Genomic DNA, 44,783 nt, shown 5'->3' with positions numbered 1-44,783 from the left:
GCACACCAGCGATGGCCAGGATGTAGCGCAATGGACCGTCCGGGTTGGATTGCCTGAAATCGTTTGCAGCGCGCGAGGTGTTTGTGCTCAGCGCTCCGCCCGCTGTCAACCGGTAAACGCGGCTTTTGTCGGAATTACGAACCCCTGGGGCACGCGATGTGGATTGCTGTCCGAATGGGCTTGAACCGGCGAGGCCGAACGGGTTGAACGGGGGCCGAAAGCAAAAGGAATTCGACTATGGCAACCGTCTCCCCCGATAGCGTCGCCCAGGACCAGATCAAGGCCTTCATCGAACGCATCGAACGGCTCGAGGAAGAGAAGGCCGCAATCGCCGGCGACATCAAGGAAGTTTATGCCGAGGCCAAGGGCAACGGCTTCGACACCAAGGTGCTGCGCAAGATCGTCTCGATCCGCAAGCAGGATCATGCCGAGCGCATGGAGCAGGAAGCGCTGCTCGAACTCTACCTCACGGCGCTCGGCATGGCGGCAGCGCCGAGCGACGACGAGTAGGCACTACGCCGACGATGAAACAGGGCCGCCCGCTGGGCGGCCTTTTTGTTTTCGGGACACGCAAGGTCTTGGAGCTAGCGTGCGATTTGGTGATACGCAATGCACTGCGGAGCCAGGGAGATCAGAATGCAGCTCATCGATACCCACCAGCACCTGATCTATCCCGACCGTTTCCAGTACAGCTGGACCAACGGCATCCCGGTGCTCACCGGCAGCTTCACCGACGAGGACTACGCCGGCTTGGCGCAGCAGGCCGGAATTGCGGCCGCCATCTTCATGGAGACCGCGCCGGACGATGCCTTCTACCAGGACGAGGTGCGCTTCGTGCTCGGGTTGATGCAGCAGCCCAACTCGTTGACCAAAGGGGTAATCGCCGGTTGCCGGCCAGAGATGGATGCCGGCTTCGAGGCCTGGCTCGAGGAGACCGACAGGCCTCAGGTGGTCGGCTACCGCCGGGCCCTGCATGTGGTGCCCGACGATGTCTCGACCACGCCGGGCTTCCGGCGGAACGTCGCCAAGATCGGGGCCCGCGGGAAAACCTTCGACCTCTGCGTGACGCAGGCGCAACTGCCGATCGGTCGCGATCTCGCGCGGGCCTGTCCCGATACGATGTTCGTCCTCGACCATTGCGGTGTGCCGGCTATTGCCGGCGGCGATTTCGTCGGCTGGGCCAGGGCAATCGATGAGCTCGCGGCGCTTCCCAACGTCGCCTGCAAGATCTCCGGGGTCGTCGCCTATGCCGGCGGGCAGCCGGCTGAGGCGGCGGTTGCGCCCTATGTGGCGCACTGCCTCGAGCGCTTCGGCGCCGCTCGTGTTGTGTGGGGCGGTGACTGGCCGGTGGTGCTGCTGGCCATGGGATTGCCCGACTGGGCGGCGATCACCCGCAACCTCACCGCTGGCCTCGGCGTCGGCGAGCGCGAGAAGCTGTTCGCCGCCAACGCCCGTCGCATCTACAAGCTGGGAGACTGACCATGGCGGACCGCAACCCCAACCCCGACCCCGCGCTGCATGGCCAGATCCCGGTGTGGAACCAGGAGACCTGGCTCTACGAGGATATCGTGGTGGGGGAGCGCAGCCGCTCGATCCGGCGCACGATTTCGGAAGGCGAGGTGATCGCCTTCGGCACGTTGGTGATGGACCTCCACCCCTATGTGGCTGACGATCCGTTCGCCGTCGAAGAGGGGATGTTCGGCCGCCGGCTGGTGGCCGGTGCGCAGGTGTTTTCCTACGGGCTCGGGCTGTTCGCGCACAACAACGTCAACAGTTTCAGTTACGGCTATGATCGGCTGCGCTTCATTCGGCCGGTGTTCATCGGCGACACCATCTACGGCATCCGCACCATCCTCAGGAAGGAGCCGAAATATCCCGACCTCGGCCTGATGGTCTGCAGCTACGAGATCTTCAAGCATACCGGCGAGCTGGCGCTCTATTGCGAGCATCTGCAGACGGTGAAATACCGCGACGCGGCCAGCGCGCGCGTCGCGGTGACCTAAAGCGATCAGGACATTTCGACGGGCGTTCCGGTTCGGCGAGAAGGGGGGGCTTGGTTGGACGGGCGCTACGACTACGTCATCATCGGCGGCGGTACGGCCGGGTGCGTGCTGGCCAACCGACTGAGCGAGGACCCGCGCCGGCGCGTGCTGCTGCTCGAGGCCGGTGGCAGCGACAGCTATCCGTGGATCCAGATCCCGGTCGGCTACCTCTACTGCATCAACAACCCGCGCACCGACTGGATGATGCGGACCGAGGCGGAGCCGGGGCTCAACGGGCGGGTGCTCAGCTATCCGCGCGGCAAGGCGCTGGGCGGCTGCACCTCGATCAACGGCATGATCTATATGCGCGGCCAGGCCGCCGACTACGATCAATGGCGACAGCTCGGCAATGTCGGCTGGGGCTGGGACGACGTGCTGCCCTACTTCACCAGATCCGAGGACAGTTTCCGCGGCCGGACCGAATTGCATGGGGCGGGCGGCGAATGGAAGGTCAGCCGGCAGCGGCTGCGCTGGGACATCCTCGAGGCCTTCCGCGCCGCTGCCGACGAGATCGGCATCCCACGGCGCGACGATTTCAACGACGGCGACAACGAAGGCTCCGGCTTCTTCGAAGTGAACCAGCGCAACGGCGTGCGCTGGACCGCCGCAAAGGGGTTTCTGCGGCCGGCCCTCGGACGGCCCAATCTGCGTGTCGTCACCGGCGCGCTGGTCACCGGCATCGCCATGACCGGGCAGCGCGCCACCGGCGTACATTATGAGGCCGGTGGTGTGATGGGCCGCGCCGATGCCGATGCAGAAGTCATTCTGGCGGCGGGGGCGGTGAACTCGCCCAAGCTCCTCGAACTCAGCGGTATCGGCGATGGCGAGGTGCTGGCGCGGCACGGGGTCGAGGCGCGGCACGTTCTGCCGGGCGTGGGTCGGAACCTGCAGGATCACCTGCAGATCCGCACGGTGTACCGGGTCAGCGGGGCGCGCACCCTCAATACGATCGTCAACAGCCTCACCGGCAAGGCGGCGATGTCGCTGGAGTACATGATGTTCGGCAGCGGGCCGATGTCGATGGCGCCGAGTCAGCTCGGCATCTTCTCGCGCAGCGACGCGAGCGTCGCGACCGCCGATCTCGAGTATCATGTGCAGCCGCTCTCGACCGACAAGCTGGGCGATCCGCTGCACCCTTTCCCGGCCGTCACGGTGTCGGTCTGCAACCTCCGGCCGCAGAGCCGCGGCACCTGCCATATCCGCAGCCGCGACCCGGCCGAGCAGCCGGCCATCAAGCTCAACTATCTCAGCGCCGAGCGCGATCGCGACGTCGCCCTGAAGGCGGTCAAGCAGGCGCGCCGGCTGGTGGCAACCGAGGCGCTGCGCCGCTATGCGCCCCAGGAACTGCTGCCCGGCCCCGCGGTGGTCGACGACGACAGCCTGATGGCCGCTATCGGCAACATCGCCACCACCATCTTCCACCCGGTCGGCACCTGCCGCATGGGTCAGGACCAATTGGCGGTGGTCGACGACCAGTTGCGGGTGCGCGGGATTGCCGGCCTTCGCATCGTCGATGCCTCGGTCATGCCGACCATCCCCTCGGGCAATACCGCCTCGCCGGTGGTGATGATAGCCGAACGGGCCGCGGACCTGATCCGAGCTGCTGCTCGCTAGACGGGTGCGGGTGCGGTGCTGCTGCGCTGGATCAGCACCGGGAGCAGCGGGTCGGCTTCCTGCGGCGGCTCGCCGTTTAGGCGCGCCATCAGCGCCTCGATGCAGCGGCGGCCAAGCTTGGTGAAATCCTGGCGCATGGTGGTAAGCGGCGGGACGCAGTAGGCGGCTTCCGGCACATCGTCGAAGCCGACGACGCTGAAATCGCGCGGCACGACGCGGCCGGCTTCATAGAGCGCCAGCAGCAGGCCTTGGGCGATGCGGTCGTTGGCGCAATAGGCGGCAGTGAAGCGCGGGTCGCTCAACACCTGTTTGCCGACGACATAGCCACTCTCGGCCGTCCAGTCGCAGACATAGGGGTCGGGCGCCACCAGATGCGCCGCACCCAACGCCTTGCGCCAGCCATGGACGCGCGATTCCGAGACGGTGAAGCCGGCCGGGCCGGCGAGATGGGCGATCCATTTGTGCCCCAGGTCGATCAAGTGCTGCGTCGCAGCGCGCGAGCCCTCGACCGAGTCGTACATGATCGAGGTGTGCTCGCCCGTATCGACCGAACTCAGGGTCACCACCGGCACGTTCTCGAAGCTGAGGAAGGCGGCGCCGGCCGAGACATCCTGTGGCGAGATCATCACGATGCCTTCGACCGACTGGCCGACCAGCCGGGCCAGCGCTTCGGCGATGGTCAGGCGATTGGACTCGCGCAGGCTGACGATGCTGACCCCATAGCCTTCCTCGCTCGCGGCCTGTTCGACGCCGAACAGGGCGGAGGCCGGCCCGAAGCTCAGATAGTCCGAGGCGACGACGCCGATGGTGCGTGAGCGGCTGGTGGCAAGAGTGCGCGCCGCCATGTTGGGGCGGTAGTCGAGGTTGGCAATGGCCTTCAGCACCCGCTCGCGGGTGTCGGGCTTGATGAAGGCATAGTCGTTCAGCACCCGCGAGACTGTCTGCTGCGAAACCTGCGCCAGCCGCGCCACGTCGGCCATGGTGGGAGAAGTGCCCTTGCGTGACTGTCGAACCAAATGGCGTCCCTTTCGTTAGCGTAAACAATAGTGGCGGGATTGCGGTGACGCAAGGGCTGCGACACGTGCCAAGTCAGGTAGTGCAGGCATGTTGTCTCATCCGGATGGATGATCCGAGCCGTTCTTGACAACAGGATTGTTTGCGCAAACAATTCTGGCCAACGAGACGAAGACGTCCGTTGAACGAGACGAAAACGTCCGTTGAGGCCAAGACGAAACCGTCTGGCGAGGGAGTGCGCAGTGGAAGACCAGTCGGCCTATCGCATCGGCGATCGCATCCTGTTCGGGGCGGCCTATTATCCCGAGTATCAGCCGGTGGAACGGATGGCCGAAGATTTTCGGCTGATGCGCGAGGCGGGGTTCAACCTGATCCGCGTCGGCGAATCCGTGTGGTCGACCTGGGAGCCGCGCGACGGCGAATTCGAGCTCGAATGGCTGCTGCCGGTGCTGGACGCGGCACAGCAGCACGGCATCTGTGTCGTGCTGGGGACGCCGACCTATGCGGTGCCGCCCTGGCTGATGCTGAAGCACCCGGAGATCGCGGCAGAGTCGAAAACCGGCGTGCGCGTGCCATGGGGCGCGCGGCAGGAGACCGATACCTCGCACCCGGTGTTTCTCGATTATGCCGAGCGGATCATCCGCAAGGTGGTGGGGCGCTATGCCAGCCACCCAGCAATCGTGGGCTTCCAGGTCGATAACGAGCCCGGCCACCAGGTGCCGCACAATGCCCACGTGTTCAGCCGCTTCAAGCAGTGGCTGATGGCCAAGTACAACGGCGTCGAGGCGATCAACCAGGCGTGGAACCTGACCCACTGGGCGCACCGGCTCAACGACATCGACGAGCTCTGGGTCCCCGACGGCAACCACGTGCCGCAATATGATCTCGACTGGCGGCGCTTTCATGCGCTGCAAACCACCGAGTACATCGCCTGGCAGGTGGGCATCGTTCGCGAGTACGCTGGGGATGACCAGTTTATCACCACCTGCATCGACCCGATGCGCGCTGCGGTCGATGACCGGGCCATCGGCGCCGCCTGCGACGCGATCGCCTCGAACCAGTATATCGCCACGCAGGATCAGCTTGGGCCGGACACCGCGGGGGACTATGCTTTTCCGCCGTCTGGCAGCTGGGCGCCGTTCTTCATTTCCGATCGCACCTGGGCCATCGGCCAGCGGCGCTTCATGGTCACCGAGACCAATGCGACGAGTATCGGTTTCCCCTGGTTCAACCACCCGATGTACGACGGGCAGTGGCGGCAGGTCGGCTGGGCGATGATCGCTCGCGGCGCCCGGGCGGTGGAATACTGGCACTGGCACACCATGCACGGCTCCTGGGAGACGTTCTGGGGCGGGGTGCTGCCGCACAGCTTTGCCCCCGGCCGGGTCTATGGCCAGGTGGCTGAGCTTGGGCAGGAGATCGCCCGGGCCGGCGCCGCAGTCGAAGGCATCGTGCCCGATGCCAATGTCGGGCTGATCTTTTCGATGCCCAACCGCTGGGCCTTCGAATACCACCCGCCAATGCAGGATCCGGCGGCGCTGCCGGAAAAGCAGGGGCCGGCCGACCGCGCCGCCTATGAGCGGATCGTCTATCGCTTCTATGGCGGGCTCGATCGGGCCGGCCACCAGGTGCGGGTGCTGCATGGGGCGGATTTCGAACTCGCCGAACCGGTGCAGCTGGCGCGTCAACTGCCGACGCTGGTGGTGCCGGCGCTCTATCTCGCTTCCGATCGGCTGGTCGCCAACCTCGTTGCTTATGCCGAGGCGGGCGGGCACCTGGTGGTCGGTATCCGCACGGCCTATGCCGACGAGATCGGTCGGCCCAAGCTCGAGCGGCAGCCGGCCGGTTTGGCCGATGCGGCCGGGGTCTGGTACGACGAGTTCTCCAACCTGGTGACGCCACTTGCCGTCACCGGGCAGCTCAGCGGCACGGCCCGGAGCCTCGTCGAAGGGCTGATCGCCGACGACGCCGAGGTCATCGCCAGCTACCAGCATCCGCATTTCGGCCGCTGGCCGGCCGCGACGACGCGGCCGTTCGGCAAGGGCCGCATCACCTATGTCGGGGCCTTCCCCGAGCTCGATTTGGCCCAGTCGCTCGGTGAGTGGCTGCAGCCTAACCATCCCTGGCAGTCGCAACTGGTGCCCGGCGCACTGGCGGTGCATGGCGCCACCAACGGCGCCGGCGAGCGGCTGTGGTTCGTGCACAATTTCGGCTGGGAGGCACGGACGGTTACGCCACCGATGCTGGTCACCGATGTGCTCACGGGCGAGCCGGTTGGGGACCTGGCGCTGAAGCCGTGGGACGTGCGGGTGCTGCGTGAGGTTGCGGCGTGATGGGGGCCGTTTGTAGCACCGATAATGACGGGCCGGTGCGCACAGGGTACCCCCACCCCTGTCCCCTCCCCGCAAGGGGGAGGGAGACCAAAACATTGACATCAGTGTTGGCGTCTCCTCCCCCCTTGCGGGGGAGGGACAGGGTGGGGGGTGCTCTTCTCGCTGCGGACTATCCTCCCCACGACCACCCCTCCCTTCCTAGCGGACGCGGTAGCGCTGCGGGGGAAGAGCACCCATGACCCGCCTCTCCGCCAAGACCCGTGCCACCTCCACGGCCTACCTGTTCCTCACCCCGTTCATCGTGGTGTTCGCCATCTCGATCGTCGTGCCGCTCGGCTACGCGCTGTGGATCAGCTTTTTCCGTAAGCAGATGATCGGCGGCACGGTGTTCGTCGGGCTGGGCAACTACCTCAGGGCGCTGGGCGATACGCTGCTGCACGATGCGGTGTTGCGGGTGATCGTTTTCCTTGTGCTGCAGGTGCCGATCATGCTGGGGATCGCCATGTTCGTGGCGCTCGCCATCGACAGCGGGCGGCTTGCCGGCAGCCGCATCGTTCGCATCGGGCTTTTCCTTCCTTATGCGGTGCCGGCGGTCGTCGCGGCGCTGATGTGGGGTTACATCTTCGGCAGCCAGTTCGGGCTCGCCGGGCAGGTGTTCGGCAGCCTCGGCATTCCCACCCCGGACTTCCTCGGCCCCAACCTGATGCTGGCGAGCGTCGGCAATGTCGTGACCTGGTCGTTCGTCGGCTACAACATGCTGATCTTTTACGCGGCGCTGCGCTCGATCCCCACCGACATCTACGAGGCGTCGGCGATCGATGGCGCCAATGAGTGGCACAAGGCCTGGTTCATCAAGCTGCCGGCGCTCAGGCCCGCGCTGGTGCTGGCGGTGATCTTTTCGATCATCGGCTCGCTGCAGCTGTTCAACGAGCCCTCGATCCTCGGCCAGCTCCGGCCCAGTGTCGTCACCACCAGCTGGACGCCGAACCTTTACGCCTACAACCTCAGCTTCACCGGCGGGCAGATCAACTACGCCGCCGCGGTGGCGATGCTGCTCGGCGGCTTCACCGTGGTGGTCGCCTATGTCGTGCAACTCGGCGCGGCCAAGCGGGGGAGGCTGATATGAGTGTAGCCGCCCTCTCGGCACCCGCATCGGGGACCCGTACCCGTTCAGCGCTGCGGCCGCGAAAGTCGCCGGTGCTGACGATCATCCTCTGGATGCTGCTGGCCTATTTCATGCTGCCGCTGTGCTGGCTGCTGGTGAACGCCACCAAGTCGAATGTCGACCTGTTCGGCACCTTCGGGCTGGCCTTCGCGCCGAGCTTCGCGCTGTGGGACAATATCGGCCAGCTCTTCGCCTTTCAGGACGGCATTTACCTGCGCTGGTTCGCCAACACCATTCTCTACGCAGTGGTGGGCGCTGGAGGCGCCGCACTGATCTGCGCAATGGGCGGCTATGCACTGGCGAAGTTCGATTTTCATGGTCGGAAGGCCGTGCTGGCCATCGTGCTCGGCGCCACTGCCGTGCCGGGAACGGCGCTGGCGGTGCCGACCTATATGCTGTTCACCCAGTGGGGGCTGATCAATACCGAGCTGGCGGTGATCATACCGGCGCTGGTCAGCCCGTTCGGGCTGTTCCTGATGATGGTCTACGCGCAGGACGCGGTGCCGGATTCGATGATCGAGGCGGCGCGCATCGATGGGGCCAGCGAAGGCCGCATCTTCTGGACCATCGCCTTTCCGCTGATGGCGCCGGGCTTCGTCACCGTGCTGCTGTTCCAGCTGGTCGCCACCTGGAACAACTATTTCCTGCCGCTGATCGTGCTCAACCAATCCGACAAGTTCCCGCTCACCGTGGGGCTGTCGCTCTGGAACAAGCTCGCCAATGCCGGCGGGGTGAACCTCGCGCAGCCGCTCTATCCGCTGGTCATCACCGGCTCGCTCCTGGCGGTGCTGCCGCTGCTCGTCGCCTTCGTGTTCCTGCAGAAATACTGGCAATCCGGCATCGCCGCGGGCGGGGTGAAGGAATGACACCCGGCGGGGTGACACCCAGCGGGGTGACATCCCGCGAAACGAAATCCGGTGTCTCGCGACATCGCAACCAGGGCGCGGAGGATGCGCCACAAAGGGAGAAGACCATGACTCGTAGTTTGAAGGGGCTCGCCGCCAGTGTGGCGGCCGCCGCATTCTTCATTACCGGCGCCATCGCACAGGAGCCGGTCGAAATCACCTTCTGGACCTGGCTGCCCAACATCCAGACCTCGATCGACAAGTTCGAGGCGAGCCACCCCGGCATCAAGGTGAAGGTGGAAAATGTCGGCGTCGGCACCGACGAATACACCAAGATCCAGAACGCCGTGGATGCCGGCTCGGGCGGACCCGACGTGGCGCACATGACCTATGACGCGATCCCCAATTTCGCGCTGACCGGAGCGCTGGCCGATGTGACGCAGTTCGGCGGCGCGGCGGTGAAGGAGCTGTTCCTGCCCGGCGTGCTCGGGCTCGTCGATATCAATGGCGGCATCTACGGCGTGCCGCAGGATTTCGGCCCTGGCGTCATGTATTACCGCAAGGACGTGTTCGACGAAGCCGGCGTCGAGGTGCCCAGGACCTGGGCGCAGTACGCCGCCGCCGCCGAAGCGATCAAGGCCAAGAACCCCGACCACTACATCACCTATCTCGACCCGAGCCTCGTCGATGCCGCCTATATGGGGCTGTGGCAGCTCTCGGCCGAGCCGTGGTCCATTGCCGACGGCACCAACGTTACCCTCAACCTGCAGTCGGAAAAGGCCAAGCAGTGGGCCGATTACTGGACCGATCTCAACGCCAAGGGGCTGACCATCGAGTCGGTGCAGGGCTCGGATGAGTGGTTCAAGCAGTTGGGCGCGGGACAGATGGCCACCTGGGTGGTGGGCGCCTGGGGCCTGCAGGCGCTGACCGGCGTGCTGCCTGACAACAAGGGCCTGTGGCGGGTCGCGCCGCAGCCGGTGTGGAACGAAGGCGATGTCGGCACCAGCCAGTTCGGCGGCTCGGGCACCGTCGTCCTCGCCCAGTCGGCCAAGAAGGAAGCAGCGGTCGAGTTCGCGCTCTGGATGAACGGCAGCCCAGAGGGCGTCGCCAGCCTCAAGGACGACCAGGGCCTGCTGCCGACCACCAAGGCGGCGTGGGAAGACCCTGGTTTCATCGACGAGGAGATCGAGTATCTGGGCGGCCAGAAGGCGCGGCAGATTTTCGCCGAATCCGCCAAGAACTCGGTGGTCGGCTGGACCTGGCTGCCGTTCCAGCCCTACGTCTCGAGCGTCTATCGCGACACGGTCGGCCAGGCGATCTCGGGCAAGACCAGCGTGTTCGAGGGCTTCAAGGCCTGGCAGGACCGCATCGCCCAGTACGCGCAAGAGCAGGGCTTCACCGTCGCCACCAAATAGGGCCAACGGCCCTGACGCCGCGCTCTCCCTCCCGAGCGCGGCGTCCTCCCCTCTGTTCCCCGACATTTCCAGGACTTTTCCCGTGGCGAGATTTCAGTTCCCGGCCGGATTCGATTTCGGCGTTGCAACCAGTGCGTTCCAGATCGAAGGCGCCTGGAACGAGGACGGCAAGGGGCCGTCGATCTGGGACACGTTCGGGCACACCCCGGGCAAGGTGCATCTCGACATCCCCGGCGATCGCGGCGCCGACCACTATCACCGGTTCAAGGACGACGTGGCGCTGCTGCGCGAGATCGGGGTTTCGAGCTATCGCTTCTCGCTCAGCTGGTCGCGCCTGTTCCCCAGCGGGCGCGGGCCGGTGAACCAGAAGGGTGTCGATTTCTACTCGCGGCTGATCGATGAGCTGCTGGCGGCGAACATTCAGCCCAATGTGACGCTTTATCACTGGGACCTGCCGCAGGCGCTTGAGGATCAGGGCGGCTGGATCAACCGCGATATCATCGGCGCCTTCGCCGACTATGCCGAACTGGCGTTCAACAGCTATGGCGACCGGGTGCGCCGCTGGGCCACGCTGAACGAGCCGATCTCGATCTGGGTCGGCTACGCGATGGGGGTGTTCGCCCCCGGTCGCAGCGACGAGAAGACCGCTCGGCAGGCTTTGCACCACGCGCTGGTTTCACATGGCGTGGGGGTCGAGGCGTTCCGCGCCTCGGGCAAGCCCGGGGAGATCGGCGCGGTGTTCGACATCTGGCAGCGCCACCCGGCGACCGACAAGCCCGAGGACCAGGCCATCGCCGACCGCGACGAGGATGACGGCTTCCGCTTCTTCCTCGATCCGGTGCTGAAGGGCGACTACTCCGAGCGCATCCGGACCCGCCTTACCGAGCGCGGGACCATGCCGGAAATCCGCGAAGGCGACCTGAAACTGATCAATACGCCGATCGATTATCTGGGCCTCAACGTCTATTCGCGCGTCGTGGTCAGCGCCGAGCACTACAACCCGCGCTGGTGGGTGGCCGACGACAAGCACCCGGGCGGCAACTTCCTCGACAATGGCATGGAGTACTATCCGAAAGCCGTCTACGACGCGGTGTTCATGGCCAAAGAGCAGTATGGCTGGCAGGGCCCGATCTTCATCACCGAGAACGGCGCCGCCGATGGCCCCAATGCCACCGATCCGCTCGATGACCAGGAGCGCATCACCTACGTCGCCGGCTTCCTCGAGTGGATCCACAAGGCGATTGCCGACGGCGCCGACGTACGCGGCTACTACCTGTGGTCGCTGATGGACAATTACGAATGGGCCGCCGGCTACAGCCAGAAGTTCGGCATCGTGCATCTGGACACGGAGACGATGGCGCGAACACCGAAAGCCTCGGCGAAGTGGTACGCCGGGGTGATCAGGCGGCGGGGGCTTTAGACTTCACCGCCGGCGCGCTTGGCGCCCCTCACCCCGCGGCGAGCCCTTCGGTCTCACCGCCAGGGTGAGGGGCAGCCAAGCACTCCGGTCGGCGGTATCAATGCGGCCCGGTCGGCAGATCCTGCGTTGTCCCACATGGCCCGCCATCCAGGTTCGTGGCGATGTCCTGCTTCTCCCCATCGAAGCTCAGCGCTTCGTAATAATGGCTCATCTCCACCGTGCTCGCCGGCACGTAGTGGAAGATCAGCGAGCGGCGGAAGCGGTCGGGGCTGGTGTTGGGGGTGGAGCCGTGGATGACGCTACCGTTGAAGAACAACACGTCGCCGGCCTTCAACTCCATCATCTGCGGGGTGAGGCCGGGCGGCGGCTCGACATGTTCGGTGGTGAAGAACAGAGCCGGGTCGGCCTTTTCCGGGCAGGCCACATCGAGCGCTGCGGTCTCAGGCACACACATCATGCCACCATTCCCCGCATCGGCATCGTCGACCGCCACCCAGGCGGCCATGCAGGTGCCGGGCTTCACGCGCAGGTAGAAATTGTCCTGGTGCAGATCCTGACCACGCGCGCCGGGCGGCTTGAAGTAGAACATCGACTGCACGGCGAACGGGCTTTCGCCGAACAGTTCGGCGAGGATCGGCCTGAGACGCGGATCGCGCATGTAGCGCATGGCGAGCGGACCGACCGGTTTGTCCGGGTGCTTGTGCGGGTGCATCATGCGCGGGTAGCGCTGCAGCGGATCGTTCGAACTCAGCGGGGCGCCCTCACGCGCCTTGGGTACGTCGGAAAGCCCCGGCACCGGGCCGTCCTTGGCCATTGCCATGAAGGTGCCGCGGATCTCCTCGATCTCGGCCGGGCTGAACAGGCCGCGTATCGCCAGAAATCCATCACGTTCGAACTGCTGCTTCTGTTCGCCGGTCAAACTCATCGGGTCCTCCTCGATCGTGGGAGGCTAGGGCGGTTTGGCGGTGTTGCCCATCGAACATCGTGCCAATCACATGTAATATCCTGCTATGGCCAAGCTCGACACCCCCCGGCATGAACGCGTCCTGCAGCTTCTCACGGGCCACTACCATGAGACATCAGGCTATCGCACCTATCGCGAACATGGCGTCGACGACTGGCTGCTGATCCACACGATCAGCGGCGCGGGACGCTTCGGCCATGCCGGTGGCGAGCTCATTGCCGGCGCCGGGGACTGGGTGCTGATCCGTCCCGCGACATTGCACGATTACGCCGTGGCGCCATCGGAAAAGCATTGGGAACTGCTCTGGGTGCATTTTCAGCCGCGACCCGACTGGCTGCCATGGCTTGACTGGCCGGAGGTGGCTCCCGGGCTGATGCTGTTGCACCTCGATGAGCCTGATGTCGTACAGGGCCTGCTTGCAGTGCATCGGCTGTTCAACAGCGATCTGCGCCGGCGCGAAGCCTTCGCCAGCAATGCGCTCGAAGCCGTTCTGCTGGAATGCGACCGCTTGAACCCGAGTGCGCCTGACACGCGCCACGACGAGCGCGTGCGACGCGCCATGGATTTTCTTGACCGCAACCTCGCCGGCAAGGTGTCCCTCAGCGCGGTCGGTCGCGCCGTCGGCCTCTCGAGTTCACGGCTGGCACACCTGTTCCGCGCAGAGACCGGTCAGACGGTGCAGGCCTATCTCGAGGGCCGCCGCATGCAGCGCGCCGGCGAACTGCTGTCGCGCACCGCGTTCTCGGTCAAGCAGATCGCGGAATCGGTGGGGTATGACAGCCAGTTCTACTTCAGCCAACGGTTCAAGCGCTGGAGCCAGAAGAGTCCGGTGGCGTTTCGCGCCACCATGGCGACGCGAGGCTGAGAGCTCGGCGGCGGTTCAAATGCGATTGCCCTGCCTGCAACCGGGAGAGGTGCGCCGACGGCGGCCTCAGCGCCCTTCAACTTGCCTTTTTCACCTGCAACCCCACAAACGCCGAGATCGGCGACGGATGGCCGAACAGAAAGCCCTGCGCGGTGGCACAGCCTTCGGCGCGCAGGAACGTCAGTTCCTCGCGGCGCTCGACCCCTTCGGCCACCACCGGGGTGCCCAGGTAGCGTCCGAGTTCGACGACCGCGTGGACGATCGCTGCTGCTTGCGGGTTACGGTCGAAAGTGCGCACGAACGACTGGTCGAGCTTGATGCGCGAAAAGGGGAAGGCGCTGAGATGGGTCAGCGACGAGTGGCCGGTGCCGAAATCGTCAATGGCGACACGTACGCCCAGCGCTCGAACCTGCCGCAGCGTTGCGACCGCACGTGACAGGTCTCGCACCAGCGCCGTCTCGGTCACCTCGATTTCGAGCCGGGCGGGCGAAAGCCCGGTCTCGACCAGGACTTCGTGGATCTGCCGGGCGAAACCCGCATTGTGAATCTGCGCCGCCGAGACATTCACCGAAATGCCCAGCGGCACCCGCCAGCCGGCAGCCTCTCTGCGGGCCGTGCGCAGCACCCATTCACCGATCCCGAGGATCAGCCCGTTCTCCTCGGCGATCGGCACGAACACGCCGGGCGGCACCTCGCCGCGCTCCGGGTGATACCAGCGGAGCAGCGCCTCGAACCCGGTGACATCGCCCGTTACGAGGTCGACCTGCGGCTGATAGGCGAGGTCGAGCTGTCCGGCGTCGGCCGCAGCGGCGAGGTCGTTGGCGACGAGGCGCCGGTCGCGCAACTCGTCGTTCATCGCCGGCTCGAACAGGCGATAGGCGCCGCGGCCTTCCTGCTTGGCGCGATAGAGGGCCATATCGGCGGCCGACATCAGTTGCTCGGCGTTCTCGGCATCACCGGGGAAGGAGGCGATGCCGATCGAGGCCGAGATCGTCGCCTCGTCCGAGCGTTCCGTGACGTCGCGAGCAAAGGCCTGCAGCAGGCGCTGCGCCACGCGATTGGCGGCTTCGAGGCTTTCGGTGGCGTTGAGCACCACGGCGAACTCGTCGCCGCTCAAGCGGGCCGGGTAGCCGATCTCGCCGACTTCGCGCTGCAGGATCAATCCGACCCGGCGGAGCAAAGCGTCGCCCGCGGCATGGCCGTAGAGGTCGTTGACCTCCTTGAACTTGTCGAGGTCGAGGCACAGCACGCTGCAGCTCTGGCCATCGTTGCGGGCGACGTCGATGGTTTCGTCGAGCCGACGGCCGAAGCTCACGCGGTTGGGCAACCCGGTCAGCGCATCGTGGTGGGCGAGGAAGCGGATATGCGCCTCGGCCTGCTTGCGGCTCGACACATCGCGGATGGCAATGGCGCGTTGCCGCACGCCCTGAAACTCGATCTCGTGGGCGACCGCTTCGACCGGAACGATGGTGCCGGCGATGTTGAGGTCAGCGTCGACGGTAGCATTGGGCCGGCGCTCGAGCGCCTCGCACGCCGCCGAACTGAAGAAATCGAGCAGCGGTCGGCCTGTCGCATCGGCATCGGAGCCAAGCAGTTGCCGGAAGCTCCGATTGGTAGCGCTGATCGTCCCCTGGCGGACGATGACGATGCCTTCGACGGCCGCGTCCGCGAGTTCCCGCATGCGCGCGCTTTCGGCGCTGTGGCGCCGATCCCTGAGGTCGAGCAGCGTGCCGCCCATGGTGAGGCCCAGGATGATGGCCGAGGCCAGTGACAGCACCAGCCACAGCCAGGTCGGTGTACCATCGGCAACGATCGCGAAGCAGTCGGCGAAGCCGGCTGCACCCATGGCGGTGAAATGCATGGCGCAGATGGCGAGCGTCAGCAGCACTGGTGCACCCAGCCGGCCGCGCCAGGTGGTTGTTCGGGCCAGCCAGAGTGCCGCAGCGGCGAGCGCCATGCCGACGAGGATCGAACTGGCGACGAGGTTGCCGTCCCAGGCGATGTGCCCCCCGACCAGCACTGCCGCCATGCCGGTATAGTGCATGGCGGAGATGCCGAGTCCGACCACCGCACCGGCGAGGATCGAGTCCCCGCTCGAGGTGCCGATGGCGGCGAACCACAGTCCGCCGCCGACTATGGCGATGGCCAGCGACAGCGAGGCGAGCGTGGTTGCGATGTCGTAGCCGACGGCAACGCCAGGGTGAAAGGCCAGCATGGCGACGAAGTGAGTGGCCCAGATGCCAAAGCCCACTGAAACCGCTGCCACGCCCAGCCACGCCAGTTGCAGTTTGCCGGCGGTCCGCTGGGCGTGATGCAGCAGCGATATTCCGGCAAACGACGACAGCGCGCACAGCAACGCCGCTACGGCGACCAGCACCAGGTCGTGGTTGTTCAGTAATGTGGTGATGACGACCTGCAACAGGCGCCCCCCGATACTTCGTCCGGCGCAAGCTTTCGTACCGCCAGTGAACAGACGATTACTCGCTGTTGCGATCCGGCAGCCGGTTGTCGGGTGGGTGAATCAGGCGTCTGGCGCGCTGCTGGTAGAACTGCGTAGTGACGAGCGAGTCGATGACGCGGGCCCGAGCTGCGGGCGGAATGGCAACCCCTACAAGATGGCTATGGAACGCGAGGCCGGCCGGCAAGTTTCCGTACGGGGCTTGAGGAGCAGTGATGACGCAGCGCACGTTTGGGCCGGAGAAGCGCGACGGCAAATGGTACTTTTACGCCTACATCGATGGGCAGCAGGTCGAGTGGGGGCCGTACTCGAGCGAGGAATTCGCCATGGGAGCCAAGGACGCCATCGAGCGCCGGCTGTCGGAGGAAGCTGACAGGCCGGAGCCGCCGGCCGAGGTTGTCGGCGGGGAAGGTGGGTAAAGGCCTGGCGGTCGGCTATAGGCGGTCGGTCAGCCGCTATTCGGCCGCAGTCCGATCGGCGTAGTCCGGCGCATCCGGGCTGCCGGGGGCGGTTTCGGCGCCGAGATCGGGGAAGGCGACGATGCGCTGGTTGCGCAGGTCCATGCGCACCACCAGGAGCCCCCGTTCCTCGAAATAGGTGAGCAGGCGCCGGGCGCGGCCGGTGGAATGGGTGCCGTAGGCGCGGGCCAGCGCAGCGTCCGACGGGCAGGGCAGGGTCTCGACTGCCGCTCGCGCCAGCACCAGGAACACGCCCTGCACGTCGTCGGCGAGCTGGTTGGAGAGGGCGAGCGCGGTCTGCCAGGTTTCGGTCTGCGCCGTTTCCTCGGCGACGCCGGCGCGCACCACGGCGAGCTTCCGCCGGAAGGCCGGCAAAGCCAGCGCCTCGCCCGGCACGCGCCGGATGCGGCAGCGAACCAGGAAATCCTGATAGAGCACAGCGACCGAGCGATAGGCGGCGTCGCGGTCTTCCAGCAGTTCGCGGATGACGTCGTCGATGGCGCTGTCGCGCTCAGCCGGATCGACAGGCGGTTCGTCGGCGCGCGGCTGCGGCACCTGGGTGCGCACCAGCTGGGCGAGCAGATCATTCGTCGAGGGCGGTGGCGGCGGTGGTGGGCGGCGCACCGGGCGCACGGCTTCAGGGACCGGGGCGAAGATCAGGTCGCGGGCATCGGCCGGATGGTCCGGCAGCGGCATCAGCTTGGGGCTCGACGATCGCGCCGAAGTTTCCACCGCGCCAATCACCATCGGCAGCGGCCGGCGCGACATGGCCGGACCTAGCGCAATGAAATGGCCGCGATTGAGATCGCGGAACATTTCGGCCTGCCGCCGTTCCATGCCGAGCAGGTCCGCAGCACGGGCCATATCGATATCGAGGAAGGTGCGGCCCATCAGGAAGTTGGAGGCTTCGGCAGCGACGTTCTTGGCGAGTTTCGCCAGCCGCTGCGTGGCGATCACCCCGGCAAGGCCGCGCTTGCGGCCGCGGCACATCAGGTTGGTCATGGCGCCGAGCGAAAGCTTGCGCGCTTCGTCGGACACTTCGCCGGCAATGGCGGGAGCGAAGAGTTGTGCCTCGTCGACCACCACCAGCATCGGATACCAGTAATCGCGATCGGCATCGAACAGGCCACCGAGGAAGGCCGCGGCGCAGCGCATCTGCTGCTCGACATCGAGTCCCTCGAGGCTCAGCACCACCGAGACGCGGTGCTGGCGGACGCGGGCGGCAATGGTGGTGAGTTCGCTTTCCGAGCGCGAGGCATCGACGACGAGGTGGCCGTATTTGTCGGCGAGGGTGACGAAATCGCCTTCGGGGTCGACGATGCACTGCTGCACCCAGGGGGCGCTCTGTTCGAGCAACCGGCGCAGCAGGTGGGACTTACCGGAACCGGAGTTGCCTTGCACGAGCAGGCGGGTGGCCAGCAGTTCCTCGAGATCGAGCTTAGCCTCCGCGCCACCCTGCGCCACACCCATGTCGATCGCGACCTGCATGGACCCTTGCTAACAGATTCTCTGTCGGTTGCGACCGGAAGCAGACGGCCCCCTCCCATCCTCCCCCATGAAGGGGGAGGTGCCCTGCCGGCGTGGCAGGCACCATCGAAGACAGAGCCTCGACCTTCACCTCCCCCTTCATGGGGGAGGCCCGGGGGGCGTCTCTATCAGTATGGAGAACCTAAGCCTTCGTGGTCCGCGGCACGGCCGCCGTGTCGATGCCGAGCGTCGTCAGCGCCGTCGCCACGATGCCGGCCCGGTCCAGACCGGCCGCGGCGTACATCTCATTCACGCTGGCCTGTTCGGTGAACACGTCGGGGATCATCAGCGGGCGGAACTTCAGCTTGCCGTCGAGCAGGCCATGGCTGGCGAGGAAGGTCGCGGCGTGGCTGCCGAAGCCGCCGATGCCGCCTTCCTCGATAGTGATCAGCACCTCATGCTCCTTGGCCAGGCGCGCGAGCAGCGTCTCGTCCAAAGGCTTCAGGAACCGCATGTCGGCGATGGTGGGGTTGAGGCCATAGGCCATCAGCTTTTCGCCGGCGGCAATCACTTCTCCGAGCCGGGTACCGAAGTTGACCAGCGCGACCGATTTGCCTTCGCGGAGGATGCGGCCCTTGCCGATCTCCAGCACCGTGCCGCGCGGCGGCAGCTCGACGCCCAGCCCATCGCCACGCGGGTAGCGGAAAGCGATAGGGCCCTCGTCATAGGCCGCGGCGGTTGCCACCATGTGGCGCAGTTCCGCCTCGTCGCCGGCCGCCATTACCACCATGCCGGGAATGGCGCCGAGATAGGCGGCATCATAATTGCCGGCATGGGTCGGACCGTCGGCGCCGACATAGCCGGCGCGATCGATGGCGAAGCGCACCGGCAGGCCCTGCACGGCCACGTCGTGGATCACCTGGTCATAGGCGCGCTGCAGAAAGGTGGAGTAGATGGCGCAGAACGGCTTCAGCCCCTCGGTCGCCATGCCGGCGGCGAAGGTCACCGCATGCTGCTCGGCGATGCCGACATCGAAGATGCGGCTGGGGAACAGCTCGGCGAACTTGTCGAGGCCGGTGCCGTTGGGCATGGCCGCGGTGACGGCGACGACGCGCTCGTCGGCCTTGGCCTCCTCGATCAGGCTCTGGGCGAACACCGAGGTGTAGGACGGAGCATTCGACTGCGGCTTGGTCTGCGCGCCGGTGATGACGTTGAACTTGTTCACGCCATGGTACTTGTCGGCGGAGTTCTCGGCCGGGCCGTAGCCCTTGCCCTTCTTGGTCACCACATGGATGAGGATCGGGCCGGACTCGGCGTCGCGCACGTTCTGCAGCACATCGAGCAGGTCGTTGAGATTATGCCCGTCGATCGGGCCGACGTAGAAGAAGCCGAGTTCCTCGAACAGCGTGCCGCCGGTGAAGAACGAGCGGGCGAACTCCTCGGTCTTGCGCGCCGTCTCGTGGATCAGTTTGGGCATCTTCTCGGTGATCGACTTGGCGGTATCGCGGAAGCCGCGATAGACCGGGCCGGAGACGAGCTTGGCGAGATAGGAGCGCATCGCGCCGGTGGGCGGCGCGATCGACATGTCATTGTCGTTGAGGATGACGATAAGCCGGGCGTCCATGGCGCCGGCATTGTTCATCGCCTCATAGGCCATGCCGGCCGACATGGCGCCATCGCCGATCACCGCGATGACATTACGTTTCTCGCCCTTCAGCTCCGAAGCCACGGCCATGCCGAGGCCCGCCGAAATCGAGGTCGAGGAATGGCCGGCGCCGAACGGGTCGTATTCGCTCTCGGCGCGGCGGGTGAAGCCACTGAGCCCGTCTTTCTGGCGCAGCGTGCGGATGCGGTCGCGGCGGCCGGTCAGCACCTTGTGCGGGTAGGCCTGGTGGCCGACGTCCCAGATCAGGCGGTCATCCGGGGTGTTGAAGGTGGCGTGAATGGCGACGGTCAGTTCGACCACGCCGAGCCCGGCGCCCAGATGCCCGCCGGTCACCGAGACGGCGTCGATCACTTCGGCGCGCAGCTCATCGGCAAGCTGGCGTAGTTCGTCGCGTGACAGGGGCTTGAGGTCGGCTGGCGTCGATACGCGATCGAGCAGCGGTGTCTGCGACTTGTCCAAAATACCGATCCTTCGCCGGAACGGGCCGGTCTCTCAATGAGAGACTTAGAGGCTCGGGTTCGGCATTGCAACGCCCAGAAGGCGCGGCCTTTTAGCGTTCCGCGACGAGCTGCAAACCACCCGTCACGAAACGATCATAGGCAGGAATTGCGGCGTTGTCGGGAAGGAAGGCGACGCGGCCGGTGAGCGGGCCCAGTTCGGTGCCCTTTTCGAGATAACCCTCGGCTTCGGTCATTTCGGCCCAGAACGCGGTGGTCATGGGTACCGGCTGCACCAGGGTATCGTTGACGTGGTCGATCTCGGGGGCCACCAGGTCCATGTCACGCAGCTCGATCGACTGGTTCGGCTGGCGGCTGAGCGCCAGGTCGGCCAGCGCCTGCTGCATCGGCTCGGACGCGCCGTTGCCGCTGAGCGAGTTGAAGGTCATGTCGAACATGCCCTTTAGCGTGGAGAAGGTCTGGGGGCCGCCGAGCGAGGCAGTCTGGATGTTGCCGGCGCCCAGCAGCTTGTCCTTGCTCGGCAGTTCCGGCGCCACGGCGTTTTCCCGCTCGATGATCATCTTAAGCGCCTGCTCGGCGCCCGGATCGGGGCTGGTCGCGACATAAGCGGTGACCATCTCGTCGACCTTGGGCGACATCAGCACGCGCGGCTTCGGCAGCGGCTGGTCGATAGCGGCGAGCGCCGCGACGGCGGTCTGGCCCTCATCGCCACCGAGGGGCGAACGGGTGGCGAGCTGGATGCGGGCGGATTTGGTGGCCGGAACCGGGGCGCCAACCGCTTCGAAGGCCTTGGTGTCGATGGCGGGCGGCAGGGCGGCGACGTTGATGCCGTCCTCGGATCTGGTGCGGAACACCGGCACGGGCGCGACGACCTCGAAGGTCGGCACGACGCGCTGCGCCGGCTCTTCGGCCGAAGCCAGCATGATGGTCGCGCCGCCATCGAGGGTGCGCGGACGGAGCGCCGGGATCGGCGCGGTCTCGCCCGCGTTCTCAGCCAGCATGATCGCCGGAGCGTTCTCGTAGATGGCATCGCCATCGCAGGGCACCGTCCGGCACTTGGTCCACTGCGCCTGCGCGTAGGCGCGGCCCTCGTTGGAGAGCGGCTTGCCGTCGGTGGGCAGATGCAGGGTCTTGCCGTCGGGGAAGACCTTTTTCAGCTGGGCACGGGTCATGCGCGGCCAGGCGCGCACGTTGCCGGTATCCATGTGGACGAATGGGCTGCCGGAAGTGGGGTAGTAACCAACGCCGCCGACCTGGTGTTTCATTGCGGCTTCGCGGAGCTTGGAGAGGTTCACCCCGGGGATGAACACGTCCATCGCCTTGCCGCGCATATGCTGCGAGTTGTCGGCGACGCCCGATGATTTCGAGGCCAGCATCTTGTTGGTCTTGGGCGAGCGGTAGGACGAAACGATGTTGTAGGGCTGGCGGCCGCCGACTTCCTGGTACACTTCCCAGAGCAGGTCGAAGAGGGCCGGGTCCATCTTCGTGGGTTCTTTGGTGCGCCAGTCGGCGAGGAAAATGTTGAGCTCGCGCAGCACCTTCTGGTCATACTGGCCGTTGCGCTTGAAGGTGAAGCTGCCGGTCTGCCCGGTATGGGTGTGGTGCAGGTAGAGCGTGCGGTCGCCGCCGCCATTGGCAGCGCTCACCGGCGCGACGCTCGGCGGCAGAACGACGGTCAACGCCATCGTTGCGGCAACGAACAGCCGCGGCAAAGCCCGCCAAATCCCCAAAAGTTTTCCCGACACGCCCCGAACGACCCGTTGCAACCCAATAGACGAGATAGCCTAGCGCCAGTTCGATGAGAATACATTAACGCTAACGCCCGGTAACCCAAGTGAGGCGGGCACCATGCGGGTTTCTAGGCAGAAAATCCGGCTGAACCAAGGCCGAATTCCTAAGCACCCGTAAACGTTTGGCTTGTCACATTGTGGCGACGACATAGCAGAAGGGCCGGCACCGCATGGCGCCGGCCCTCGTTTCTAATCCCGAAACGACTCGATTGCTATTCGGCCAGCAGTTCTTTCAACCGCTGGTTCATGCCGTACACGTCGCCGTAGGAGCGGATGGTGCCGTCGGCATCGACGCGCAGGGTGAAGTACGAGATGTGCACCGGGATCTTGGTCTTGAGGTTGAACCAGCGCTCCTTGTCGCCGAATGCCGCTTCCAGCGTTCCGGCGCTCAGTTCGGGTTCGAGCGCCAACAGCGCGCCGGCGAAATCCATCGGGTTCTCGACCCGCACGCAGCCATGGCTGTAGGCGCGGAACGAGCGCGAGAACAGCGACTTGGACGGCGTATCGTGCAGGTAGATATCGTGCTGGTTGGGGAACAGGAACTTCACCCGCCCCAGTGCATTGCCGGCGCCCGGGCGCTGCCGGATGTGGAAGCGGTTGATGTTGGTCTGGGTCCAGTCGATGGCCGAGGCGTTGATCACCTTGCCGCCCGACAGCATTTCCATGTTCTGGCTGGCGAGATAGCCCGGGTTGGCGATCAGGTGCGGCTTGATCTCGTTGGTGGCGATCGAGGACGGCACGTTCCAGTACGGGTTGACGACGATATGCTCGATCTCGTCGTTGAATACGGCCGTCTGGTTCTTGGGCGTGCCCACGACCACGCGAGTGGTGTAGTGGACCTCGTCCTTGTTCATGATCCACAGGCGGAACTCGGGAATGTTCACCGTCACCTGGAAGTCGCCGTAGTCGTTCGGCTCCCAGCGCCAGCGCTCCATATTGGCGACGATGTCTTCCTTGGTGGTGGCCGAGCCGCCATTCAGCGCCGCGATGGTCGCCGGCCCGATGACGCCGTCGCCATTGAGGCCGAGGCTCTCCTGGAAGGCCTTCACCGCCACGACCAGCGGTTCGTCATAGTTGATGTCGACCGTTACCAGTTCGCCGGAGGTTTCCGGAATATCGGGCTCGGGCACGTCGAGGCGCTGGCGCAGCAGGGTGACGCGCTCATCCTGCATACCCGGCTTCAGGAGCTTGCCTTCGGGAATGGTGATCGCGGTATCCATCACGGCGCCATCGTAGAATTTGGCCAGGGCCGCCTTCAGCCCGAGGAACTCCGGCTGAGTCGGCGACAGCGCCAGCAGCAGCTTGTCGGGCTCGCTGCTGTCGGCGAGCTTCACCAGCATTTCGGCTTCGTTGATGCGCTTGGGCGCGATGGTCCAGGTCTTGTTGACGTCGAGCGGCGAAATGCGGCCGCCAAAGGCGTCCTGCGCATAGCGGATCGCCGCCGACGAGAAGGCAGTCTCGAGCGCCGCGAGCTTGGCCGGGTCGGTGCCGGCAGCGGCGACGTCGAGATCGGCGGTCAGGTAGTCCGACGGGCGGAAGCCTTCGAGTTCGGAGTCCTTGAAGACCTGAATGATCTTTTCGGCATTGGGGGAAAAAGCGATGGAGCCATCGGTGGCCTTGCTCAGCCAGAGCGGCTCGAAATGGCGTGCGCCGTAGAAGAAATAGAGCTTCTGGGTCTGCTGGTACGAGCGGGTGCCCTTTTCTGCCGCCGCATAGGCGGAAGAGAGCCCGGCCTTGATGATCCGCGCCAGTTCGGTCTGGGGCGGCGCAATGACGATGCGGGTGGTTTCGATGCCGGCGACGGTGACCGTTTCCTGGGCCAATGCCGCGAATGGCGATGCGAGCGCCACCGTGCCCGCCAACAACAAGGCCTTCAGCATAGTCATTAAGTACTCCGTGCCCGGCTCCGGGACTGGCAAGGGGCGGTGTGACCGGGAGGGTTCGGCACTTCTGCCCCAGATATCCATTTTGCTTAGCCCACAAATCTTAACGCTGACAATTCCTCGCGATTTTGTGAGTTCGGTCTGTGGACTTGGTGCAACTAACGCGCTTGCCTCAGGCAAATTCAGGCGGCGTCGCTCTCCAGTCCCTCGTCCAGGCCGTACTCGCGGAGCTTGCGATAGAGCGTCGACCTGCCGATGCCGAGCGCCCGTGCCACCCGCGACATGCGGTAGCCATAGTGGCGCAGCGCGAACACGATCAGTTCGCGCTCGACATCGGCGAGGGCGGCGACTTCGCCACTCTGGGCCACGAAGCGGTCGCTGACCGCTGCCTTGTCCACAACCTCGCGTAGTGAGGCAATAGCCTCGTCGATGTGAACCGGGGCTGAAGGGCCAGGCGCAGCCGACGTCAGCCGCAGCGCCTCGTCGCGCCCGGCGCTCAACGCGACGATCTGTGGAAAATCAGAGGTTTCCAGATAAGCAGCATCACTGAGCACCACCGCCCGGTACACCGCATTCTCGAGCTGCCGGACATTGCCCGGCCAGTCATAGTCAACCAGCAGCTTGAGCGCCGGTTCGGAAATCCCGACGATGCGCTTGCCGGCTTCGGCCGCGAGGCGGGCGGTGAAGTGGTTGACGAGAACCGGCAGGTCTTCCCTCCGGTCGCGCAGCGGCGGCACGTAGAGCGGGAAGACATTGAGCCGGTAGTAGAGATCCTCGCGAAAAGCGCCGGCCTTGGTGAGGTTGAGGAGCCGCCGGTTGGTCGCCGAGATGAGCCGCAAATTGACCCGTACCGGCTTGTCGGCGCCCAGAGGCTCGATCTCGCCGTCCTGGATTACCCGCAGGAGCTTCAACTGCGTTTCCATCGGCAACGCACCGACCTCATCGAGGAAGATGGTGCCGCCATGCGCATCGAGGAATTTGCCGGGATGGTCGGCGACGGCGCCGCTGAAGGCGCCTTTCCGATGCCCGAACAGCGTCGATTCGATGAGATTAGCGGGGATCGCCCCACAGTTGACGGTGACGAAGGGCTTGCCGGCGCGATCGCCCGAACCCTGGATGACCCGGGCAATGAGTTCCTTGCCGACGCCGGTCTCGCCTTCGATCAACACGGGAATGGTCGACTTCGCCGCCTTGGCGCACAGCGACAGCACGCGATCCATGCTGGGGGCGCGTGTGACGATGTCGGTGAGGGTCATGGTGCCGCTGAGCCGGCTGCGCTCGGTGCGCACCATGGTCTCGAGTTCGCCGAGCTTCAGCGCATTGCGCAGCGACATGATCAGGCGCTCGGGGGCGACAGGCTTGACGAAGAAATCGGCGGCGCCCTGGCGCATGGCGGTGACGACGGTATCGAACGAGGAGTGTCCGGTCTGGACGATCACCGGGGTGGCAAGGCCATCGCGACGCATCGCCTCCATCACCGCCATGCCGTCGAGATCGGGCATCACCAGATCGAGGATCATGGCGCCGATTCCCGGATCGGCGTGGAGCAGTTCGAGGGCCTGTCTGCCGCTGGTGGCCGTAACGGCGGAGAACCCGGCCCGGTTGGCGACCTCGGAGGTGAGCCGGAGCTGCACCAGGTCGTCATCGACTATCAGAACGCGCGTCATGGTCCCCCAAGGACTTTTAGTTGCACGTTTCGCCGCCGCGGCGAATCGCGCTGTGCCGTTTTGGAGCAGCATGTGTGGGGTGGGTTAAGAGGCGATTAAGCCTGCAGGATTTGCTATGGCCGGCTTAGAACCCAGCCTGCCGCGTGTGCCTGATGGCGTTGATAACGACGTCTTCATCGATCAGTACGTAGCGGATAACGTAGCCGCCATCGCCGAACGGTACGATGAGGTCGCGCGTGCCGTCGATCGTGTCGTCGGCCGGTCGGCCGCTGGCGGGAAAAGTGCGCAGTTGCCGCACCCCCTCGAGGATGATCTGGGCTGCCCTTGCAGCTGCCGGTGGACTGCTGCGTGCGAGAAAGGCCTCAAGCTCGACGAGGTTCTTGGTGGCCTCGCGAGACCATCTCACTCGTGCCATTCAGGCAACTCTGCATCCTCGCCGTTGGCGCGCTTCTCGAGCCAGGCCTCGACTTCCTCGCCGGTCAGGTGCAGGCCGGTCGACTGGTAGTCTTCCCAGGCGTGCTCGGCGTCGCGCTTGAAGCGCTCGCGCCGCTCCTCCCGCTCGACGAACTCGCCGATCGCCTGGCGCATCAGCCAATGGGCCGAGCGTTGCCGGCTGGTCGCAAGATGATTGAGCCGATCACGCAGGTCGTCTTCCAGCTTGATGCTTGTCGTGGATTTTCCAGCCATGGGTAGCTCCAGGTAACACCTGTTACTACCACGAGTTCGAGACTCGCGCCACCGCTTCCCATCGCGCTGCGCGCTGGCTAAGGTCCGCGCCTGATTTTCGAGCCTAGGTGAGACATGGATATCCGCAACCTGCCGCGTGCCGCAGAAGCTACAGCCCAGCGGGGTCACAACCAGCTCGGCGACATGCCGACGTGGAACCTCGACGATCTCTATGCCGGCAACGACTCGCCTCAACTGAAGGCGGATCTCGCCGCGGCGCAGGCCGACGCCAGGAGTTTCGAGGCCGACTTCAAGGGTAAGCTCGATGGGCTGGCGAAGGCGGGCAAGCTGATCGAGGCGATCAAGCGCTACGAGGCGCTGGGCGATCTCAGCGGCAAGCTCGGCTCCTACGCCTTCCTGCAATATGTGCGGAACACCCAGGATGCGGACAAGGTAAAGTTCCTCGGCGATCTCAGCCAGGCGCTCACCGACCTCTCGACCGGGCTGATCTTTTTCGGCCTCGAGCTCAACCGCATCGATGAAGCGGTGCTGGAAGCGGCGCTCGACGGCAACCCCGAGCTCGGCCGCTATCGCCCGTGGTTTGCCGAGCTGAGGAAGGCCAAGCCCTACCAGCTCGACGACAAGATCGAGGAGCTGTTCCACGAGAAGTCGGTGACCGGGGCCGGCGCCTGGAACCGCTTGTTCGACGAGACCATGGCTGCCCTCAAGTTCAACGTCGACGGCGAGGAGCTGAACCTCGAATCGACGCTCAACTACCTCTCCGACAAGGATGAGCTGAAGCGTGAGGCGGCGTTTAGCGGCCTGTCGAAGACGCTGCACGGCAACGAGAAGCTGTTCACCCACATCACCAACGTGCTCGCCAAGGACAAGGAAATTTCCGACCGCTGGCATGGCTTCACCGATATCGCCGATAGCCGCCACCTCGAGAACTCGGTGGAGCGCGAAGTGGTCGATGCGCTGCAGACCGCGGTACGCGCCGCCTATCCACGGCTCAGCCATCGCTATTACGCAATGAAGGCGAAGTGGTTCGGCAAGGCGCAACTCAACGCCTGGGATCGTAACGCGCCGCTGCCGACCAGCGACGACCGCATCTACGACTGGCAGGCGGCCAAAGACACGGTGATGGAAGCCTATGGCGCCTTCTCGCCGAGGCTGGTCGAGATCGCCGAACCGTTTTTCGAGAAGGGCTGGATCGATGCGCCGACCAAGGACGGCAAGTCGCCGGGCGCCTTCGCGCACCCCACGGTGCCCTCGGCGCACCCGTACCTGATGCTCAACTACCTGGGTAAATCACGCGATGTAATGACGCTCGCGCATGAGCTCGGCCATGGCGTGCACCAGGTGCTGGCCGGCCCGCAGGGGGCGCTGATGGCGCCGACGCCGCTGACGCTGGCCGAAACCGCCTCGGTGTTCGGCGAGATGCTGACCTTCCGCTCGATGCTGGCCAAAACCACCGACCCGACGCAGCGCTTCGCGATGCTCTCGAGCAAGGTGGAAGACATGCTCAACACGGTGGTGCGGCAGATCGCCTTTTATACCTTCGAGCGCGAGGTCCACACCCGGCGCAAACAGGGTGAGCTGACCACGGCCGATCTCAACCAGATCTGGCTCGATGTCGGCGCCGAGAGTCTCGGGCCGGCGATCAAGCTCAATGAGGGCTACGACATCTTCTGGGCCTATATCCCGCACTTCATCCATTCGCCGTTCTATGTCTACGCTTATGCATTCGGCGATTGCCTGGTGAACTCGCTCTACGCGCAGTACGAGAAATCGAGCGACGGCTTCGCCGAGCGCTATTTCGAGCTGCTGAAAGCCGGCGGCTCCAAGCACCACTCCGAGCTGCTGGCGCCGTTCGGGCTCGACGCCCGCGACCCGGGCTTCTGGTCACTGGGTTTGGGGATGATCGAGCGGCTGATCAACGAGCTCGAGGCAACGCAGCCAACGTAAGCGCGGGTCGGGCCGAAGCATCGGCAATTGGTCCAGCGTGGCGAACCGCCGCGCTGCGCTTGTGTGCTGTTCGTGCGCGAAGTATGAGAGGCGGAGTGGGGCAGTCTGGTTTCGGCGTGTGCGCTGGTTCGCGGCGCGATGGTCCGGGATCGGCGTCCCCTAGTGACGATCATTTCGACTGAGGACCTGATGGCCAAGAAACCCGCCGCCGCTGCAACGCACGAACTGCCGCCCGCCATGGACTATGAACAGCACGAGGCGACTTATGCTGGCTTCATCACGATGGTGAAGTGGGGCATCGTGTCGATGGTGTTCGTGGCGCTGTCACTCTACGCCTTCATCGAGGCGCATCAGCCGATCATCGGGGCGCTGCTGCTGCTGGCCATTCCGGTGCTCATCGTCGGTGTGATGGTGATGGGATCCCGCCGCAGCTGACGGCGGGATTTTTCTATCCGGTGACCGACACGGTCGGCGACTGACGCTCTGGAGACTTCCATGAAGATTGCAGTGTTGCGGGAACGCGCCGACGGGGAGACGCGTGTTGCGGCGACGCCCGAGACGGTCACCAAGCTGATCGGGCTCGGCGCCGAAGTGGCCATCGAGGCTGGGGCAGGCGAACTGGCCCGTTTCCCGGATGCGGATTATCAGAAGGCAGGCGCCAGCGTCGGCAACGCCGCGGCAACCATCAAGGGCGCCGATATCGTCCTGACGGTGCGCCGCCCTGCTGCCGTCAGTCTCGCCGGTGCGGCTGCAGGCGCATTGGTGATCGGCGCGATGGACCCCTATGGCAATGAAGGCGAGATCGCCGCGCTGGCCAAGGCGGGCGTCACTGCCGTGGCCATGGAGTTCATGCCGCGCATCACCCGCGCCCAGGTGATGGATATCCTATCCAGCCAGGCCAACCTCGCCGGCTACCAGGCAGTGATCGACGCCGCCGGAGCGTTCGACCGCGCAATGCCGATGATGATGACCGCCGCAGGTACCGTGCGGCCGGCCAAGGTGTTCGTGATGGGTGCCGGCGTCGCCGGGTTGCAGGCCATCGCCACCGCCAAGCGCCTCGGTGCTGTGGTCACCGCTACCGACGTGCGCGCCGCAGCCGGCGAGCAGGTGGAATCGCTCGGCGCCAAGTTCATCATGACCGATGCATTGAAGGATGCTTCGGGCACCGGCGGCTATGCGCGCGAACTGACCAAGGACGAGCAGGCGGCGCAGGCCGAGCTGGTCGCCGGCCACATCGCCAAGCAGGACATCGTCATCACCACGGCGCTGATCCCCGGGCGCCCGGCACCCAAACTGGTCAGCAGGGTAATGGTCGAATCGATGGCGCCGGGGTCGGTGCTGGTCGATCTCGCCGCCGAGCGCGGCGGCAATATCGAACTGACCCAGCCGGGCAAGACCATCACCACCGCCAATGGCGCGACGATCATCGGCTTCACCAATGTCGCCGGCCGGCTCGCCACGTCGGCCAGCCAGCTCTATTCGCGCAACCTCGTCTCCTTCCTCGAAACGCTGATCGACAAGAAGGAAAAGGTGCTGGCGGTGAACTGGGACGACGAGCTGGTGAAGGCAACCGTGCTCACCCGCGACGGCGCCATCGTCCATCCCAACATCAAGTTCGAAGCGGCTCCCGCCGCGACGAAGCCTGCTGCAAAGGTGGCCGAGCCGGCGAAGACTGCTGCTACCGGAAAGGCAGCGGCGCCCAAGAAAGCGGCGGTTGCAAAGGCTGAACCTGTGCCGGCTCCGGCTCCCGCCAAGACAGCGGCGGTTGCCAAGCCTGCTGCACCCAAGAAGGCCGCGGCCAAGGCTGAAGCCAAGCCCGCGGCCGCCAAGCCTGCTGCGAAGGCAGCGGCCAAGCCGGCCGCGGCAAAGGCCTCGACCGCCAAGGGGAAGAAGTAAATGGAACAGACCGCCGAGCACACTGCGGATGCCATCACCGCGGCGGTGAGCGCCGCCACCGGTGGCGCCATCGACCCGTTCGTCTTCCGCCTGTCGATCTTCGTCCTCGCGATCGCGGTGGGCTACTACGTGGTGTGGAGCGTCACCCCGGCGCTGCATACGCCGCTGATGAGCGTCACCAACGCCATCTCGTCGGTGATCGTGGTGGGTGCGCTGCTTGCGGTCGGCGTGCCGCTCGCAGCGGACAGCAACTGGGTGTCGAAACTGTTCGGCTTCCTCGCCCTGGTGCTCGCCAGCGTCAACATCTTCGGCGGCTTCCTTGTCACCCAGCGCATGCTGGCGATGTACAAGAAGAAGGAAGCGCCGGCTGGCAAGGCAGGAAAGCACTGATGTTCAAGCAGTTCATTGCGGCCATCGCGGTCGTCGCCACCCTTGCCACTCCGATCTTTGCCGCAGAGTTCACCGACGAGCAGCTCGAGGGGCTGGAGGCCCGCATCGAGAGTTTCGATGCGGCGATGAAGTCCAGCGACATGTCGCAAGTGATGGACGTCGTGCCGCCCAAGGTGCTCGACAAGATCGCCGCCAATTTCAACGTCACCACCGAGCAGTTGATCGAAGCGACGCAGCAGCAGATGGATCAGGTGATGAAGGATGTCGAGATCGTCTCCTTCGGCATGGATCTCGAAGCCGCCGAGTTCTTCGAGACGGCCGACGGCACCGCTTATGCACTGATCCCCACCGAGACTGTGATGGATTTGGGCGCGGCCGGCGGCAAGGTCAGGGCCACGTCTTCGACCCTGGGGCTGTTCGATGAAGAGACCTGGTACCTGGTGCGTGTCGAAGATGCGCAGCAGGTCGCGATCCTCAAGGAAGTCTATCCCGCCTTTGCCGATGTGGAGTTCCCCACCGGCAGCATGGAGCCCGTCACGGAATGATCTCATCCGCCGATGCGGTGGCTTTGCTGCCGCCGACGTTCCAGATTCTCACCGGCCTGAGCTTCGCTGCGCTGCTGCTGATCCGTTTCTTTGCGGGCCGGGCGTTGGCCTCGCTCTCGGGCAAGCTTGTCGCCTCTTCGGTGATCTTTGTCGCGCTGGGCAACTTTCTGATGTCGCAGGCGACCGCGAAAAGCTCGCTCGGCGGCGCGGCTGAATTTCTCACACTGGCCGGAGCCAGCTTTTTCGTCGGCGCGATTGTCGTCGTCGTCGGGCTGACTGTTGCGGCACGCCAACCCACAACGGTGGTGACCAAATGATCGACGCCAGTTTCGCCGCCGTTCTCTATCTCGTCTCGGGCGTCCTGTTCATTCTGGCGCTGCGCGGCCTGTCGAGCCCGGCCTCCTCGCGCCAGGGCAATACCTTCGGCATGGTCGGCATGGGCATCGCCATCGTCACCACGCTGCTGGTGGCCGGTGTTTCCGACTGGCTGAGCTGGGTGCTGATCATCGGTGGCCTCGCCATCGGCGGCGGCATTGGCGCGGTGCTGGCGCGCAAGGTCAAGATGACCGACATGCCGCAGCTGGTCGCCGCATTCCACTCGCTGGTCGGTCTTGCGGCGGTGTTCGCCGCTGCCGCGGCGCTCTATGCGCCCGAAGCCTTCGGCATCGGCATGGTGGGCCACATCCACGCCCAGGCGCTGATCGAAATGAGCCTTGGCGTCGCCATCGGCGCCTTTACCTTTACCGGCTCGGTCATCGCCTTTGCCAAGCTCAACGGCAATATGAGCGGCAAGCCGATCATCCTGCCGTTCCGCCACATCATCCACATCGCGCTCGGCCTGCTGTTGCTGGTGCTGATCTGGGCCTTTGCGGTCACCGTCGACCCGCTGTGGTTCTGGGCCATCACCGTGGTGGCGCTGGTGCTGGGCGGGCTGATGATCATCCCGATCGGCGGCGCCGACATGCCGGTGGTCGTCTCGATGCTCAACTCCTATTCGGGCTGGGCGGCGGCGGGCATCGGCTTCACGCTGGGCAATACGGCGCTGATCATTACCGGTGCGCTGGTCGGCTCGTCCGGCGCCATCCTCAGCTACATCATGTGCAAGGCGATGAACCGCAGCTTCATCTCGGTGATCCTGGGCGGGTTCGGCGGCGACAGTGCCGCGGCCGGCTCGGGTGAAGAAGAGACGCGGCCGGTCAAGCAGGGTTCGTCCGATGACGCGGCCTTCATGATGAAAAATGCCGGCAAGGTGATCATCGTGCCCGGTTACGGCATGGCCGTGGCCCAGGCACAGCATGCGCTGCGGGAAATGGCAGACCTGCTGAAGGCCGAGGGCGTCGAGGTGAAATACGCCATTCACCCGGTGGCCGGCCGCATGCCCGGGCACATGAACGTGCTGCTGGCCGAGGCGAACGTGCCTTATGACGAAGTGTTCGAACTGGAAGACATCAACTCCGAGTTCGCGCAGACCGACGTCGCCTTCGTCATCGGCGCCAACGACGTCACCAATCCGGCGGCCAAGACCGACAAGACCTCGCCGATCTACGGCATGCCGGTGCTGAACGTCGAAGACGCCGGCACGGTGCTGTTCATCAAGCGCGGCATGGCAGCCGGCTATGCAGGTGTGCAGAACGAGCTGTTCTTCCGCGACAACACCATGATGCTGTTCGGCGACGCCAAAAAGGTCACCGAAGACATCGTCAAGGCGTTGGGGCACTAAGCGGAACAACCCGGATGGCTGGCATCCGGGGCCCCCTTATTGTGCCATTTGCTGGCTGACCAGCGAGCCTGCGGACCGGGCGCTGGCCAGGCGCGCGACGAGCAGGCACAGCAGCGCCAGAACGACCAGGGGAGCGACGGGAATCCCCAGCCCCACCGCCAAGGGTCGCGCGGCCAGCGGCAACGCGAAGCCTAGCAGCAGCACCAGTTTTTCGTACGGCAGGAACTGCTTGCCGTACCCCGACCGAAACGCGACGGCCAATGGGATGGCCAGCAGCGTGAGGTCGTAGTCGAGCGCAAAGGGGGTGGCGAGCAGCGTCGCCAGGACGCTCAGAGCTCCCAGCATCGGGCCTGTCGTCGCGCGGGAGACGCGCGCCAGCATCACAATCATCACCGCGGCTGCCGCGACCTGCAGCCCCAGGGCGACGAGCGGAGGGGCGTGCAGCAACCGAGCCGCCGCGAAGATGCTCACCATCTTGCCCGGGTCTACAAAGCCATCCGACAGCGTTTGCTGCGCCAGCAGCAGTCCTGAGATGAAGGCCGCCCAGGTCTCGGACCCGAACAGGGCCCACGACGCGGCCGTCAACAGCGCTGCCGACACAGCGGCGGCCCAGAATGACGGCCAGCGGCCCGAAAAAGCCAACGCGAAAGGCAGGATGACCGCCAGTTGCGGCTTGAAGACAAGACATCCCAGAAGGGCGCCGGCGAGCCACGGCCGCCGGTCGAGCAGCACAAAGCCCAGGCCGAACAGGGCCGCACTCAGAAAGCCGTTCTGACCGTGGCCGGCATTGAGGAGGATGGCGGGGAAGGTGAGACATGCTGCGAACTCGACTGCACCCAGACGCGGCAGCAGCCGATGGATGGCGAAAAGGTAGGGAACGCCAGTTGCGATCAGCCAGGTCGTCAGCGCAACACCGTATGGCAGCAGGGCCAGCGGCAGGCAGACGAGCAGGAACACCGGGGGGTAGAAGAACCCGAAATAGCCGATGGCCGCGCCCCCGACCTGGGCGGCCTGAACTGCCGCATGCGCCTCCGGCAGGTAGGCAAGGGCCGGTGTCCCACTGAGCGCCAGGCTGGAGGTGGACCAGAAGCTGATGAAGTCGGTGCCCATGGGCTTGCCGGTCAGGTCGAGGTTGTCGTGCGCGGAGAATACCCAGACCAGCAATAGTGCAAGCTCGAATGCACCCAGGATCGCGGCATAGCCGAGCAGTCTGGGCCGGCGGAGCCAGTCCGCCGTCCGCAGGGCCTGCGCCAGCCTGCCGGTAACGATCTTTGCTTGTCGAACCATGCAGTGGCACCAGGGGCTTTGGCGATTGGACCGAGCTTAGTCCTGCGCTGGCGTCGTTAACGAAAAGTGAAGCCGCATCCTCCAGGGGCTCGATCGGCTGCGAAAGACCTTGACCTCAACTTCGCTTGAGGTCGTATCCAGTCTGCCTTCGCTTCAACATCCGGCCAGGCAGTCATGGATCTCACCTTCAACCTTCTTCTCATCGTGCATCTCGCGGCCTTCGGCCTCGCCATCTCCACCACCATTGCCGCACCGCTGATCGGCAAGCGCATGGCATCGGCGCCGCCTGAGGCTCGGCCGCTGCTGGGCAGCATCGGCAAGCGTCTCAGCGTCAACGCCCGCATCGCCTTCGGCCTGTTGCTGATCACCGGTATCGCCATGGTCTATGTCCGCTATGGCGGGTTCGAAGGGCAGGGCGTCTGGTTCTTCATCAAGATGGGGCTGGTGGCGGTGGTGCTGATCGCCATGATCATCGGCATCGTCGCTAAGCCCGGTACGATCAGCCCTGCAGTGATGGGCTGGATCACCCGGCTCGCCATGGCCGGCATCGTCATCAGCGCGGTGATGGCGTTCAACGGCTAGGCTGATCGAGGAAGCGTGGGGTGCATTGCGCGGTAGGCAGGCTGGAGGATGCTGGTTACCTCGGCGTGCGGTCGTGCATCGCGGGGTAGGCAGGCTGGAGGATGGCGGTTACCTCGGTGTGCGTTCTTGCGCCGCCGGCGTTGAAGCGCCATGTGTGCCCGGTTCAGCCAAAGAGGACGCCCGTGCCGCGCACCGTCAAGATCGACCTGTTCACCGACACTGTCTGCCCGTGGTGCCTCGTCGGCTCGGCGCGGCTCGACCAGGCGATCGCCGCGCTGCCCGACGATGTGGTGGTCGAGGTGGAGAACCATCCGTTCTATCTCGATCCCAACACGCCCGAAGACGGCGTGGTGGTCGCCGATATGCTGCGCCAGAAATATGGCCGCGACCCCAAGGAGATGTGGGCCCGCGTCGAGGGCGAGGCGAAGAAATCGGGCATCGACCTCGACCTCAGCCGGCAGCCGCGCTCGTTTCCGACCCGCAAGGGCCACACGCTGGTGCGCCTCGCCAAGTCGAAGGGCACCCAGCATGCGCTGGCCAACGCCATTGCCTGGGCCTATTTCATGGATCACCAGCTGATCAATGACGACGAGGTGCTGGCCGGCATCGCCGCCGAGCACGGCTTCACCTATGCCGAGGCGCTCGACGCTGTGCGCAACCCGCGCGAACTGGCGATCACCCACGAATTCGCGGTGGCCGCGGCGCAGCAGGGTATCCAGGGTGTGCCGTTCTTCGTGTTCGACAACAAGTTCGCCGTTTCCGGCTGCCAGCCCGACGAAGTGTTCGCGCGCGCCTTCGAGTTCGCGCTCGATCCCGAGAAGCTCAAAACCGCACAGGGCTGACAGCGCTTCGTTGCCGTGGCATGCCGGGTCCCGAACGGAGGACGTGGCATGAAGCAGTTCAAACGGATTGCGCTGGGCATAGGTATCGTCGCAGTGGTGGCCTACGGCCTGGTGCTGGGCGCCATGTATGTCTTCCAGCGCGATTTCCAGTACGATCGCGGCGGCCGGCTTTTCGCGCTCAGCGAAACGACACTGGCGCAGGCGGAGCAGGTGCGCATCCCGAGCGCCGGCGGTTCCGTTGTCACTGGTTGGTACCAGACGCCGGCCCAGGGCAAGCCGCTGATCGTCTATTTCCGCGGCAACGCGCAGAGCTTTTCGCGCGAGCATGAGCGCTATGAAGCGTTCGTCGCCGACGGTTATGGCTTTCTGGCTTTCGACTATCGGGGCTTCCCGGGATCGCCGGGCGAGGTCACCGAAGCGAACATTCTGGCTGACGGTCTCGCCGCCTTCGATTGGGCGGCCGCCAAGGGCTTCCCAATCGTCCTCTGGGGCCGTTCACTCGGTTCGGGGCCGGCCACCTATGTGGCGAGCCTGCGCGACGCCGACGCACTGCTGCTCGAAACGCCGTTCGACTCGGCCGTTTCGGTGGCGGCCGATCGCTACTGGTTCCTGCCGGTCGGGTGGCTGATGGCTGATCAGTTCCCGGTGGACCAGTGGATCAAGGAGGTGAGCGAGCCGGTCTTGGTGGCGCACGGCACGGCCGATCGCACCATTGGCGTCAGTCACGGCGAGCGGGTCTATGCGCTGGCGCCGAATCCGGACGAGCTCTGGATCGAGCCCGGGGCAGGACATAGCGATATGTGGGCGCGCGGACTGTGGGAGCGAGCGAAGGGGTTTTTTGCGCGGGCGGAGGCGGGGGCGCGGTAGACGCGCGGCTGGTGCGGGCTGACCCCCACCCTTGATCCCTCCCCCTAAGAAGGGGGCGGGAGACGCTAACCTCGATTTCTGTGTTTTGGTCTCCCTCCCCATGTTTAGGGGGAGGGGACAGGGGTGGGGGTCAGCCCGCACCGGCCCCAAAACGAAAACGCCGGCCCCAAAGGGACCGGCGTTGCAATTTCAGCGCTATGCGCCGGCTCAGTAGAGCGTCAGGCCCGAGAAGGCGACCGAGTAGTTGAGGCCGGTCTGGCCCTGGATCGACCACGGCTGCAGGGCAAAGCCCTTGCGCGAACCGCCGATCAGCCAGTTGCCGCCGAGGCCGACGCCGAGCGTGGCTTCAGCCGAACCGCCGACATAGGTACCGGCTAGCGAGCCCTTGCCGTACTTGGTGTTGGAGGCCGAGAACACCAGCCAGACGATCTCGGTGCGGCCGGTGACGCCGATGTCGATGCCGAGCTTCTTGATGTTGCCCTGGTAGCGCTCGGTCTTGTAGCCGTCGCGCTTGAAGCGGCAGGTCATATCCTTGGACGAGCCGATGATGAAACCGATGCCGGGATCGACGGTGCAGGAGAGTACGCCGACCTTCACCTGGGTGGCGGCCTGCGCGGCGCCGGCGGTCATGAGCATGACGGCAGCTGCAGCCGCGGCGATGAACTTCTTCATGTTGGAGTCCCCAATGTTTGACGCGTTAGTAGAGTCTTGGTTGGTAGCGAGATCGAACCGAAAAGGTCTGCAACCTTTCCCGATCCCCCTCTAGTTCGACCCGGAGTGGATCGGGAGTCTATCCGTTGCCGCCAACGGCACAAGGCCTCATCCGGTTGCGCACAAACTGCACAAATATGAGCGAATTCTGGCGGTACGTAACAAAAACGCCGCCCTTGTGAGGCGGCGTTCCTGAACCAAATCTGAACGCCTCTTACGGGCGGGCGGGACGCGCAGCCGCGGCAGGGGCGGGCAGGCCGCCTTCACGCTGGGCGCGCTTGCGGGCAAGCTTGCGGGCGCGGCGCACGGCCTCGGCCTTCTGGCGCGCCTTCTTCTCGGACGGCTTCTCGTAGTAGTTGCGAAGCTTCATCTCGCGGAAGACGCCTTCGCGCTGGAGCTTCTTCTTCAGGGCGCGCAGCGCCTGGTCAACATTGTTATCGCGAACAACTACTTGCAAGCGCAACCGCCCTTCGTAATCAGTCAGAACTGTTTAATGTGAACGCCCCAAAGGAGCGTCGACCGGCTGAGCCGGTCATTCGTGGGCGGCTATATAGGCCAATCGAAACGGCTTGTCCACACCGGCAAGCGGCGGATATCGCTCATTTTGCGCGCTTTTTCAACGCAACCCGGTTGATGTGGCCCATTTTCCGTCCGCGACGCGACTCGGCTTTGCCATAGGCATGCGGCCTGGTTCCCGCTGCAAGCCGTTCCGGTATCGCGGCGATCTCGTCGCCGATCAGGTTCTCCATCACCACGTCGGCCATGCGGCCGGGGTCGCCCAGCGGCCAGTTGAGCACGGCGCGAATATGCTGCTCGAACTGGTCGGTGATGGCCACAGCCTCGGTCCAGTGCCCCGAATTGTGGACCCGCGGCGCGATCTCGTTGACCAGCAGCTTGCCGCCGGGCAGCACGAAGAACTCGACGCCGAGCACCCCGACATAGTCGAGCGCGATGGCGATTTGCCCGGCGATCTCCACTGCCTTCTTCGCCGTCTTGCCGGTGATGTCGGCGGGCACGGTGCTGGTCTTGAGGATATGGTCGCGGTGGACGTTCTCGGCGGGGTCGAAGGCCGCGACCTCACCCAAGGCGTTGCGCGCCACCACCACCGAGATTTCTTTGTCGAACTCAATGAAGCCTTCGAGCACCAGCGGCTTTGGCGACAGCAACTCCCAGGCCAGCGCCGCATCTTCCATGTTGCGGACGATGCGCTGGCCCTTGCCGTCATAGCCGAGCCGGGTGGTCTTCAGCACCGCCGGGGTGCCGATCTCTTCGAGTTCGGCCTCCAGCCGGTCGAGGTCGGTGATGGCGGCAAACGGCGCCACCGGAATGCGGTTGATGGTGAGGAAGGCCTTTTCGGCCAGCCGGTCCTGCGAGACCGCGAGCGCGTTGGCGCCGGGGCGCAACGGCTTCAGGTTGGCGAGGAAGGCTGCAGTCTTGGCCGGCACATTCTCGAACTCGTAGGTGACGACATCGACGCCGGCGGCAAATGCCGCAAGAGCGGCCTCGTCGTCATAGGCGGCGACCGTTTTGAGTGGCGTCACGTCGAAGGCCGGGCTGTCGGGATCCGGGCAGTAGATGTGGGTCTTCATCCCCAGCCGGGCGGCGGCGAGCGCCAGCATGCGGCCGAGCTGGCCGCCGCCGAGAATACCGATGGTGCTGCCCTGCGGCAGCGGCAAGACGTCAGACATCGTCGGATGGGAACTCGGGGATGGAAGCAGTCTGGTCGGCGCGGAAATCGTCGAGCGCCGCGGCAATTTCGGGGTCGCCAAGCGCCAGGATCGCTGCCGCCAGCAGCGCGGCATTGATGGCACCGGCGCGACCGATGGCGAGGGTACCCACAGGAATGCCGGGCGGCATCTGGACGATCGACAAGAGGCTGTCCTCCCCGCCGAGCGCCGCCGTCTGGGCCGGCACGCCGAGGACGGGCAAGGGGGTCAACGCGGCCACCATGCCCGGCAGATGGGCGGCGCCGCCCGCCGAGGCGATGATCACCTGGAAGCCCTCGGCCTTGGCGCCCCTGGCAAACTCGTACATGCGGTCGGGCGTGCGATGCGCCGAGATGATGCGCGCCTCGTAGTCGATCTTCAGCGCGTCGAGGGTCTCGGCGGCATGGCGCAGGTTCGGCCAGTCGGACTGGCTGCCCATGATGATGGCGACGGGTGGCGAGGTCGGCACTTAGGTCCCCCGGAAGGCGCGGCGCTCAGGTGCTCACCCATATGGAAGAGGTCGGCTGAGCGCAAGGCGGTAGCCATCGTCCTTTGGTCAGGCGGCGGTGGGTGGTCGATCCAGTGCACAGGCGAGCGTGTCGAGCGCAGCGCGGTCGGCCAGCTCGATCGAGCCCTCGGGCAAGCCGAGGATGCGGTCGATGACCGTGCCCATGAACTGCATCTTGTCGAGCAGGCGCTGCGACAGCCGCTCGAAATGCAGCCGGTCGCGGGTCTGGTAGAGTTCGACGATCAGCTCGCGGTTGGAGGTCATCAAATGCATGATGGTCTCGGCGGCGCTTTCCGGATTCGGCGTGACAAAGGTCTGTTCGGCCACCCCCTCGACGATGATGCGGGTCAGGATCGGCTGCACCACTTCGGTGACCGCGCGCTGGGTGCGCTCGAACAGCTGCAGGTTCTCGGCCCGGAACATTGGTTCGAACGTGGCGCGCAGTTCCGCTGCCGTCTCGGTCTTGTGGCGGCGCATGGTGCCGAGGAAGCCGGCAAGTTTCGAGAACGCATCGAGCGTGGGGTCCGAGAGTTCCGCTTCGGTCAGCGCCGCAGTCTGGCGCGCGTAGCGGCAGGCGAGGGCCTCGACCAGATCCTCCTTCGATTCGAAGTGGTGGTAGAACGCGCCTTTCGACACCCCGACCTCGGCGATGATCTGGCTGACCGAGGTCGAGTCGTAGCCGTTGCGGGCGAACAGTCGCTGCGCCGCATCGAGAATCTCATCACGCCGAGCCGGCGCCGGCTTCACAATTCGAGGAAACGGCATTCCGCCCTCCCAAGGACAGTCGCACGCGTCAATTCACGAACCGACCAGCGGTCGGTCAGCTGTGTAGCATGCTCCGCGGTGAATGTGGAGCGCGGCGCGCAGACGCAGGCGTTGAGGTCGGTGCGCCGAACGCGCGAGGTCAGGCGATGATGTCGGGAAGCAGGATGTTCTCGAGCTGCACGATGCGATCCTTCAGCGTGAGCTTGCGCTTCTTCATCCGCTGAATCAGCATCTGATCGGAGTAGCCGGAGGACGAGAGGGTGTGGATGGCGGCGTCGAGGTCGGCATGTTCCTGGCGTTTTGCAGCCAGTTCCAGACCGAGCGCAGCTTCTTGTTCCTTGGTAAGCGGCAGCATCGCAGCGGTTGACCGGTCCCTCAGCGAGGCGAAATGCCTGTACCAAAAGGGTTAGCCGATCGATTGGAGATTTGCACCTGATTTTGCGCGCCAGGGGAGGTGTTGCAGTCTTGCACGTCGACAGCGCGTGAATTTTTTGTGACGATCAGGGGTCCGAAAAGCTGGAGAGGAGTTGTCATGACGACCGAAGGCCACATCGAGTCTCTCGAACGGCGTCACCGGGAACTGGACCGCAAGATCGAGGATGAAATGAGCCACCCCAGCCACGACGACATGTTCGTCGCGGCGCTGAAACGGAAGAAACTGGAGATCAAGGACCAATTGGCGCGCATGCACAGCGACGCCTGAGGAAACCAAAAAAATCCAATGCAGTTGTGAGGGCCACGGCAAGCGCCGCGGCCTTTTTTGTTGGGAAAGCAAGGGCAGTCGGCAGTAGGCAGTCGGCAGTAGGGAGCGGTGGAGGCGAATGGGAGAGCGGAGGCCCTTGATTCTTACGACTGCCGACTGCCTATTGCCGACTGCCTCTCACTTGAAGTCGTTGATCTCGAACCAGTAGCCGTTGGGATCCTGCAAAAACACCGCGCGCATGCCGTCGGGGCGGGTGTTCACGGCGCCCGGATTGCCCTGCATGTCAGAGAACGTTGCACCTACGCTGCGCAGATGTGCGAGCACAGCCTCGAAATCCGGCGCGGAAAGCGCGAAATGCGTGCGCTTTTCCACATGCGTGCGGCTGATGTCGCCGGCCTGGATGTGGAAGCGCTGGCTGTTGCCGAACTCGAACCAGCGGATATGGGTGCCGCCCATCGGGTCGGGCACCTCGCGGATCTGCAGCACCTCGGTGAGGAACCTTGCCGTTTCGTCGAGATCGCGGACCAGCAGCGCGATGTGGTCGAGGCGATAGTCGATGCTCATCTTGTTGCTCTTGTTGCCTCAGGCGACAGGGCTGGTGAAAAACACCCCGACCGCGCCATCATAAATCAGTTTCAACGACAGCAGGAACACCAGCCAATACGTAAGCTGGTAGAACCGTTTCACCGAGATGCGGCGGACCAGAAACACCCCGAGAATCACGCCCGCGATGGCCAGCGGCGCGAGGATTGCGGCACGCTCGAGATTGGCGACGTTGAGCTGTCCCAGGAAGAAGTACGGTACCAGCTTGGCGGTGTTGACGATGGCGAAGAAGAACGCCGTCGTGCCGGAAAAGATCACCGGGCTCAGCTTCTGGGGCAGCACATAGATCTGGAATGGCGGGCCGCCGGTGTGGCTGATGAAGCTGGTAAAGCCAGCGGCGCCGCCCCAGAATGTGCCCCATGGTCGTGACGGCGGCAGGCCCTCGAGCTTCTTGCGCAGCGGCAGCAGTGCATCGAGGATGAACAGCAGCGTCAGGATACCGACGAACAGCAGCACCATGGCGTCGGAAACGAAGCTCCACAGCACCCAGCCGATGATGGTGCCGACAAAGGCGCCGGGCAGCATGATCCTGAGGATGCGCCAGTCGGCATCCTTGCGATAGGTCCAGATCGCGATGGCATCCATGACCAGCAGCAGCGGCAGCATCATGCCCGCCGCGTCGCGCGCCGGTATCACCAGGCTCAGGAGCGGCACACCGACCAGCCCCAGGCTGCCCACGAGGCCAGATTTGCTCAAGGCGACGATGAAGACCGCGAGAACCGCGACGGCCCAGAAAGTAAGATCGGGGGACATGGGGGGAGGAACCGGAGGGACGAATAGCGGTCGCTACTCGGATGCCTGCGGCGGCTGGTTGTCAATATCGCGTCGCGCAGAATGCCCCGCTTCCGGATGCTGTTCGCGATCGGCTTTCATCACCGCATCGAGCATTTCGGTCGAGCGGCGGACGAAGCCGATATAGGCGACCTGGTCGTGACGCACGGCGTAGCTCTCGTGCAGCATGCGGGTATCGTGCTGCTCGAACGCCTCAGCGACCCGGTGGGCCTCCTTCCTGGGGCGGCCGAGGGCGACGAGGGCGTGCTCGCCGAGCTTGATGGCGGCGCGAAAGGTCTCGCGCTCGATCACCTGTACGCCGAGCGCCATCAGGTCATGGGCATGCGAGCGGTCGACGGCGCGGGCGGCAACGATGATATCGGGATAGTTGCGGCGGATCAGTTCGGCGATCCCCAGGATGCGCTCACCGCCGGCGACGGCGATGACGATCATCCTGGCCTTGTCGGCACCGGCGGCGCGCAGGATCTCGAGCCGTCCGCCATCGCCGTAGAACACCTTGACGCCGAAGCGCTTGACCAGCTCGATCTGCGCCGGATCGTCGTCGATCAGTGTCATCTCGAAGCCCTGGGCACGCAGCAGGCGAGTGACGATCTGGCCGAAACGGCCGTACCCGAGGACGATCACCCGGTCGTGCGGGTTGGGCACGTCGGGACCTGGCGGAAGCTCGGGGTCGTCATTGCGGTTGAGCCGCGGCGCCCAAAGCCGATCGTAGAGGAAGATCAGGAACGGCGTCGTCGCCATCGATAGCGCCACCACCACGGTCAGCAGTTCCACCTCGGGGCCCGAGAGGTTGCCGGCGGTACGGGCGAACTGCAGGATGACGAAGGCGAACTCGCCGGCCTGGCTGAGCAGCACGGCGAGCAGCAGCCGCTCGGCGACATGCATCTTGAAGAAGGTGGCGAGGACGAACAGCACCAGCATCTTGAGGCCGATCAGCGCCACCACCAGCGCCAGCACCAGCAGCGGATTCTCGATCACCACTTTGAAGGCGATCGACATGCCCACGGTAATGAAGAACAGCCCGAGCAGCAGGCCCTTGAAGGGTTGCAGGTTGCTTTCGAGCTCATGGCGGTACTCGCTGTCGGCCAGCAGTACACCACCGAGGAAAGCGCCGAGCGCCGGCGACAGGCCAAAACTCTCGGTGACGAGGGCTGCGCCGATCACCAGCGCCAGCGCGAAGGCAGTGAAAGCCTCCGGCACGCGGGTCCGCGCCAGCCAGCTCATCAGCGGCCGGATGACGAAGCGCGAGCCGAGCAACGCCGCGGCAAAGGCACCGACCACGACGAAGGCGATCCACCAGTCGATCGGGTTGTCGACAGCCTCGATGACGTTTTCGCCGATCGCCTCGATGGGCGAGCCGCCCATGGTGGTGAGCAGCGGGATAATTGCGAGGATAGGGATTACCGCCACGTCCTGCACCAGGAGGATCGCCAGGGAGGCCCGGCCGGTATCGGTCTTGGTGATGTTGCGCTGGTCGACCGACTGCATGGCAATGGCGGTGGAGCTCATCGCCAGCGCCAGGCCGACCACCAGGGCATCGGCCCAGACAAAGCCGATCAGCCGGGCCAGCAGGGCGACGACGACGGTGGTCGCGGCCATCTGGGTCAGGCCCAGGCCGAACACCTTGTTGCGCATGCGCCAGAGTTCGGTGCCGTCGACCTCGAGGCCGATCAGGAACAGCATCATGACGATGCCGAACTCGGCGATCTGGTGGATCAGATCGGTGTCGGAGACCAGCGCCAGCCCGTAGGGGCCGATCAGCACACCGGCGGCGAGGTAGCCGAGAATGGTGCCAAGCCCGGCCCACTTGAACAGCGGGACGAGCAATACCGTGGCGGCAAGAAGCACGAATATCGCAAGCAGCAGGTTGATTTCCATCTCTGCTGCCCGCGTCCGGCCCTTACTCTTCGGAATCGCCCTTCAGCGACTTCAGCTTGGCGAACACCGAGTCGGCGTCCAGCTCTTCTTCGCGCTCGGGACGGCGTTCGGCGCCCTCATCGTCCTCGGCAAGGTCCATGCCGGCCCGGTGGGCGCCGGCCAGCGCCTCTTCGGCGGTGAGCAGCATGGTACCCTGCTCGGCAATATCGCCCGGCGCGGCGCCCTTCGAGGCGCGGCTCACTTCCAGATCGAGGTCGATCTGGCTGGCGAGGCCGAGGGTCACCGGGTCCATCGGGGTGATGTTGGCATTGTTCCAGTGCGTGCCTTCACGCACCGCGTCGATGGTCGACTTGGTGGTGCCGACGAGACGCATGATCTGCGCGTCCTTCATCTCGGGGTGGTTGCGCAGCAGCCATTTGATGGCGTTGGGGCGCTCGTTGCGGCGCGAGATGGGAGTGTAGCGCGGGCCCTTGCGCTTGGGTGCAGCAACGCGGACCTTGGGGTCCGAGATCTTCATGCGGTAGTTCGGATCGGCCTCGGCCTTCTCGATCTCCTCGCGGGTCAGCTGGCCATTCTGCAGGGGGTTGACGCCCATGATGCCGCTGGCGACGTCGCCGTCGGCGACACCCTGCACTTCGAGTGGGTGCAACCCGCAGAAGGCGGCGATCTGCTCGAACGAGAGCGCGGTATTGTCGACCAGCCAGACGGCGGTTGCCTTGGGCATCAGTAGGGGCGTGGCCATGATAAATCTCTCCTTGAGGCGCGGCCGGGTTCTTCCGGTCCGCCCCGCCTCGTGGTTCATCCTGAGGGGGAATAATGCGCCTATATAC

43 protein-coding genes are annotated in these 44,783 nt (G+C 65.1%); 22 read left to right on the top strand and 21 right to left on the bottom strand.

Going from position 1 to position 44,783, the window contains the following annotated elements; all coding sequences use genetic code 11:
* The first annotated feature begins 237 nt into the window (after window positions 1-237).
* The 4 genes from VGV07_RS04065 to VGV07_RS04050 all read left to right on the top strand — a co-directional run bounded on the left by VGV07_RS04065 (window position 238) and on the right by VGV07_RS04050 (window position 3,656).
* Window positions 238-510, top strand: a complete 273-nt coding sequence (locus VGV07_RS04065) for a DUF2312 domain-containing protein (RefSeq protein ID WP_055883009.1) — start codon at window positions 238-240, stop codon at window positions 508-510.
* A 126-nt stretch (window positions 511-636) separates the two neighbouring features.
* A complete protein-coding gene (locus VGV07_RS04060; protein WP_326867407.1) occupies window positions 637-1,479 on the top strand; it encodes an amidohydrolase family protein in 843 nt (280 codons plus the stop codon).
* A gap of 2 nt (window positions 1,480-1,481) precedes the next feature.
* Window positions 1,482-2,003, top strand: a complete 522-nt coding sequence (locus VGV07_RS04055; protein ID WP_326867406.1) for a MaoC family dehydratase — start codon at window positions 1,482-1,484, stop codon at window positions 2,001-2,003.
* 54 nt (window positions 2,004-2,057) lie between these two features.
* Complete coding sequence (locus VGV07_RS04050) at window positions 2,058-3,656, top strand: GMC family oxidoreductase (protein ID WP_326867405.1); 1,599 nt, start codon at window positions 2,058-2,060, stop codon at window positions 3,654-3,656.
* Here VGV07_RS04050 and VGV07_RS04045 read toward each other — a convergent pair.
* Entirely contained in the window at window positions 3,653-4,636 is a 984-nt protein-coding gene (locus VGV07_RS04045) for a LacI family DNA-binding transcriptional regulator (protein ID WP_326867404.1), read from the bottom strand. The two genes, VGV07_RS04050 and VGV07_RS04045, sit on opposite strands and share 4 nt — an antisense overlap.
* 276 nt (window positions 4,637-4,912) lie before the next feature.
* On the opposite strand from VGV07_RS04045, the gene VGV07_RS04040 reads away from it, so the two are divergent.
* The 5 genes from VGV07_RS04040 to VGV07_RS04020 all read left to right on the top strand — a co-directional run bounded on the left by VGV07_RS04040 (window position 4,913) and on the right by VGV07_RS04020 (window position 11,848).
* Entirely contained in the window at window positions 4,913-7,003 is a 2,091-nt protein-coding gene (locus tag VGV07_RS04040) for a beta-galactosidase (protein WP_326867403.1), read from the top strand.
* Window positions 7,004-7,238: 235 nt separating this feature from the next.
* Window positions 7,239-8,129 (top strand): sugar ABC transporter permease, encoded by an 891-nt coding sequence (locus VGV07_RS04035; protein ID WP_326867402.1) that lies wholly within the window; start codon window positions 7,239-7,241, stop codon window positions 8,127-8,129.
* The gene (locus VGV07_RS04030) at window positions 8,126-9,034 is read left to right on the top strand and encodes a carbohydrate ABC transporter permease (RefSeq protein WP_326867401.1); all 909 of its coding nucleotides are present in this window, start codon (window positions 8,126-8,128) and stop codon (window positions 9,032-9,034) included. The genes VGV07_RS04035 and VGV07_RS04030 overlap by 4 nt, the downstream gene beginning before the upstream one ends.
* A 107-nt stretch (window positions 9,035-9,141) precedes the next feature.
* A complete protein-coding gene (locus VGV07_RS04025) occupies window positions 9,142-10,428 on the top strand; it encodes a sugar ABC transporter substrate-binding protein (RefSeq protein ID WP_326867400.1) in 1,287 nt (428 codons plus the stop codon).
* Between the two features lie 82 nt (window positions 10,429-10,510).
* The gene (locus VGV07_RS04020; protein WP_326867399.1) at window positions 10,511-11,848 is read left to right on the top strand and encodes a GH1 family beta-glucosidase; all 1,338 of its coding nucleotides are present in this window, start codon (window positions 10,511-10,513) and stop codon (window positions 11,846-11,848) included.
* Between the two features lie 97 nt (window positions 11,849-11,945).
* On the opposite strand, the gene VGV07_RS04015 is transcribed toward VGV07_RS04020, so the two are convergent.
* Window positions 11,946-12,773 (bottom strand): phytanoyl-CoA dioxygenase family protein, encoded by an 828-nt coding sequence (locus VGV07_RS04015; protein WP_326867398.1) that lies wholly within the window; start codon window positions 12,771-12,773, stop codon window positions 11,946-11,948.
* 85 nt (window positions 12,774-12,858) lie between these two features.
* Here VGV07_RS04015 and VGV07_RS04010 point away from each other — a divergent pair, with 85 nt between their 5' ends.
* Window positions 12,859-13,677, top strand: a complete 819-nt coding sequence (locus VGV07_RS04010) for a helix-turn-helix domain-containing protein (protein ID WP_326867397.1) — start codon at window positions 12,859-12,861, stop codon at window positions 13,675-13,677.
* Between the two features lie 76 nt (window positions 13,678-13,753).
* Here the strand turns inward: VGV07_RS04010 and VGV07_RS04005 are convergent, their stop codons facing one another.
* Complete coding sequence (locus tag VGV07_RS04005) at window positions 13,754-16,096, bottom strand: bifunctional diguanylate cyclase/phosphodiesterase (protein WP_326867396.1); 2,343 nt, start codon at window positions 16,094-16,096, stop codon at window positions 13,754-13,756.
* A 254-nt stretch (window positions 16,097-16,350) separates the two neighbouring features.
* Between VGV07_RS04005 and VGV07_RS04000 the strand changes: the two genes are divergently transcribed.
* The gene (locus tag VGV07_RS04000) at window positions 16,351-16,554 is read left to right on the top strand and encodes a hypothetical protein (protein ID WP_326867395.1); all 204 of its coding nucleotides are present in this window, start codon (window positions 16,351-16,353) and stop codon (window positions 16,552-16,554) included.
* A 36-nt stretch (window positions 16,555-16,590) separates the two neighbouring features.
* Here the strand turns inward: VGV07_RS04000 and VGV07_RS03995 are convergent, their stop codons facing one another.
* The 7 genes from VGV07_RS03995 to VGV07_RS03965 all read right to left on the bottom strand — a co-directional run bounded on the left by VGV07_RS03995 (window position 16,591) and on the right by VGV07_RS03965 (window position 26,211).
* The gene (locus VGV07_RS03995) at window positions 16,591-18,081 is read right to left on the bottom strand and encodes an ATP-binding protein (protein WP_326867394.1); all 1,491 of its coding nucleotides are present in this window, start codon (window positions 18,079-18,081) and stop codon (window positions 16,591-16,593) included.
* A 181-nt stretch (window positions 18,082-18,262) separates the two neighbouring features.
* On the bottom strand, window positions 18,263-20,185 hold the full coding sequence (gene dxs, locus VGV07_RS03990; protein ID WP_326867393.1) for a 1-deoxy-D-xylulose-5-phosphate synthase: 1,923 nt from the start codon (window positions 20,183-20,185) through the stop codon (window positions 18,263-18,265).
* Window positions 20,186-20,276: 91 nt separating this feature from the next.
* Window positions 20,277-21,896, bottom strand: coding sequence for a DUF882 domain-containing protein (locus tag VGV07_RS03985; protein WP_414649911.1), 1,620 nt, complete (start codon window positions 21,894-21,896; stop codon window positions 20,277-20,279).
* A gap of 290 nt (window positions 21,897-22,186) precedes the next feature.
* Entirely contained in the window at window positions 22,187-23,860 is a 1,674-nt protein-coding gene (locus VGV07_RS03980; RefSeq protein ID WP_326867392.1) for a L,D-transpeptidase family protein, read from the bottom strand.
* A gap of 179 nt (window positions 23,861-24,039) precedes the next feature.
* Window positions 24,040-25,524 carry a sigma-54 dependent transcriptional regulator gene (locus VGV07_RS03975; RefSeq protein ID WP_326867391.1) on the bottom strand — a complete coding sequence of 495 codons (1,485 nt, stop codon included), beginning with the start codon at window positions 25,522-25,524 and terminating at the stop codon, window positions 24,040-24,042.
* Window positions 25,525-25,648: 124 nt separating this feature from the next.
* The gene (locus VGV07_RS03970; RefSeq protein WP_326867390.1) at window positions 25,649-25,939 is read right to left on the bottom strand and encodes a type II toxin-antitoxin system RelE/ParE family toxin; all 291 of its coding nucleotides are present in this window, start codon (window positions 25,937-25,939) and stop codon (window positions 25,649-25,651) included.
* Entirely contained in the window at window positions 25,927-26,211 is a 285-nt protein-coding gene (locus VGV07_RS03965) for a CopG family ribbon-helix-helix protein (protein WP_055883035.1), read from the bottom strand. The genes VGV07_RS03970 and VGV07_RS03965 overlap by 13 nt, the downstream gene beginning before the upstream one ends.
* A 114-nt stretch (window positions 26,212-26,325) precedes the next feature.
* Between VGV07_RS03965 and VGV07_RS03960 the strand changes: the two genes are divergently transcribed.
* The 7 genes from VGV07_RS03960 (at window position 26,326) to VGV07_RS03930 (ending at window position 32,709) form a co-directional block, all read left to right on the top strand.
* Window positions 26,326-28,158, top strand: coding sequence for a M3 family oligoendopeptidase (locus tag VGV07_RS03960; RefSeq protein WP_326867389.1), 1,833 nt, complete (start codon window positions 26,326-26,328; stop codon window positions 28,156-28,158).
* 189 nt (window positions 28,159-28,347) lie between these two features.
* Window positions 28,348-28,593 carry an aa3-type cytochrome c oxidase subunit IV gene (locus tag VGV07_RS03955; RefSeq protein ID WP_326867388.1) on the top strand — a complete coding sequence of 82 codons (246 nt, stop codon included), beginning with the start codon at window positions 28,348-28,350 and terminating at the stop codon, window positions 28,591-28,593.
* 60 nt (window positions 28,594-28,653) lie between these two features.
* Window positions 28,654-30,054: a Re/Si-specific NAD(P)(+) transhydrogenase subunit alpha gene (locus tag VGV07_RS03950; protein ID WP_326867387.1), complete on the top strand. Its 1,401-nt coding sequence runs from the start codon at window positions 28,654-28,656 to the stop codon at window positions 30,052-30,054.
* Complete coding sequence (locus tag VGV07_RS03945; protein WP_326867386.1) at window positions 30,055-30,444, top strand: NAD(P) transhydrogenase subunit alpha; 390 nt, start codon at window positions 30,055-30,057, stop codon at window positions 30,442-30,444.
* The gene (locus tag VGV07_RS03940) at window positions 30,444-30,989 is read left to right on the top strand and encodes a hypothetical protein (RefSeq protein ID WP_326867385.1); all 546 of its coding nucleotides are present in this window, start codon (window positions 30,444-30,446) and stop codon (window positions 30,987-30,989) included. The genes VGV07_RS03945 and VGV07_RS03940 overlap by 1 nt, the downstream gene beginning before the upstream one ends.
* The gene (locus tag VGV07_RS03935) at window positions 30,986-31,306 is read left to right on the top strand and encodes a hypothetical protein (RefSeq protein ID WP_326867384.1); all 321 of its coding nucleotides are present in this window, start codon (window positions 30,986-30,988) and stop codon (window positions 31,304-31,306) included. The genes VGV07_RS03940 and VGV07_RS03935 overlap by 4 nt, the downstream gene beginning before the upstream one ends.
* The gene (locus VGV07_RS03930) at window positions 31,303-32,709 is read left to right on the top strand and encodes an NAD(P)(+) transhydrogenase (Re/Si-specific) subunit beta (protein WP_414649910.1); all 1,407 of its coding nucleotides are present in this window, start codon (window positions 31,303-31,305) and stop codon (window positions 32,707-32,709) included. Before VGV07_RS03935 ends, VGV07_RS03930 begins: the two co-directional genes overlap by 4 nt.
* 36 nt (window positions 32,710-32,745) lie before the next feature.
* On the opposite strand, the gene VGV07_RS03925 is transcribed toward VGV07_RS03930, so the two are convergent.
* Window positions 32,746-33,996 carry a glycosyltransferase family 87 protein gene (locus VGV07_RS03925; RefSeq protein WP_326867383.1) on the bottom strand — a complete coding sequence of 417 codons (1,251 nt, stop codon included), beginning with the start codon at window positions 33,994-33,996 and terminating at the stop codon, window positions 32,746-32,748.
* Window positions 33,997-34,170: 174 nt separating this feature from the next.
* On the opposite strand from VGV07_RS03925, the gene VGV07_RS03920 reads away from it, so the two are divergent.
* The 3 genes from VGV07_RS03920 (at window position 34,171) to VGV07_RS03910 (ending at window position 36,287) form a co-directional block, all read left to right on the top strand.
* Window positions 34,171-34,578, top strand: coding sequence for a hypothetical protein (locus VGV07_RS03920; protein WP_326867382.1), 408 nt, complete (start codon window positions 34,171-34,173; stop codon window positions 34,576-34,578).
* 182 nt (window positions 34,579-34,760) lie between these two features.
* Complete coding sequence (locus VGV07_RS03915) at window positions 34,761-35,420, top strand: DsbA family oxidoreductase (protein ID WP_326867381.1); 660 nt, start codon at window positions 34,761-34,763, stop codon at window positions 35,418-35,420.
* A gap of 48 nt (window positions 35,421-35,468) precedes the next feature.
* The gene (locus tag VGV07_RS03910) at window positions 35,469-36,287 is read left to right on the top strand and encodes an alpha/beta hydrolase (RefSeq protein ID WP_326867380.1); all 819 of its coding nucleotides are present in this window, start codon (window positions 35,469-35,471) and stop codon (window positions 36,285-36,287) included.
* Window positions 36,288-36,494: 207 nt separating this feature from the next.
* On the opposite strand, the gene VGV07_RS03905 is transcribed toward VGV07_RS03910, so the two are convergent.
* The 6 genes from VGV07_RS03905 to VGV07_RS03880 all read right to left on the bottom strand — a co-directional run bounded on the left by VGV07_RS03905 (window position 36,495) and on the right by VGV07_RS03880 (window position 40,332).
* Window positions 36,495-36,959: a DUF992 domain-containing protein gene (locus tag VGV07_RS03905; RefSeq protein WP_326867379.1), complete on the bottom strand. Its 465-nt coding sequence runs from the start codon at window positions 36,957-36,959 to the stop codon at window positions 36,495-36,497.
* A gap of 253 nt (window positions 36,960-37,212) precedes the next feature.
* Complete coding sequence (gene rpsU / locus VGV07_RS03900; protein ID WP_055046207.1) at window positions 37,213-37,455, bottom strand: 30S ribosomal protein S21; 243 nt, start codon at window positions 37,453-37,455, stop codon at window positions 37,213-37,215.
* Between the two features lie 142 nt (window positions 37,456-37,597).
* The gene (locus VGV07_RS03895; protein WP_326867378.1) at window positions 37,598-38,686 is read right to left on the bottom strand and encodes a 5-(carboxyamino)imidazole ribonucleotide synthase; all 1,089 of its coding nucleotides are present in this window, start codon (window positions 38,684-38,686) and stop codon (window positions 37,598-37,600) included.
* Window positions 38,679-39,143: a 5-(carboxyamino)imidazole ribonucleotide mutase gene (gene purE / locus VGV07_RS03890; RefSeq protein WP_326867408.1), complete on the bottom strand. Its 465-nt coding sequence runs from the start codon at window positions 39,141-39,143 to the stop codon at window positions 38,679-38,681. The genes VGV07_RS03895 and purE overlap by 8 nt, the downstream gene beginning before the upstream one ends.
* A 117-nt stretch (window positions 39,144-39,260) precedes the next feature.
* The gene (locus VGV07_RS03885) at window positions 39,261-39,977 is read right to left on the bottom strand and encodes a TetR/AcrR family transcriptional regulator (protein ID WP_326867377.1); all 717 of its coding nucleotides are present in this window, start codon (window positions 39,975-39,977) and stop codon (window positions 39,261-39,263) included.
* 139 nt (window positions 39,978-40,116) lie between these two features.
* The gene (locus VGV07_RS03880) at window positions 40,117-40,332 is read right to left on the bottom strand and encodes a YdcH family protein (RefSeq protein ID WP_055883069.1); all 216 of its coding nucleotides are present in this window, start codon (window positions 40,330-40,332) and stop codon (window positions 40,117-40,119) included.
* 177 nt (window positions 40,333-40,509) lie between these two features.
* On the opposite strand from VGV07_RS03880, the gene VGV07_RS03875 reads away from it, so the two are divergent.
* The gene (locus VGV07_RS03875) at window positions 40,510-40,680 is read left to right on the top strand and encodes a YdcH family protein (RefSeq protein WP_326867376.1); all 171 of its coding nucleotides are present in this window, start codon (window positions 40,510-40,512) and stop codon (window positions 40,678-40,680) included.
* Between the two features lie 177 nt (window positions 40,681-40,857).
* On the opposite strand, the gene VGV07_RS03870 is transcribed toward VGV07_RS03875, so the two are convergent.
* The 4 genes from VGV07_RS03870 to VGV07_RS03855 are packed head-to-tail and all read right to left on the bottom strand — an operon-like array spanning window position 40,858 to window position 44,695.
* Window positions 40,858-41,244, bottom strand: coding sequence for a VOC family protein (locus VGV07_RS03870; RefSeq protein ID WP_326867375.1), 387 nt, complete (start codon window positions 41,242-41,244; stop codon window positions 40,858-40,860).
* Window positions 41,245-41,262: 18 nt separating this feature from the next.
* The gene (locus tag VGV07_RS03865) at window positions 41,263-42,036 is read right to left on the bottom strand and encodes a sulfite exporter TauE/SafE family protein (protein WP_326867374.1); all 774 of its coding nucleotides are present in this window, start codon (window positions 42,034-42,036) and stop codon (window positions 41,263-41,265) included.
* A gap of 33 nt (window positions 42,037-42,069) precedes the next feature.
* A complete protein-coding gene (locus tag VGV07_RS03860) occupies window positions 42,070-43,953 on the bottom strand; it encodes a monovalent cation:proton antiporter-2 (CPA2) family protein (RefSeq protein WP_326867373.1) in 1,884 nt (627 codons plus the stop codon).
* 22 nt (window positions 43,954-43,975) lie between these two features.
* Window positions 43,976-44,695 (bottom strand): DUF1013 domain-containing protein, encoded by a 720-nt coding sequence (locus tag VGV07_RS03855; RefSeq protein WP_326867372.1) that lies wholly within the window; start codon window positions 44,693-44,695, stop codon window positions 43,976-43,978.
* Between the last annotated feature and the right edge of the window lie 88 nt (window positions 44,696-44,783).

Source organism: Devosia sp. (genome assembly GCF_035944845.1).
GTDB lineage: Bacteria > Pseudomonadota > Alphaproteobacteria > Rhizobiales > Devosiaceae > Devosia_A.
The sequence above is the reverse complement of the archived record's forward strand: the minus strand, read 5'-3'. Positions and strand labels throughout refer to the sequence as shown.

What these genes read in the sequence shown, in the direction of transcription:
- purE (WP_326867408.1), bottom strand. Translation starts at nt 39,143, where the DNA reads ATGGGCAGCCAGTCCGACTGGCCGAACCTGCGCCATGCCGCCGAGACC.
- VGV07_RS03865 (WP_326867374.1), bottom strand. Translation starts at nt 42,036, where the DNA reads ATGTCCCCCGATCTTACTTTCTGGGCCGTCGCGGTTCTCGCGGTCTTC.
- VGV07_RS03895 (WP_326867378.1), bottom strand. Translation starts at nt 38,686, where the DNA reads ATGTCTGACGTCTTGCCGCTGCCGCAGGGCAGCACCATCGGTATTCTC.
- VGV07_RS03980 (WP_326867392.1), bottom strand. Translation starts at nt 23,860, where the DNA reads ATGACTATGCTGAAGGCCTTGTTGTTGGCGGGCACGGTGGCGCTCGCA.
- VGV07_RS04030 (WP_326867401.1), top strand. Translation starts at nt 8,126, where the DNA reads ATGAGTGTAGCCGCCCTCTCGGCACCCGCATCGGGGACCCGTACCCGT.
- VGV07_RS04035 (WP_326867402.1), top strand. Translation starts at nt 7,239, where the DNA reads ATGACCCGCCTCTCCGCCAAGACCCGTGCCACCTCCACGGCCTACCTG.
- VGV07_RS04025 (WP_326867400.1), top strand. Translation starts at nt 9,142, where the DNA reads ATGACTCGTAGTTTGAAGGGGCTCGCCGCCAGTGTGGCGGCCGCCGCA.
- VGV07_RS04065 (WP_055883009.1), top strand. Translation starts at nt 238, where the DNA reads ATGGCAACCGTCTCCCCCGATAGCGTCGCCCAGGACCAGATCAAGGCC.
- VGV07_RS04015 (WP_326867398.1), bottom strand. Translation starts at nt 12,773, where the DNA reads ATGAGTTTGACCGGCGAACAGAAGCAGCAGTTCGAACGTGATGGATTT.
- VGV07_RS03910 (WP_326867380.1), top strand. Translation starts at nt 35,469, where the DNA reads ATGAAGCAGTTCAAACGGATTGCGCTGGGCATAGGTATCGTCGCAGTG.
- VGV07_RS03905 (WP_326867379.1), bottom strand. Translation starts at nt 36,959, where the DNA reads ATGAAGAAGTTCATCGCCGCGGCTGCAGCTGCCGTCATGCTCATGACC.
- VGV07_RS04045 (WP_326867404.1), bottom strand. Translation starts at nt 4,636, where the DNA reads ATGGCCGACGTGGCGCGGCTGGCGCAGGTTTCGCAGCAGACAGTCTCG.
- VGV07_RS03960 (WP_326867389.1), top strand. Translation starts at nt 26,326, where the DNA reads ATGGATATCCGCAACCTGCCGCGTGCCGCAGAAGCTACAGCCCAGCGG.
- VGV07_RS03935 (WP_326867384.1), top strand. Translation starts at nt 30,986, where the DNA reads ATGATCTCATCCGCCGATGCGGTGGCTTTGCTGCCGCCGACGTTCCAG.
- VGV07_RS04060 (WP_326867407.1), top strand. Translation starts at nt 637, where the DNA reads ATGCAGCTCATCGATACCCACCAGCACCTGATCTATCCCGACCGTTTC.
- VGV07_RS03860 (WP_326867373.1), bottom strand. Translation starts at nt 43,953, where the DNA reads ATGGAAATCAACCTGCTGCTTGCGATATTCGTGCTTCTTGCCGCCACG.
- VGV07_RS03965 (WP_055883035.1), bottom strand. Translation starts at nt 26,211, where the DNA reads ATGGCTGGAAAATCCACGACAAGCATCAAGCTGGAAGACGACCTGCGT.
- VGV07_RS03995 (WP_326867394.1), bottom strand. Translation starts at nt 18,081, where the DNA reads ATGCAGGTCGCGATCGACATGGGTGTGGCGCAGGGTGGCGCGGAGGCT.
- VGV07_RS03945 (WP_326867386.1), top strand. Translation starts at nt 30,055, where the DNA reads ATGGAACAGACCGCCGAGCACACTGCGGATGCCATCACCGCGGCGGTG.
- VGV07_RS03975 (WP_326867391.1), bottom strand. Translation starts at nt 25,524, where the DNA reads ATGACGCGCGTTCTGATAGTCGATGACGACCTGGTGCAGCTCCGGCTC.
- VGV07_RS04000 (WP_326867395.1), top strand. Translation starts at nt 16,351, where the DNA reads ATGACGCAGCGCACGTTTGGGCCGGAGAAGCGCGACGGCAAATGGTAC.
- VGV07_RS03940 (WP_326867385.1), top strand. Translation starts at nt 30,444, where the DNA reads ATGTTCAAGCAGTTCATTGCGGCCATCGCGGTCGTCGCCACCCTTGCC.
- VGV07_RS04055 (WP_326867406.1), top strand. Translation starts at nt 1,482, where the DNA reads ATGGCGGACCGCAACCCCAACCCCGACCCCGCGCTGCATGGCCAGATC.
- VGV07_RS03880 (WP_055883069.1), bottom strand. Translation starts at nt 40,332, where the DNA reads ATGCTGCCGCTTACCAAGGAACAAGAAGCTGCGCTCGGTCTGGAACTG.
- VGV07_RS03870 (WP_326867375.1), bottom strand. Translation starts at nt 41,244, where the DNA reads ATGAGCATCGACTATCGCCTCGACCACATCGCGCTGCTGGTCCGCGAT.
- VGV07_RS03885 (WP_326867377.1), bottom strand. Translation starts at nt 39,977, where the DNA reads ATGCCGTTTCCTCGAATTGTGAAGCCGGCGCCGGCTCGGCGTGATGAG.
- VGV07_RS03930 (WP_414649910.1), top strand. Translation starts at nt 31,303, where the DNA reads ATGATCGACGCCAGTTTCGCCGCCGTTCTCTATCTCGTCTCGGGCGTC.
- VGV07_RS03950 (WP_326867387.1), top strand. Translation starts at nt 28,654, where the DNA reads ATGAAGATTGCAGTGTTGCGGGAACGCGCCGACGGGGAGACGCGTGTT.
- VGV07_RS03955 (WP_326867388.1), top strand. Translation starts at nt 28,348, where the DNA reads ATGGCCAAGAAACCCGCCGCCGCTGCAACGCACGAACTGCCGCCCGCC.
- VGV07_RS03920 (WP_326867382.1), top strand. Translation starts at nt 34,171, where the DNA reads ATGGATCTCACCTTCAACCTTCTTCTCATCGTGCATCTCGCGGCCTTC.
- VGV07_RS04010 (WP_326867397.1), top strand. Translation starts at nt 12,859, where the DNA reads ATGGCCAAGCTCGACACCCCCCGGCATGAACGCGTCCTGCAGCTTCTC.
- VGV07_RS03925 (WP_326867383.1), bottom strand. Translation starts at nt 33,996, where the DNA reads ATGGTTCGACAAGCAAAGATCGTTACCGGCAGGCTGGCGCAGGCCCTG.
- VGV07_RS03875 (WP_326867376.1), top strand. Translation starts at nt 40,510, where the DNA reads ATGACGACCGAAGGCCACATCGAGTCTCTCGAACGGCGTCACCGGGAA.
- VGV07_RS03970 (WP_326867390.1), bottom strand. Translation starts at nt 25,939, where the DNA reads ATGGCACGAGTGAGATGGTCTCGCGAGGCCACCAAGAACCTCGTCGAG.
- VGV07_RS03855 (WP_326867372.1), bottom strand. Translation starts at nt 44,695, where the DNA reads ATGGCCACGCCCCTACTGATGCCCAAGGCAACCGCCGTCTGGCTGGTC.